The sequence below is a fragment of the Streptomyces sp. NPDC030143 genome, from assembly GCF_055573695.1.
On record NZ_JBVIAY010000019.1, the window covers coordinates 115344 to 159324 of the forward strand.

The following is a 43981-nucleotide window of genomic DNA, read 5'->3' on the forward strand; positions in this document are numbered from 1 at the left end:
GAGGCTTCGACGCCCCCTGCTCGCCTCCGCGGCCCTCACCGCGGCCCCGGCACCCCGGTGACGACCCCGTCGGACAGTCCGTGAACGCGCTGTCCGCCTCCTCCGCCGCCCCCTTCGTGATCGCCGCCGGCAACGAGGGTCCCGCCGCCGGCACCGTCGGATCGCCGGGCAGTACCGCCGCCTCGCTCACCATGGGCGCGGTGGTCCGCATCGACGCGATGGCCGACCTCAGGGCCTGTTCGCCCAGCCGCAGCCGTGACCGCCCGGCGACATCGCGGCCAGTCCGCACCCTTCCGAGAGTGCGAGACAGACTTCACCTCACGTACCGCCCTCTCGGACATGGTCCGGCAGTCCTATGGCCCGGAATCATCCATGTTCGCCCGACGCCTTCACCGACCGACTCTGCCGCCCACCTCGACGGCAGCTCGTTCTGCCCGGTTCTGGCCGGCGTGCGCCGGGGGCTACGCAGATGCGTCCGACCCCGTTGGGCGAGACGGCGTCCCGGACCTTGATGTGCGGCAGTCCGTCCCAGCACTTTCCGTTGAACATGAAGCAGCGCTTGTCCTTTCCTTTGCTGAGCTTTTCGTCGTTGGGCGCGAATTTTCAGTCCGTGGTTGTCGTAGAACCACTGCCGCGCTGTGGCCGACCCACACGACCTGATCACCGCCGTCCGGCGAAACTTTCGTCAGCGTCAGTACCGCCACGACGTCCTCGGCGGCTACCTCACCGGAACTGGGCTGGCGCTCAGCCCACCATGCCGACATCACTCTTTCAAGCCAGTAGTTGACTTGAATAGCACAGGACTCTTCACTCCGACCGACCACTCGGTATCCAGAAGCCAGCCGAACGCGCATTGACTTTACAAGTCACCGAATTGACGATGATGTATCGCGCTCATCGATCCCTTACGGCAACAAGGAGATCAGGTGAAACGTCGTCACACCTTCATGGCAACCGGCGCCGCCGGTGCACTGATCCTGGGTGGCGTTGCCATCGCCACCCTGCCCGCATCGGCAGCCACCACCGGCTGCTCGGTCGCGTACAAGGTGCAGAGCGAATGGCCGGGAGGGTTCAACGCGAACCTGGCCATCACAAATCTCGGCTCCCCCGTACGAGGGTGGACCGTGACGTTCGACTTCCCGCACTCCGACCAGAAGGTCAGCAACGGCTGGAGTGCCACGTGGACACAGTCCGGAACCCGCGTGTCCGCTGCCAGCCTCGACTGGAACGGGGCGCTGGATACGGGCAGTTCGGCTTCCATCGGGTTCACCGGTGCGTGGAAGGGCGCCAATCCGGAACCCGCATCGGTTGCGCTCAACGGCGTGACCTGTACCGGCTCGGTGACCTCCCCGTCCCCCAGTCCCACCACCACTCCGACCAGCGGCCCCAGTGGTCCGGCCCCGGAGCTGAAGGTCTCCGGCAACAAGATCGTCACCGCTGGCGGCAAGCCGTACCGGCTGCTGGGCGTGGACCGCTCCAGCGGTGAATACGCTTGTGTGCAGGGCAAGGGGCTGTGGGACGGCGGCCCGGTCGACCAGGCTTCCGTCGACGCGATGAAGACCTGGAACATCCACGCGGTACGCCTGCCGTTGAACGAGGAATGCTGGCTCGGCATCAACGGCTCGCCCAAGGGAACCACTTACCAGCAGGGCGTCAGAGACTACGTCGACCTGCTGGTGGCCAATGGCATCACGCCGATCCTCGACCTGCACTGGACGCGGGGCGCCTATACCGATGGGCCGGACTGGCACTGCAAGGACACCACCGCGACGTGCCAGAAACCGATGCCGGACGCGCAGTACGCCCCCCAGTTCTGGACCGGTGTCGCCAACGCCTTCAAGGGCAATGACGCCGTCGTCTTCGATCTGTTCAACGAGCCCTACCCGGAGATCGCCGCCGACTGGGACAAGACCGTCGGCTGGCGGTGCTGGCGAGACGGCGGTACCTGCACGGGCCTTCCGTATGAGACGGCCGGCATGCAGGACCTGGTCGACGCGGTCCGGGCCACCGGCGCCACCAACATCCTCATGCTGGGTGGCCTGGAGTGGGCCAACGACATGCGCGAGTGGCTGACGCACATGCCGACCGACCCGCTGAACAACATCGCCGCGTCATGGCATGCGTACAGCTTCAACGCCTGTGCGACCGCCTCCTGCTGGGACAGTCAGGTCGCGCCGCTCGCACAAGAGGTGCCGGTCGTCATCGGTGAGTTCGGCCAGGACAACTGCGGCTTCGACTACATGCAGCGGTTGGTGGACTGGGCTGACGCCCACAGCATCGGTTATCTCGCGTGGACCTGGAACCCGTGGGGCTGCGGCACCGGTGGCGTGCTCATCAAGGACTGGGCAGGCACCCCGGAGCCCGGCATCGGCGAGGGTCTGAAAGCTCACCTGATCAGCCAAGACCCCTACACGACCCGGTAACCGCCACCCAACGGCTGCCCAGTGCGTACGACGCCGCCCCGGCCGGATGTCCCACGGCACAACTCGGCCCGGGCGGCTTTCGACAACCAGAAGTGTGAGTGTCACGAGGGGCTCCAACGCCTCCTGCTCGGTCCGCGGCGGCTCCGATCGCCCGTGAAATCGGACGCCGTTCGAGCGGGTGTGCTGCCCGGCCTGCGTATCGGGACCACGCGTGCACCGCTGCCGCGGCCGCTCGGGGCGGCTTTCTCCCGTGCGAGGAGATCGACCGCGGCGGCATGGACCTGGAGTCGTTCTTCCAGGTACGCCGTGGTCCCCCGGTACCCGGAGGTCACGGCCGGCCGGCGATCGACCCGCCCTGTCTGATCCGAGACGACCGCGTCACGCTCCGCCGGAATCAGCGTCGAACGGGCGTCAGGACATTTCCCGAACCCCGCCCCTGACGGAGTGGAGGCAGAGCGTTCTCGACCCGCGCTCCGCTGCGAAACCGCAGGTGAGACGTGTGGCAGGAACCTGCATCATGCTCCACGCGGTGGGCCTGCGGAAACATGTCGGCACGACCCGCCCGCAACCTGGGGAACCAGAAGAACAGCAGGTCAGACGCCTTTTGCTGCGGGCTCAAGAATCGCCACGCACTCCACATGCGAGGTCATCGGAAACAGATCGAACGCCCTCAACGTCCGCACCCGATACCCCCCGTCCCGGAAGTACCCCAGATCCCGGGCCAGCGCCGCCGGGTCGCACGCCACGTACGCGATCCTCCGCGCCCCCAGCGACACGAGGTGTTCCACCGTCCTGCGGCCCGCCCCCGCCCGCGGCGGGTCCAGGACGATCAGGTCGACCTCCGTGATCCCGGTGCGCGGGAGCACGCTCTCGACCTTGCCCTGCTCGATGCGGACCCGCTCGAAGTCGGCGAGGTTGTGGCGGGCGTCCTCGACGGCCCGCTTGCCGGACTCGATGCCGAGGACCGCGCCCTTCTCGCCGAGGCGGTCGGCGAGGGCGCCCGCGAAGAGGCCGACGCCGCAGTACAGGTCCAGGGCCGTCTCGCCCTTGCGCGGCAGGAGGCCCTGCATGACGGCGGTGACCAGGGTGTCCGCCGCCTTCGGGTGGACCTGCCAGAAGCCGCCGCTGCCGACGCGGTGGGTACGGCCGTCCGCGCGCTCGCGGACGAAGGGGCGGCCGTGGACGCGGTGGACGCCGCCGTCCTTCTCCTCGACGCGCATGACGGACACGGGCCGATCCAGTTCGACGATCGGCAGGCGGGCGCCCGGGCGCGGCGTGAGGATGACCTGCCGGTCCTGCGATCCCGTCGCGGCGATCGCCTCGACGGAGGCCATGCCGCTCCAGTCGCGCTTCTCGATACCCAGCTCGCTGACGCCCTCCGCCGCGATCATGCAGTGGTCGATCGCCTCGACCTCGTGCGAACGGTGCCTGCGCAGACCGGCGAGGCCGGTCACCGGGTCCACGGCGTACTGCACGCGCGTGCGCCACTGCGGCACCTGGCCCGCCGGGAGCTTGTCGCCCTCGGCCGGTACGACCGTGCCGTCCCAGCCGGCCTCCTCGGGGGTGAGGCCCGCGAGCCGCTGGAGCTGCTCGGCGATCACCTCGCCCTTCATCCGGCGCTGGGCGCCCGGCTTGGCGTGCTGCCAGTCGCAGCCGCCGCAGCGGCCGGGGCCGGAGAAGGGGCACGGGGGCTCGACGCGGTCCTTGGACGCGGAGAGGATCTCCACCGCGTCCGCCCGCAGGAAGCGGGCGCCTTCCTCGCCGTCGGTCACCCGGGCCACGACCCGCTCACCCGGCAGCGCGTGCCGGACGAAGAGCACCTGGCCCGAATCGGTGCGCGCGATGCAGTGGCCGCCGTGGGCGACGGGGCCGATCTCGACCTCGTACTCCGCCCCCACCAGCGTCTTGTCGGATTCTTCCTGCATGGTGGGGTGACTCCAGGTGCGAGTGGGGGATCGGCGGTGAGAAACACGGCCGGACGACAGCCCACCAGTCTACGTGGGTGCCGCCCGGCCCTCGACCACGGTGTCAGCGCTTGTCGTCCGAGGGCTCCTTCGGGCGTGCCTGCTCCGCCGGTCCGCGCCGCACCGAGCCCGGAGCGTTCCACTCCTGCCGCTTGCGGGCCCGCTTCTTCGCCACCTCGGAGGACTGGAGCTGGTAGGGGACGGACGTGACCATGATGCCCGGCGTGAACAGCAGCCGGCCCTTCAGGCGCAGCGCGCTCTGGTTGTGCAGGAAGTGCTCGTACCAGTGGCCGACGACGTACTCGGGGATGATCACCGACACGGCGTCGCGCGGCGACTCCCGTCGCAGGCTCTTGACGTACTCGATGACCGGCCGCGTGACCTCGCGGTACGGCGAGTCGAGGACCTTCAGCGGTACGTCGATGCCGCGCCGCTCCCATTCGGCGCGCAGTGCCTTCGTCTCGGCCGGGTCGACGTTGACCGTGAGCGCCTCCAGTGTGTCGGAGCGCATCAGCTTGGCGTAGGCCAGGGCGCGCAGCGTCGGACGGTGGATCTTGGAGATCAGCAGCACGGAGTGCACGCGCGAGGGGCGGACGCTGTCGTCGCTGGGGCCCTCGGGGGCGACGAGTTCCGCGGCCACGCTGTCGTAGTGGCGGCGGATCGCGGTCATCGTGCCGTAGAAGATCACCATGCCGAGCAGGGCGACCCAGGCGCCGTGGGTGAACTTGGTGATGAGGACGACGACCAGGACCAGGCCGGTGAAGAAGGCACCGAAGGTGTTGATCGCGCGGGAGCGGACCATGTGACGGCGCTTGCCGGGGTCGGTCTCGGTGGCCAGGTGGCGGTTCCAGTGCCGGACCATGCCGGTCTGGCTGAGCGTGAAGGACACGAACACGCCGACGATGTACAGCTGGATCAGGCGGGTGGAGTCGGCGCCGTAGATGACGATCAGCAGGGTCGCCGCGCCGGCCAGGAGCACGATGCCGTTGGAGAAGGCGAGCCGGTCGCCGCGGGTGTGCAGCTGGCGGGGCAGGTAGCGGTCCTGGGCGAGGATCGAGCCGAGCACCGGGAAGCCGTTGTAGGCGGTGTTGGCCGCGAGGAACAGCACCAGGGCGGTCGCCGCGGCGAGCACGATGAACAGGAAGCTGCCCTTGCCGAAGACGGCCTCGGCGACCTGGGTGATGACCGGGTTCTGGACGTAGTCGGCCCCGACCGCGGCGCCGTTCCGCACCAGGTCGACGGCCGGGTTCTCGGCCATGCGGACGTCGGTGACCAGGGCCAGGACGATGATGCCGCAGAACATGGTGACGGCCAGCAGGCCCATCATCGCGAGCGTGGTCGCCGCGTTCTTCGACTTGGGCTTGCGGAAGGCCGGCACGCCGTTGGAGATCGCCTCCACGCCGGTGAGCGCGGCACAGCCGGAGGAGAAGGCGCGCAGCATGAGGAAGAACAGGGCGAAGCCCGCGAGCCCCTGGTGTTCGGGCTTGATCGTGTAGTCGGCGGTCGGCGCCCGCATGGTGTCGCCCAGGACCAGCGTCCGGAAGGCGCCCCACGCGATCATGATGAAGACGCCCACGACGAACACGTACGTCGGGATCGCGAAGAGCTTGCCGGACTCCTTGACGCCCCGCAGGTTCATCAGCGTGAGCAGGACCACGACGGCGACCGCGCAGGCCACCTTGTGCTCGACGACGAAGGGGATGGCGGAGCCGAGGTTCTCGATGCCGGAGGAGATCGAGACGGCGACGGTCAGGACGTAGTCGACGAGCAGCGCGCTCGCGACGGTCAGGCCGGCCTTGGCGCCGAGGTTGGTCGTGGCCACCTCGTAGTCACCGCCGCCGCTGGGGTACGCGTGGACGTTCTGCCGATAGGAGGCCACCACCGTGAACATCAGCACGACGACCGCGAGGGCGATCCACGGGCTGAGGTGGTACGCCGACACGCCCGCGATGGACAGGACCAGCAACACCTCCCCGGGCGCGTAGGCCACGGAGGAGAGCGGGTCGGAGGCGAAGACGGGGAGGGCGATGCGCTTCGGCAGGAGCGTTTCTCCGAGCCGATCACTGCGCAGTGCGCGCCCGATCAGAATCCGTTTGGGCACGTCGGTCAGTTTGGACACAACAGTGCATCGTAGGCCTTCGAACTGAAGATCGCCCACCTCCCCCCGGGCTCGGTCGAGCCGGATGTCGGAACACCTCTGCCTCACGGGTGAATTCGGCGGGGCGCCCGCTGCGGATTCCGTGGCCGCGCCGATCGTCATGCCTATATGACAATCCCCCGCCCGCTGCCGCCCTTCGGAGGTTCCATGCACGCGACCGCTGAGCTCATCGGCGCCGTCGGCAGCCTCGTCGGCCTCGGAATCCTCACCCTCCTCAGTCTGTGCAGCATCCGCCGTCGCTGATCCGTGTCCCGTGCACGGGGGTGCCCCGCGCGCACCGCGCCTGTGTAGCTTGGTCGACGGTCTGAGACCCTGTTCAGGCAACGTCAGCAACTCCTGACCTCGGAAGGACGGTCGTGCACATCGTCATCATGGGCTGCGGCAGAGTGGGTTCCGCCCTCGCGCAGACCCTGGAGCAGCAGGGGCACACGGTCGCCGTGATCGACCAGGACCCCACCGCCTTCCGCCGTCTCGGCTCCTCGTTCGGTGGCCGCCGGGTCACCGGAGTCGGCTTCGACCAGGACACCCTGCGCGAGGCGGGCATCGAGGAGGCGGGCGCCTTCGCCGCCGTCTCCAGCGGCGACAACTCCAACATCATCGCGGCCCGGGTGGCCCGTGAGATGTTCGGCATCGAGAACGTGGCCGCCCGCATCTACGACCCCCGCCGCGCCGAGGTCTACCAGCGCCTGGGCATCCCGACGGTGGCCACGGTCCGCTGGACGGCCGACCAGATGCTGCGCCGGCTGCTGCCCTCGGGCGCCGAGCCGCTGTGGCGTGACCCCACCGGCGGTGTCCAGCTCGCCGAGGTGCACGCCTCCTCCGCCTGGGTGGGCCACAAGATCAGCAAGCTGCAGGAGGAGACGGGCGTCCGGGTGGCGTTCCTGACCCGCCTCGGCGAGGCCATCCTGCCCACCTCGCAGACGGTGCTGCAGGAGGGTGATCTGGTGCACGTGATGATGCGTACGGACGACGTCGAGAAGGTCGAGGCGTCCTTCGCCGAAGGCCCCGCCGAGGAGGGCGGTCACTGATGAGGGTCGCCATTGCCGGAGCCGGAGCGGTCGGCCGCTCGATCGCGGGCGAGCTGCTGGAGAACGGCCACGAGGTGCTCCTCGTCGACAAGGCGCCGACCGCCATCTCGGTCGAGCGCGTCCCGCAGGCGGAGTGGCTCCTCGCCGACGCCTGCGAGATCACGTCCCTGGACGAGGCGGCCCTCCAGCGCTGCAACGTCGTGATCGCCGCGACCGGCGACGACAAGGTCAACCTGGTCGTGTCGCTGCTCGCGAAGACGGAGTACGGGGTCCCGCGCGTCGTCGCCCGCGTCAACAACCCCAAGAACGAGTGGCTCTTCAACGAGTCCTGGGGCGTGGACGTGGCCGTCTCCACCCCGCGCCTGATGTCGGCCCTGGTCGAGGAGGCGGTGAGCGTCGGCGACCTGGTCCGCCTGCTCCGCTTCAGCCACGGCGACGCCAACCTCGTCGAACTGACCCTCCCCGAGGAATCGGCGCTGGCCGGCACGCAGGTCGGCGACGTGGAGTGGCCCGAGGACACCTCCCTGGTCACCATCATCCGCGGCACGCGTGTCCTCACTCCGTCCCGCGAGGACTCCCTGGAGCCCGGCGACGAGCTCCTCTTCGTGGCCGCCCAGGCCCGCGAGGAACAGTTGGAGGACCTGCTGTCGGTGCGCCGCGAGGACACCACCGGCTGAGCCGAGGCCCCCGCGACTCGCGGGGGCCGACGGTGAAGGGCGCCCCTGATCCCAGGGGCGCCCTTCGTCGTACGGGGTCTGCTACGGGGTTGCAGCGCGGCCCGCGCGGTACCGCGGCAGTGAACGGTGGCTTCCTGGACCGTCCAGCCCAGGAGGGCCTTGTGCGGCGTACGCAGCTCGGCGTACGCAGCTCGGCTCCTACGGCGCGGCCCGCGGGGTACCGCGGCAGTGAACGGTGGCTTCCTGGACCGTCCAGCCCAGGAGGGCCTTGTGCGGCGTACGCAGCTCGGCGTACGCAGCTCGGCGTACGCAGCTCGGCTCCTACGGCGCGGCCCGCGGGGCGTGGCTCGCCGGCCTGCGCCGTGCGGCGACCCGCGCGGCGGGGGCCGATCCCGTGCGTCACGGCAACGCGGCGCGGCCGACCCGGTGCCGCCTACACGTCCCGGCGGTGTCGGCCGCCGCTCACCTCGTCCCGCTCCGCGGCCGCCGCCTTCCGCTCCGCCTCGGCCTTCTCCTCGGCCTCCATCTCGGCGAAGACGTCGATCGGCGCGGGCGCCTTGGCCAGGAACACCCAGGTCAGCCAGACGGCCAGCAGGAACGGCGGGATCTTCAGGGCGACCAGGACCCAGCCCAGCTGCGTCGTGTCGGCCCACCAGTACAGCGGGAACAGGATCGCGCACTTGGCGAGCAGGATCAGACCCCATGCGTAACTGGCCTTGGCGTACGCCTTCTTGCGGCCGGGGTTGCGGGTCCGCCAGGAGAGGTTCTCCTTGAAGACCGGCCCGAGGATCAGCCCGAGCAACGGCACCCCGCACAGCGTCGTGATGATGTACGCCAGTGCCAGACCCAGCGTGTAGAGCATGCCGGGCAGGTAGAAGTCCTTGGCGTTGCCGGTCATCATCGCGAACACGACACCGAAGGCGACGCCGAAGACACCGCTGAAGGCGTGCTTCACGGTGTCCCTCATCGCCAGACGGACCACGACCAGGACCAGCGACACCGCCAGGGCGGCGATCGCCGACATGTGCAGGTCTTTGTTGATCGTGTAGATCGTGACGAAGAGGAGGCCGGGCAGAACCGTCTCGACCATGCCCCGCACTCCGCCGAACGCCTCGAACAGCGCGGCTTCCGTCACCGCCCGCGCGTCGTCCTGCTGAGTGTCTTCGGTCGGCTTGTCGAGTGACGTCACCGGCTACTCCCTACCGAGGGGTCTCAGTTCGTACTTGGGATTGAACAGCACCCGGCGACCCCGGCTCATCGAGATCCGGCCCGATGCGATGAGGCGGCGCCCCGGCTCTATGCCGACGATGGAACGCCGGCCCAGCCACACCACGTCCAGCGCGGCGGAGCCGTCGAACAGCTCGGCCTCCAGGGCCGGGACTCCGGCGCGCGGCCGCAGGGTGACCGTGCGCAAGGTACCAGTAACCGTCACGATCTGGCGGTCCTGGCAGTCCCCGATCTTGATGCAGCCCGCGGTCTCGGCGTCCTCCCGCAGCTCCTCGGACTCCAGGTCCTCCTGCGACGAGGAGAGCCGGTCGAGCATGCGCCGGAACCGGCCCACCGGCTTTTCGGAACGAGGAACAGCACTCATGTCTGAAGCCTACCGGGGCACATCGACCGGGCCGTAGCCGCGGTGGTGAGGCCCCCGAGAGCCTCACTTCTCGAACCGGTAGCCCATGCCCGGCTCGGTGATGAAGTGCTTGGGGTGTGACGGATCCGCCTCGAGCTTTCTCCGCAACTGCGCCATGTACACGCGCAGATAGTTGGTCTCCGTCCCGTACGACGGCCCCCACACCTCCTGCAGGAGCCGTCTCTGGCCGACCAGACGGCCGGTGTTGCGCACCAGCACCTCCAGCAGATGCCATTCGGTGGGTGTCAGCCGCACGTCCCTGCCGTCCCGGTTCACCTTCTTCGCAGCCAGGTCGACGGTGAACGCGTCGGTCTCCACCAGGACGTCGTCCCCCTCACCCCCGGCGGGTTCGGCCCGGCGTACGGCGGCCCGCAGCCGGGCCAGCAGCTCGTCCATGCCGAAGGGCTTGGTGACGTAGTCGTCGGCGCCCGCGTCGAGCGCCTCGACCTTCTCGTCGGAGGAGTGCCGGGCGGACAGCACCAGGATCGGCACCCGGGTCCAGCCGCGCAGCCCCTTGATCACCTCCACGCCGTCCATGTCGGGCAGCCCCAGGTCGAGGACCACGACGTCCGGGTGGCGGGCGGCGGCGAGCCGGAGCGCGGTGGCCCCGTCGTGGGCCGCGTCCACGTCGTACTTGCGCGCCCTGAGGTTGATCACGAGGGCGCGCACGATCTGCGGCTCGTCGTCGATCACGAGCACCCGGGTCATGAGGACTGCCTTTCGGACGGAGGTGCGGGGCGCTCCGCGGGCGCGCCGTCGAGGGCGGGGGGCCGGGTGGGCGCGGCGGGGCCTTGTCCCTCACCGGCCGACGCGGCACGGGCCGCACCCAGTGGTGCCCGCCCCGCGGGCGTCTCGTGGCCGGGGTCCGGCGGACGGCCCGGCCCGGCCGTCCCGCGGTCCTGAGCCGCCCGCACGGTGAGCACCATGGTGAGGCCGCCGCCGGGCGTGTCCTCGGCGGTGAGCGTGCCTCCCATCGCCTCGGCGAACCCGCGGGCGACCGCGAGCCCCAGTCCCACTCCCGCGCCCCGCGGAGCGTCCCCGTACCGCTGGAAGGGCGCGAAGATCCGCTCCTTCGCCTCGTCCGGCACTCCTGGCCCGCGGTCCACCACTCGCACCTCGACCCGGTCGGCGAGGGCACTCGCCGAGACGAGGACCTGGGCACCGGCGGGACTGTACTTCACCGCGTTCTCCACGAGGTTGGCCACCGCCCGCTCCAGCAGCCCGGCGTCCACGGCGACCATGGGCAGGGTCTCGGGCACGTCCAGCTCCGCGCTGCCCTCGGGGACCCCGCCGAGCGCCATCGGCACCACCTCGTCGAGGTCGGTCTCCCGGATGATCGGCGTGACCGTGCCGGTCTGGAGGCGGGACATGTCGAGCAGGTTGCCGACGAGGTGGTCGAGCCGGTCGGCGCCCTCCTCGATGCCTTGGAGCAGCTCCGCCCGGTCCTCCTCGGACCAGTCCACGTCGTCGGAGCGGAGGCTGGAGACCGCCGCCTTGATCCCGGCCAGCGGCGTGCGCAGGTCGTGGCTGACGGCGGCCAGCAGTGCCGTACGGATGCGGTTGCCCTCGGCGAGCGCCCGCGCCCGGTCGGCCTCCTCCCGGAGGCGCCGTCGGTCCAGGACGACGACGGCCTGCGCGGCGAAGGCGGCGAGCACCCGTCGGTCCTCGGCGGGCAGCACGCGCCCGGTGAGCGCCAGCGCCAGACGGTCGCCGACCGGCACGTCCACGTCGGCGTCCTCCGGGCGCCGCACCGGCCGGTCGAGGCCGGCGTGGCCGACGCAGGTCCACGGTTCCCTGTCGTTGGCCCGCTCCAGCAGCGCTGCCGACTCCATGCCGAAGGTCTCCCGCACCCGCTCCAGCAGCGCCTCCAGGCTGGTCTCACCCCGCAGGACGTTGCCCGCGAGGTAGGAGAGGATCTCCGACTCGGCGCGCAGCCGGGCCGCCTGGTGCGTGCGCCGGGCCGCGAGGTCGACCACCGACGCCACGGACACCCCGACGCCGACGAAGATCACGATGGCGACGACGTTCCTGGGGTCGGCGATCCTCCAGTGGTGCAGCGGCGGTGTGTAGAAGTAGTTCAGCAGCAGCGAGCCGGCGGCCGCCGAGGCCAGCGCCGGCAGCAGTCCGCCGAGCAGCGCCGCCGCGACGGTGACGGTCAGGAACAGCAGCATGTCGTTGGCGAGGCCGAGGTGCACGGTGTTCAGCAGCAGCGCCATCAGCGCGGGCCCCGCCAGGCCGACCAGCCAGCCCCAGGCGATCCGGGCCCGCCCGAGCCGGGCTCCGCGGGCCACCGGCAGTCCACGCCCCCTGGCGGCCTCCTCGTGGGTGACGATGTGCACGTCGAGGTCGGACCCCGACTCGCGGGCGACCGTCGCGCCGACCCCCGGACCGAGGACGTACTGCCAGGCCTTGCGGCGGGAGGAGCCGAGGACGATCTGGGTGGCGTTGGCCCCGCGCGCGAACGCGAGCAGCGCGGCCGGGATGTCGTCGCCCACGACGTGGTGGAAGGTGCCGCCCAGGTCCTCGACCAGGGTGCGCTGGACGGCGAGTTCCTTCGGTGAGGCGGAGGTCGGTCCGTCGCTGCGCGCGATGTACACGGCGAGCACCTCGCCCCCGGCGCCCTTCTCCGCCAGCCGCGCCGCCCGCCGGATCAGCGTCCGCCCCTCCGGGCCGCCCGTCAGCCCCACCACGATCCGCTCGCGCGAGCCCCATATCGCCGAGACCCGGTGCTCGCTGCGGTACTGCTGGAGGTACTCGTCGACCCGGTCGGCCACCCACAGCAGTGCCAGCTCCCGCAGGGCGGTGAGGTTGCCGGGGCGGAAGTAGTGGGACAGGGCGGCATCGACCTTGTCCGACCGGTGGACGTTGCCGTGCGCCACTCGTCGGCGCAGGGCCTGCGGTGACATGTCGACGAGCTCGATCTGGTCGGCCCGCCGCACGAACTCGTCGGGGACGGTCTCCTGCTGGCGCACCCCGGTGATCGACTCCACGACGTCGCCCAGGGACTCCAGGTGCTGGATGTTCACGGTCGAGATCACGTCGACGCCCGCCGCGAGCAGTGCTTCCACGTCCTGCCAGCGCTTGGCGTGGCGCGAGCCGGGGACGTTGGTGTGGGCCAGCTCGTCCACCAGGGCGATCCGGGGGCGGCGGGCGAGGACGGCGTCCACGTCCATCTCCGTGAAGCTCCCGCCCCGGTGTTCCAGCTCCTGGCGGGGAACCTTCTCCAGGCCGTGGAGCATCCGCTCGGTGCGGGGCCGGTCGTGGTGCTCCACCACGGCCACCACGCAGTCCGTACCGCGCTCGACGCGTCGGTGGGCCTCGGACAGCATCGCGTAGGTCTTGCCCACGCCCGGTGCCGCACCGAGGTAGATCCGAAGCTTGCCGCGTGCCATGGCCTCATCGTCTTCCTGGGTCTGCTGCCTGCGCAGCGTCGACCTTACGGCCGGAGGAGACGGCGCAACGGGTGTGGAGGAGGGCAGCGGACACCTTTGACGCAACCCTGACGCGGTGGGCACCCCACAGGTCGACCCGGTCATGAGCGCTCCCCCTCGCCTGTCTCGCTTCCCTTCACTCGTTCATCGGACGAGACCCCCGGATCGGTTCACGCGGTGCCGTACCCGTGCGTCAGCCCCCCGGGCGACGGAGAGGTTGTTGCTGCCGGCCGGGCGGTTCCGCGGGGCCGGGTCCGCGGGGCCGGGGTCCGCGTGTGCCGCACAACCGTCTCGGCCTCGAGATGACGAGCCGACCTCGGTGACCGGACCGAGCCCCGGTTTCGGCGCACCCCGGCAGAGCCGGCTCGGGGCGCGGCGCCGAGCCGGTGGCGGGCGTGGAAGCCGCGGGCGGGGCATAGTCGCTCGCCGACGCCCGTGCCGTACCGGTCCTGTCCTTGGATGCGGCTGGTCTCGGCGACGTGGCCGATCGCCGCGACCCCGTGATCGGTGTGCGTGCTCCGTCACCGTCAAGGGAGCGCGCACGACGAAGGGCCGCACCCCCGTCGGGGGTGCGGCCCTTACTGCGTCGGGTCAGCGGACCTCGGTGATCTCCGGTCCGCGCTGCAACTGTCCCATGCCGCCGGAGAACCGGGATCCGGCCTCCTCCTGCTGGACGCCCTCGGGGACCATCTGGGCGTCGTTCGGCAGCTTGAGGACGATGGGGTCGCGGGGGGCCATCGGGCCGTCGCCGCGGACCACGACGGTGTCCCGGAAGATCTGCTCCAGCAGGCCGGCGGCCTGCGGCTGCACCGCGCCCTGGCCGGAGATCACTCCGCGCAGGAACCAGCGCGGGCCGTCGACGCCGACGAACCGCACGACGTGGAACCCGCCCGTGCCGTCCGGCAGCTGCACCGGCACCTGAGCCCGCAGCTCCCAGCCCAGCGGGCCTTCGACCTCGTCGACGATGCCGCCCTGTTGGGTGATGCCGGAGCCGATCTCCTCGCGGACCTCGCCCCAGATGCCCTCGCGCTTGGGTGCGGCGAAGGCCTGCAGCTGGATGGCGCTGTCGCGCAGCACGACGGTGGCCGCGACGATCGCGTCGCCCGCGACCTCGACCCGCAGCTCCATGCCGTCGACGCCGGGCACGAAGAGCCCGCCCAGGTCCACGCGGCCCTCGCCGGGCTCGCGCACCTCCGAGCTGTCCCAGGGCCCGTCGGGCCGCGGCTCGGGCTCGAGCCTCACGCGCTCACGCACGCCGTCTTCCTCGTCCGCCTCAGTGTCGACACTGTCGACGACCTGCTCGGCCTCGCCGGCCGCGTCGTCGGCGGCACCCTTCTTCTTGCGACGTCCGAACACGTCACTGTCCTTCCCGGTCGGATACGACCGAAGCGTATCGATTCCCACCCGTCGCGCCGCCCACGGCGGCCTGACCGATTGTGCCGCCCCCGTCGTCCACGGCGGCGTGGCCACCGGTGGACCCGAAGCCCCCCTCGGCCCGCGCCGAGCCGGGAAGCTCCGCCACCTCATGGAAGCGGACCTTCTCGACCTGCTGGACGACCAGTTGGGCAATCCGGTCGAAGCGCTCGAACCGCACGGACTCGCGCGGGTCGAGATTCACCACGATCACCTTGATCTCCCCACGGTACCCGGCATCAACCGTCCCCGGGGCATTCACGAGGGCGACGCCGCACCGGGCGGCGAGCCCCGACCGCGGGTGCACGAAGGCCGCGTACCCCTCGGGCAGCGCGACGGACACACCCGTGGGCAGTACGGCCCGCTCCCCCGGGGCCAGTTCGCACTCCTCGGTGGTCCGCAGATCGGCCCCCGCGTCGCCGGGATGCGCGTACGTGGGAAGGGGCACGTCGGGGTCGACGCGCCGGATCAGGACGTCCACGGGATCACGGCTCACGGGTTCACCTCGAAGGCGCGGGCGCGCCGGACCTGGTCCGGGTCGCTCATGGCGGCCTGGATCTCTTCCTCACGGCCGTGCTGCACGAAGTGCTGCACCTCGACCTCGATGAACAACGCGTCCGCGCGGACCGCCACGGGCCCGTCCGGGCCGCCGATGCGTCCGGTGGCCGTCGAGTAGATCTTGCGCCCGGCCACCGCCGTGACCTCGGCCTCCAGGTACAGCGTGGTGCCGACGGGCACCGGCCGCACGAAGTCGCTCTCGAGACGGCCGGTCACGGCGATCGTCCGCAGCAGCCAGTTGAGGGAACCGAGCGTCTCGTCGAGCGCGCTCACCAGGACCCCGCCGTGCGCCAGCCCGGGCGCCCCCTGGTGGGCGGGCTGCACGGTGAACTCGGCGGTGACGCTGACGCCTTGGCCGGCCCGCGCCTCCAGGTGCAGCCCGTGCTGCTGCCCGCCCCCGCACCCGAAACACTGTTCGTAGTGGGCGCCGAGAGGCTCGCCGGGCACGGGGGCACCGGGGTGCCGAACCGGTTTCACGGCGTGGGCCGGAGGCTGAAGAGCTGCGGAAGTACCACTCACAGCCGCAGACCTTACCCGCGCGTCCTCCATATCCGGACACCATGCCAAGCTTGAGTCCATGCAGCTCTCCGCCGCCCCCTACGAAGAACGACTCACCGCCCCCCGCTCGTGGTGGCTCATCTCGTTCCTCGTCGGCGTCTCCATGGCCCTGATCCTGCTGCCGTTCGGCACCCTGCCGATGCTCGGCGGCCTCGCGGGCGGCACCGCCGTGGCGGCCGTCATGGCCAGCTCCTACGGCTCCGTGCGCATCCGCGTGGTGGGCGACTCCCTGATCGCGGGCGAGGCGAAGATCCCGCTCGCCGCACTCGGCGAGGCGGAAGTCCTCGGCCCCGAGGAGGCGCGCGCCTGGCGCACCTACAAGGCCGACACCAGGGCGTTCCTGCTGCTGCGCGCCTACATCCCCACGGCGCTGCGCGTGCAGGTCACCGACCCGGACGACCCGACGCCCTATCTGTACCTGTCGACGCGAGAGCCGGAGCGCCTGGCCGAGGCTCTGCGGGCGGCACGGGAGACGGCCGCGTAGACGCAGCACGGGGGCGGGCGGGCGATACGCGGCCTTCGCCGGTGCGCCGCAGACGCGGTGTGAGGATCCCGGCCCGACGTACGTGGCGGCACGGGAACGGGCGGCAGGACACGGCCCCGCCCGCCGGTGCGGTGGGGGCGACGCTGACGGCGTGCGCTGCTGCGTCGGCGAGGCGGCGAGGGCAAAAAATCCGCCTGCGCCGCGCAAAAAAACTCCCCAGCCCCCGAGGTTCAGTTCCCCGCGGCCCCCGGCCCCCGAGTCCTCGGCAGTCCCGCCGGCCTGTCAGCCCTCGAGCCCCTTGGGATTCTCCCCCTCGTCGAGAGGCAACGGGTGCTCCGGCTTCTCCAGCGGTGGGAGGGCGGGCAGGGCGTCCCACGGCACCTGGACCTTGCGCAGGTCGGCGCGGATCTTCGAGGCCAGCTTCTTGGTGTCGCGCCGGTTCATGACCGCGCCCACCGCCGCACCCACCAGGAACGGCATCAGGTTCGGCAGGTCGCGGATCATCCGCTTCATGATCTGCTGGCGGAGCTCCCGCTTCAGCTGGCCGCCCAGGGCCGAGTTGAGCGAGGCGGGTTTGAGCAGGTCGACGCCGCGCTCGCCCGACCACGAGCGCAGGTAGGCGGTGGAGCGCTCCATCAAGGTCCCCGGCGGTCGTACGCCGTAGACCTCGTGCAGTTCGGCGATCAGCTTCAGCTCGATCGCCGCGACGCCGGTGATCTCCGCGGCGATCTCGGTCGGCATCGCCGGCGGCACGGGGAACATGGCCGCCGCGCCGACACCGGCCCCGACGGTGGACGTGGCGTTCGCCGCGCCCGCCACGAGCTTGTCGGCGAGCTGCTCCGGCCCGAGACCGGGGAACTGCCGACGCAGCGTCTGGAGGTCCCGTACGGGGACCCGGGGGGCGAGCTCGATGATCCGGTCGGCGAGGTACGCCAGGCCCGCCCTGGCGCGGTCACCGCCCTTGCGGACGCCTTCCCTGGCCAGATCCACGGCCTTGTCCCGGATGACGGCCGCCCGTCGCCTGGCGACGGGCGCACCGCCCCGGGCCGGAGCCGGGAGGCCGCCCCCGTCCCCCGTCTGTTCGAGCGAGGCCGATCCCGCAGGGAGCATCTCCCCACCGGATGAGCCTCGCTCGTCGTCACGCACGCCGTGAGGGCCGTCGGACGGCCCCTTGTCCGCTGCCCGCAGGGGGAAGCGGCGCTTCCGAGGAGGGGTCGAGCCAGTCATGGCCGACCCGCCCTCAGTCGCAGTCGCGGCAGATCGGCTGGCCGTTCTTCTCGCGGGCCAGCTGGCTGCGGTGATGCACCAGGAAGCAGCTCATGCACGTGAACTCGTCCTGCTGCTTGGGAAGAACCCGAACCGCCAACTCCTCATTGGAGAGGTCGGCACCGGGCAGTTCCAGGCCCTCCGCGGCCTCGAACTCGTCGACGTCCACTGCGGAGGCGGACTTGTCGTTCCGCCGGGCCTTCAGCTCTTCAAGGCTGTCGGAGTCGACATCGTCATCGGTCTTGCGTGGGGTGTCGTAATCGGTTGCCATTTCGCCTCTCCCCCTCTGGGTGTCTGCGGTGTCTCCAGCGCACGTAACGCGTGAGAGGCCGGACTTGTGCCCGCCTCGAGGCGGAGATTTTGCCTCACATCAAGGTCTGTTACTCAATCGACACCCAACCGGACTCCTCACGGGTGATCGGGTTGGATGGCGATCGGGACCGTACACGGTCCGAACGTCGCACTTCAAAGGCACCTCACCGTGTACTTCCCGTGATCAGGACCCCTGAAAACCCGGAGTTTACGGGCTTTTCGAAGGGCAACATGATCACGGAGAGTAGATGGCCGGAAAATTGCCCCTGTGATCGATCACACACACGAAGGTTGCTTCCGAGGTCTGAAAATTCCGCGCAAAGCGAACACCCCCGAGTGTGTCGGCGACATGATCTCAGAGAGGCAGGGAAACCCGCATCACGAGCCCCCCTCCCTCACGCGGTTGGGCCACGATGACCCCGCCGTGCGCCCGGGCCACGGACCGCACGATGGACAGTCCGAGCCCGACCCCCTTGTCGCTTCCCGTGCGCTCCGTCCGCAGCCGTCGGAACGGCTCGAAGAGGTTGTCGATCTCGTACGCCGGCACGACCGGGCCCGTGTTCGACACCACCAGGAGCGCCTGTCCGTGCTGCACCTCGGTGGTCACCTCGACCCAGCCGTCCTCCGGCACGTTGTAGCGCACCGCGTTCTGCAGCAGGTTCAGGGCGATCCTCTCCAGCAGCACGCCGTTGCCCTGGACCACGGCCGACCCGCGCCTGCCGCGGATCTCCACGCCCTTGGCCTCGGCCTCGCCGTGCACCTGGTCGATGGCCTGCCCGGCGACCTCGGCCAGGTCGACCGGTTTGCGCTCGACGATCTGGTTGTCGCTGCGGGCGAGCAGCAGCAGGCCTTCCACGAGCTGCTCGCTGCGCTCGTTGGTGGCCAGCAGCGTCTTGCCGAGCTGTTGCAGCTCCACGGGCGCGTGGGGGTCGGAGAGGTGCACCTCGAGCAGCGTGCGGTTGATCGCGAGCGGTGTTCTCAGCTCGTGCGAGGCGTTGCCCACGAAGCGCTGCTGGGCCGTGAAGGCACGCTGCAGACGCTCCAGCATGTCGTCGAAGGTGTCGGCCAGCTCCTTCAGCTCGTCGTCCGGTCCGTCCAGCTCGATACGGCGGGACAGGTCCGAGCCCGCCACCGCGCGCGCGGTGCGGGTGATCCGGCCGAGCGGGGACAGCACCCGGCCCGCCATCGCGTAGCCGAAGGCGAAGGCGATCACGGCGAGGCCGAGGAGGGCCAGCAGGGAGCGGCTGAGCAGGTCGTCCAGCACGGCCTGGCGCTGGCGGTCGATGCAGTCGCTGATCGCCGCGTTGAACTGCGTGAGCGTCAGACCGCTGGCGTTGTTGATCGCCGGGCAGTTGTCGCTGGCGACGCTGATGTTGGTGCCGCCGACGATCTTGTACAGCGGGGCGTTGCCCGTGTTCACGGCCTGGGCCGCGAGCAGGTAGATGATCGACAGCAGCAGGATGCCGGCGATCAGGAACATCCCGCCGTAGAGCAGTGTGAGCCGTATGCGGATGGTCGGGCGCAGCCAGGGGAACGGCGGCTGCGCCCTGCGGGGATCCCAGGTGGGCTTGGGGGGCGCCTGGGGAGGCGCGGGTGTCGTGGCCACGGGGATCAGATCCGGTAACCGGAGCCGGGCACGGTGACGATCACGGGCGGTTCGCCGAGCTTGCGGCGCAGGGTCATGACGGTCACGCGCACGACGTTGGTGAACGGATCGGTGTTCTCGTCCCAGGCCTTCTCCAGGAGCTGCTCGGCGGAGACGACGGCGCCCTCGCTGCGCATCAGCACCTCCAGCACGGCGAACTCCTTGGGCGCGAGCTGCACCTCCTTGCCGTCGCGGAAGACCTCGCGGCGGTTCGGGTCGAGCTTGATGCCGGCGCGTTCCAGGACGGGCGGCAGGGGCACGCTGGTGCGCCGGCCGAGGGCGCGCACGCGGGCGATGAGCTCGCTGAAGGCGAAGGGCTTGGGGAGGTAGTCGTCGGCGCCGATCTCCAGGCCCTCGACGCGGTCGCTGACGTCGCCGGACGCCGTCAGCATCAGCACGCGCGTGGGCATACCGAGTTCGACGATCTTGCGGCAGACGTCGTCGCCGTGCACGAGCGGGAGGTCGCGGTCGAGGACGACCACGTCGTAGTCGTTGACGCCGATGCGCTCCAGGGCGGCCGCACCGTCGTACACGACGTCGACGGCCATGGCCTCCCGGCGCAGTCCGGTGGCCACCGCATCGGCGAGCAGCTGCTCGTCCTCGACGACGAGTACGCGCACGTCGCTGTCCTTCCTGTGTCCACCCGCGCAGCGCTTCGAGCACCGGCGCGAGCAGGGGTGATGGTGAGTGTGTGCCCTCCATCCTGCCCTTTTCGGTCATAAGTCGGCGGTAAGGGGTCCCAAGGCGGCTGAGGCCCGGTGAGCACCGGATGAAGGGCGGGTGTGAAGCCCGGGAAGGCGAGATTTTCTCGTGCGGTCGAGGTTTCCGCGGGAGGGAGCGGGGGGAGGACGGCTTTACACCCCGCGATCACGCTCTGCATGTGCCGCAGCACCATGTGGTACTCAGCGTTCCGCTTGCCGCAGAGTGGGCGTGGGTGTCCGGCACCGTCGCCGCCCGGCCCGGGCAGCGCTGGGCACCCACAGGAGACGTGATCGCCCCTTCCCACTGGCACACCCCCGTGCCATCGACCCACGACCCAGGACGAGGGGGCGCAGCATGGACGCATTCACCGCAGGACTTCTGCAGCGCATAAAGGCGACCGAGTCCGACCTGACGCGGGCTCGCGACGAGGGCGACGACTTCCTCGTCGAGGTGGAGCAGGGCGAGCTCGACGACCTGCGCCGCCTCGCCGCCGAGCACGGTGTGGAGGTCGGCGCGACGAGCGTCTGAGCGGTTCGCGCACGCGACGGAGGGGCCCCGGCGAATCCAGCGCCGGGGCCCCTCCGTCGTGTCCGGGGCGCGACTCAGTCGTGCCAGGCGCCGAAGTCCTCCAGCAGCCGCTGGAGGGGCTCGAAGACACCCGGGGTGCCCGCGATCGTCAGCTCGCCCGAGGGGCGCTCTCCGGGGCGTCCACCGGTCAGCGCGCCCGCCTCCCGCGCGATCAGGTCGCCCGCCGCGAGGTCCCAGGGGTGCAGACCGCGCTCGTAGTAGGCGTCCAGGCGGCCGGCGGCCACGTCGCACAGGTCGATCGCCGCCGAGCCGCCCCGCCGGATGTCCCGCACCAGGGGGAGCAGCTCCCGCACGACGTCGGCCTGGTGCGCGCGGACCGCGGTGACGTAGTTGAAGCCGGTGGAGACCAGGGCCTGCCCGAGGGGGGCCGTCGGCCGGCAGGCCAGGGCCCGCTCGCCGTCCCAGGAGCCGCTCGCCCAGGCGCCGCGACCGCGCACGGCGTGGTACGTCTCGCCGCGCATCGGGATCGCGACGACGCCGACGACGGTCTCCCCGTGCTGTTCGGCCGCGACGGAGACGGCCCAGGTGGGCAGTCCGTAGAGGTAGTTGACCGTGCCGTCGAGCGGGTCGATCACCCAGCGGACACCGCTGCTGCCCTCGCTGGCGGTGCCCTCCTCGCCGAGGAAGCCGTCGTCGGGGCGGTGCTCGGAGATCAGGCCGGTGATCAGCTTCTCGGCGGCGATGTCCATCTCGGTGACCACGTCGATCGGGCTCGACTTGGTGGCGGCGACCGCGAGGTCGGCCGGGCGGCCGTCGCGCAGCAGCTCACCGGCCCGGCGGGCGGCCTCCCGGGCGAGCTGGAGCAGGTCGCTGTGCAGGGGGTCGGTCACGGTGCTCCTCACGCGTAGGGGCTGTCGGCGCCCGCGGCGGCGGGCCTGGCGGCGCGGGCCGGGCAGCAGCCGACCGGACAGAGATCGTGGCTCGCGCGGAGCGCGCCGAGGGCGCACGGCGTGACGTCCCGGCCGCTCTCGGTCGCGGCGCGCTCCAGGACGAGGTCGCGGACGGCGGCGGCGAAGCGCGGGTCGGCTCCGACGGTGGCGGAGCGGCGCACCGGCAGGCCCAGCTCCTCGGCCTTGGCCTTCGCCTCCGTGTCGAGGTCGTAGAGGACCTCCATGTGGTCGGAGACGAAGCCGATGGGCGCCATCACGACGGCCGGGACGCCGGCCGCGTGCCGCTCCGCCAGGTGGTCGCAGATGTCGGGCTCCAGCCAGGGGATGTGCGGGGCGCCGGAGCGGGACTGGTAGACGAGCTGCCAGGGGTGGTCGACGCCGGTGCGCTCCCGGACGGCGTCGGCGACCGTCCGCGCGACGTCCAGGTGCTGCCGCACGTACGCGCCGCCGTCGCCGTGGTCCCCGACCGGGCCGGAGGTGTCGGCGGAGGCCGTCGGGATCGAGTGGGTCGTGAACGCGATGTGCGCGCCGTCGCGGACGTCCTCGGGGAGGTCGGCGAGGGACTCGGTCACCCCGTCGATCACGGGCTCCAGGAAGCCGGGGTGGTTGAAGTAGTGCCGGAGCTTGTCGATCTTCGGCAGCGGGAGGCCCTCGGACTCCAGGGCGGCGAGCGCGTCGGCGAGGTTCTCGCGGTACTGGCGGCAGCCGGAGTACGAGGCGTACGCGCTGGTGGCGAGGACGAGGACGCGGCGGCGGCCGTCGCCGACCATCTCGCGCAGGGTGTCCGTCAGGTACGGGGCCCAGTTGCGGTTGCCCCAGTAGACCGGCAGGTTCAGGCCGTGGTCGGCGAAGTCCTTGCGCAGCGCGTCCAGCAGGGCGCGGTTCTGGTCGTTGATGGGGCTGACCCCGCCGAACAGGAAGTAGTGCCGTCCGACCTCTTTGAGGCGTTCCTTCGGGATGCCGCGCCCACGCGTCACGTTCTCCAGGAACGGGACCACGTCGTCCGGGCCTTCCGGGCCGCCGAAGGAGAGCAGGAGCAGGGCGTCGTAGGGGGTGGCATCGAGCGCGTCTGGCATGTCTCGATCCTGCCACCCGGCACTGACAGCCGGAAAACCGCGGGGTGTCGCCCGCACGAGGGCGCCGGGCGGCTTCGGCGGGTCCGAAAGGGACCGCCCGATCGAACGGATGCGCGGGTTGTGCGTTAGGGTTGCCTAACTCGTAAGCTGTATGGGCGGTATTGACGCCTTACCAGTCCTGTCACGGTCCCTGCACGCCCCACCGAGCCCCCGCAGAGCCTCGTTCCCTCGCGCGTGCCCAGCCGCCCCGCACGCGTGACCGGACCCACCGGAGACCTCCGTGCCCAGCCCGTACCGCGCCCTGTTCGCCGCCCCCGGCTCCAGGGCCTTCTCCGCCGCCGGGTTCCTCGGCCGGATGCCGCTGTCGATGATGGGTATCGGCGTGGTCACGATGGTCTCCCAGCTCACCGGCCGCTACGGGCTCGCGGGCGCCCTGTCGGCGACCATCGCCCTGTCGGCCGCGGTGCTCGGGCCGCAGATCTCGCGCCTGGTGGACCGGCACGGGCAGCGCCGGGTGCTGCGGCCCGCGACGCTGTGCGCGCTGGCCGCGTCGGCCGGACTGCTGCTGACGGCCCACTTCGGCCGGCCGGACTGGCTGCTCTTCGTGTGCGCCGCCGGCATCGGGGCCGTGCCCAGTCTCGGAGCGATGATCCGGGCCCGCTGGGCGGCCCTGTACCGCGGGGCTCCGCAGCTGCACACCGCGTACTCGTTCGAGTCCGTGGTCGACGAAGTGTGTTTCATCTTCGGGCCGATCATCTCCATCGGCCTGTCCACCGCCTGGTTCCCCGAGGCCGGACCGCTGCTGGCGGCCTGCTTCCTCGCCGTCGGGGTCTTCTGGCTGACCGCGCAGCGGGCCACCGAGCCGGAGCCGCTCCCGCGCGAGAAGCAGGGCGGCGGCACGGCACTGCGCTCGCCCGGTCTGCAGGTTCTGGCGGCCACCTTCGTGGCGACCGGGACGATCTTCGGAGCCGTCGACGTGGTCACCGTCGCCTTCGCCGACGAACGGGGTCACCAGGGCGCGGCGAGCGTCGTCCTGGCGCTGTACGCGGCGGGTTCCTGCGCGGCCGGCCTGGTGTTCGGCCTGCTGCGCCCGGAGGGGGCGCCGGAACGCCGCTGGTTGTTGGGCGTGTTCATGATGGCCGTGAGTATGATCCCCCTCCTACTGGTCGGAAACTTGCCGTTTCTGGCCGTGGCGCTCTTCGTAGCGGGTCTGGCCATCGCTCCCACGATGATCACGACCATGTCCCTCATCGAAGAGCACGTACCACGTGCGCAACTGACCGAGGGCATGACCTGGGTGGGCACCGGGCTCGCGGTCGGGGTCGCGCTCGGCTCCTCACTCGCCGGCTGGGTCATCGACGCGGCCGGCGCGCGGGCCGGGTACGGGGTTCCGGCGATCTCCGGGGCCGTCGCGGTCGCGGTGGGTTTTCTGGGGTACCGCCGGCTCAGCAGGCCGGCGCCGGGTCGTGGAGGCACCGTTGAGCAGCACAGCGAGCGGGAAGAACGGCACGTGGCGTAACTGGGGCGGCAATGTGGTCGCCCGCCCCGCGCGGGAGGTCGCGCCCGCCTCCGTCGAGGAGCTCTCGGCGGCCGTGCGCCGGGCCGCCGAGGACGGTCTGAAGGTCAAGGCGGTCGGCACCGGCCACTCCTTCACGTCGATAGCCTCGACCGACGGTGTGTTGATCCGCCCTCACCTGCTGACCGGCATCCGTCACATTGATCGTGACTCCATGACCGTGACGGTCGAGGCCGGCACCCCGCTCAAGAGACTCAACATGGCCCTGGCACGCGAAGGGCTGTCGCTCACCAACATGGGCGACATCATGGAGCAGACGGTCTCCGGGGCCACCAGCACCGGCACCCACGGCACGGGCCGTGAGTCGGCCTCCATCGCGGCGCAGATCAGGGGCCTGGAACTGGTCACGGCCGACGGCTCCGTCCTCACCTGCTCCGAGAAGGAGAACCCGGAGGTCTTCGCGGCGGCCCGCATCGGCCTCGGCGCCCTCGGCGTCGTCACCGCGATCACCTTCGCCGTGGAGCCGGTCTTCCTGCTCACCGCGCGCGAGGAGCCGATGCCGTTCGACAAGGTCCTCGCCGATTTCGACGAACTGTGGGCCGAGAACGAGCACTTCGAGTTCTACTGGTTCCCGCACACCGGCAGCACCAACACCAAGCGCAACAACCGCAGCGCAGGCCCGCGCAGGCCCGTGGGGCAGGTCGCGGGCTGGTTCGAGGACGAGTTCCTCTCCAACGGCGTCTTCCAGGCGGCCCAGTGGGTCGGCCGGGCGGTGCCGGCCACGATCCCGACGATCGCCCAGGTCTCCAGCAAGGCCCTGTCCTCGCGGACCTACACGGACATCCCCTACAAGGTCTTCACCTCCCCGCGCCGGGTCCGGTTCGTGGAGATGGAGTACGCCGTCCCGCGCGAGGCCGTGACCGAGGTGCTGCGCGAGCTCAGGACGACGGTCGAGCGCTCGGGCCTGCGGATCAGCTTCCCCGTGGAGGTGCGCACCGCGCCCGCCGACGACATCACGCTGTCCACCGCCTCGGGCCGCGACAGCGCGTACGTCGCCGTCCACATGGTCAGGGGCACTCCCTACCAGAGGTACTTCACCGGCGCCGAGCGCATCTTCACCGCGCACGAGGGCCGGCCGCACTGGGGCAAGGTGCACACGCGCGACGCGGAGTACTTCGCCGGTGTCTACCCGCGCTTCGCCGAGTTCACGGCGTTGCGGGACCGTCTGGATCCGGACCGCCGGTTCCACAACGACTACCTGCGAAGGGTTTTGGGGGCGTAGCGGACCGGGTGGCGCGGGGGGCTCGGAGCTGTCGTGCTCCCGGTGGCCGCGCGGGCCGGTTCCGTCGTCGCGGCGCCCGGGTCGCCCTCGCCGCCGGCCGGCCCACCGTCGCGCCGGCACCACCGCCGAGGCCGGTGCCCGACACCGTCTCGTGGTCGGTGATCCCGCTCCTCGTGACCCCGAGGACGACAGCCGCCGCGACGACCGGCCGTGTCCGGCTCCTCTTCACGCGCGCGGTGGACGGTTCCCCGCGAGGACGGGCCGGGGACCGGCGCGGCGGTCCACCTCGGCCGGCCACCACCGCGGCCACGGCGCCGCGCATCGACCTGAGGCACCCTCAGCGCGAACCCGCCACCTCCTCCCCCGTGCTCGAGTCCTCACCGACGAGGGGCCGTTCACGCATTGAGGTGACTTTCCTGACTTTCCCGTCTCAGGCGACTTCTCCCCTTTGATCGACCAACCGCACGAGATGGGGACGCCCGACCGAAACGATGAGTTCCGTTTCCGGGGATTACGTGAAGTACGCCACGTCCAAGATCGCGGAAACCGCTTGCGGTGCGGCCAAGTACCACCTCTTGCCCGAAGTTGGGCGGCGTGCCAATCCACGCACGTGGCCCAAATGGAGTACTGTTGCGAGCCCTGGGTCCGGTCTCCCGCCTGGGCGTCCGGGGCCTTGCCGGACCGTCAGGAGGGGAGATTGTCGCTCAGGGTGACGGAGTTGGTCACTCAGCGTGGCGAAGAAGTAACCGTGCCATAACGGCGATCCAGGGCCCGCGCCCGACACGCCGGGCAACTCGGCAAGGTTGTGGCAGGCTGCACCCGGGCAGGCCACACTCGACTAGCGGAAGCAGCGACGCACGTGACGTCGGCAGGCACCACCCGGGAGGTCCCCATGCCCGAACTGCGTGTCGTGGCCGTCTCGAATGACGGCACACGGCTGGTGCTGAAGGCTGCGGACAGCACGGAGTACACGCTTCCGATCGACGAGCGTCTGCGCGCCGCCGTCCGCGGCGACCGTCCCCGCCTCGGCCAGATCGAGATCGAGGTGGAGAGCCATCTCCGCCCCCGTGACATCCAGGCGCGTATACGTGCGGGCGCCACGGCGGAGGAAGTCGCCCAGATGGCCGGCATCCCCGTCGATCGCGTACGCCGTTTCGAGGGTCCCGTGCTGGCCGAGCGTGCCTTCATGGCCGAGCGGGCCCGCAAGACCCCGGTCCGTCGGCCCGGTGAGAACACCGGACCACAGCTCGGCGAGGCCGTCCAGGAGCGGCTGTTGCTGCGCGGCGCCGAGAAGGACACCGTCCAGTGGGACTCCTGGCGCCGCGACGACGGCACCTGGGAGGTCATGCTGGTCTACCGGGTCGCGGGCGAACCGCACTCGGCGAGCTGGACCTACGACCCGCCCCGGCGGCTCGTCCAGGCCGTCGACGAGGAGGCGCGCTCGCTGATCGGCGAATCCGACGACCTCGCCGCGCCCGAGCCCAGCTTCCCCTTCGTCCCCCGGATCGCCCGGCTGCCGCGCGAGCGTTCGATGGATCGCGCCCTCGAGCGGCCGAGCCTGCCCGCACAGGCGTCCGAGCCGGCCGAGGAGAGCACCCCGGAGCGCGAACGGGACTCGCTGACCAGCCTGTTGGAAGCGGTGCCGAGCTTCCGCGGTGACCTCGTCGTCCCGGAACGCCCCGCGGAGGAGCCCGAGGAGCCCGTGGAGGAGCCGGCCGCCGAGGAACCCCCGGCACCCGCCGCGTCCGCCGGTTCCGCCTATGCCGACGTCCTCATGCCGCCGCGCTCCGTCGGCAGTCACCGCGACCGGCTCATCGGCGCCACCGACCGCCAGGCCGAGGCCGACGGCGTCCGCCCCGGCCGCCGCGCGGCCGTTCCGAGCTGGGACGAGATCGTGTTCGGGACCCGGCGCAAGAAACAGGAGTAGGCCGCCTCGGGGTAACCCGCCCGAGGCGTCCGCCGGTTGCCGACCATCGGTTCGCACACCGGATCATACGTACGGGAGGGCCGCATCCGTTCGACGCGGCCCTCCCGAACCGTGTCCGGGGCAGGGATCACTGCGGGTCGGCGCCCACCGCGACCGGCCGGGACGGGTCCGAGGACCACTCCGACCACGAACCGACGTACAGCGCCGCCGGGATGCCCGCCACGGCCAGCGCCAGCACCTCGTGGGCGCCGGAGACACCCGAACCGCAGTACACGCCCACCTCGACGCCGTCGGAGGCGCCCAGCGCCTTGAAGCGATCCCTGAGGTCGCCGGCGGGCAGGAAGCGGCCGTCCGGACCGACGTTCTCCGTCGTCGGCGCGGACACGGCGCCCGGGATGTGCCCGCCGACCCGGTCGATCGGCTCGACCTCGCCCCGGTAGCGCTCCCCCGCGCGCGCGTCGAGGAGCACCCCGGAACGGGCGAGTACCGCGGCTCCGTCCGCGTCCAGGAGACCCGTCGCCCCCGGTTGCGGCACAAAGTCGCCCTCCGCGGGTGCCGGGACATCGGTCGAGAGGTCCCCCCGCCAGGCCGACAACCCGCCGTCGAGCACCCGCACGTCCGGGTGCCCCGTCCAGCGCAGCAGCCACCACGCGCGGGCCGCCGCCCAGCCCTGCCCCCCGTCGTACACGACCACGGGCCGGCCCGCCGACACGCCCGCGCGGCGCATGGCGGCACCGAACGCCGTCACGTCCGGCAGCGGATGGCGGCCGGACGGGCCGGGCGAGCCGGCCAGTTCCTGGTCCAGGTCGATGTAGACGGCCCCGGGAACATGCCCGGAGGCGTATGCGGCACGGCCGTCGAACGGCGGCTCCCCGGCCGCCTTCGCCATGCTGAGCTGCCAGCGGACGTCGAGCACCACCGGCGGGTTCGGTCCCGTCAGGTCGCTCGCGAGTTCGGATGTGGAGATGATGGCGTCCATGGCCCCCATCCTCGCGCACGGGGTGGCCCCCTCGTCCATGTCCGGCTACTCTGCTCGGCCGGACAGGCCCGATCACAGGGCGTACGGAACCGAGCACATTCCGTACACCAGATCGACATTCGTCGCCCACCGCGTGGACGGGGACGAGGAGCCGGCCGTCGACGTCCTCCGGCTCGGGCCCCTACGGCGCGCTCGGGAGCGCGTCGTGGGGCCGGCGGTGCGAGCATCTGCTCGGGGCCGGAGAGCGGAAGCGACGCGGCCACCGCGAGGGGCCGAGGAGAGGGCGACGATGGCCGAGGAACGTGAGGCGGGCGACCCGAACGGCACAGAGCACCCGCGGTACGCACCCGGCGCACCCTGCTGGGTGAGTCTGATGGCGCACGACTTGACCACGACGCTGGACTTCTACGGCGAGCTGTTCGGTTGGACTTTCCAACCCGGCCCGCAGCAGCTCGGCCCGTACGTCCGGGCCCTGCTCGACGGTCGCGAGGTGGCCGGCCTCGGCCACCTCCCCCCGGACCGCCACCTCCCCGCCGCCTGGACGCCCTATCTCGCGTCCGACGACGTCGACTCCACCGCGGAGACGGTGCGCCTGTGCGGGGGCACGATCGGGGTCGGCCCCCTGGACGCCGCCGACGCCGGGCGTCTGGCGATCGGTTCGGACCCCTCCGGCGCCGTCTTCGGCATCTGGCAGGCGGCCGCCCGCCTCGGCACGTACCTGACCGGTGTGCCCGGCACCCCCGTCTGGCACGAGCTGCTGACGTTCGAGTCGGTGAGCGTCGCCAAGTTCTACGAGACGGTCTTCGGCCACGAGCGGGAGGCCGAGGTCTCCGCCGACTTCGACCGTGTGACGCTGCACGTCGCGGGCCGTCCCGTCGCCACCGTCCGCGGCCTGGGAACCGCGCTGCCCCGGGATCGCGGACCGCACTGGGTGACGTACTTCCAGGTGGCCGACGTGGACGCGGCGCTGGCCCGTGTCGTCGACCTCGGCGGGCAGGTGCTCACACCGGCCGGGGACGGCGAGCACGGGCGCGTGGCCGGCGTGGCCGATCCCGAAGGGGCCCGCTTCTCGCTGCTGACGGCCGACCGCTGACCGGGCCCGGCCGCCGTCTCAGCCCTGCTGGACCGGCAGCACGTCCGGGGACAGGGCCGCCGCCCGGGCCGACGCCGCCGTCATACGGCGGCGGTGGTGCCGACGGCACAGGACCTCGTAGCCGACGGTGTCCGCCTGGTTGACGTCGCCGACGACGACCTGCGCCCCCTCGACGACCATGAAGCCGCCGACCGTGCGGGCATTGTGCGTGGCGCGGGCGCCGCACCAGCACAGCGCCTCCACCTGGAGCACCTCGACGCGGTCGGCGAGTTCGACGAGCCGCTGGGAGCCCGGGAACAGCTTGGAGCGGAAGTCGGTCGTGATGCCGAAGGCGTAGACGTCGATGTCGAGGTCGTCGACCACGCGCGCGAGCTGGTCGATCTGCTCCTCGGCCAGGAACTGCGCCTCGTCGGCGATCACGTAGTCCGCGCGGCCGCCGCGGGAGAGGTGGTCGACGAGGTAGGCGTACAGGTCCTGCCCGTCCTTGACCTCGACGGCGTCGGTGACCAGGCCGAGACGCGAGGACAGCTTGCCCTCGCCGGCGCGGTCGTCGCGGGTGAAGATCATGCCCACGAGGCCGCGCGCCGAGCGGTTGTGCTCGATCTGGAGCGCCAGCGTCGACTTCCCGCAGTCCATGGTTCCGGAGAAGAACACCAGCTCGGGCATGGGAAGGTGAGCACCTTTCGGTGGAGTGCGGGGGGCTTCGGGCTCGAGGGCCACGGCCTTCAGGAGCGTACTTCGAGCAGGGGGACGAACTGCTCGGCAGGGGTCATGGAACCGTGGTTGCCGACCATCGTCGACTCGTTCGGCTCCCGCTCGGAGGCGATGATCAGGACGTCGTCCCGGGCGGCCGCGATCACGTCTCCGAGACGGTCGTACACACGTTCGTCGAGCGTGCCGGGCGGGCCGAACCAGCCGGCGGCGATCGCCTCGTCCCGGGAGGCCACCCAGAACTGCTCGCCGAGCACCTCGCGCCAGCAGGTCAGGACGTCGTTCTCGGCGCCCGGTACGGCGTAGACGTGGCGGGCGCGGCCCTCACCGCCGAGCAGGGCGACCCCGGCACGCAGTTCCCAGTCCTCGTCGAAGTCGATGCGGTGCTGCTCGTCGAAGGGCACGTCGACCATGCCGTGGTCGGCGGTGACGTACAGCGCGCTGCGCGGCGGGAGTTGCTCGGCCAGGCGCTGGACGAGCCGGTCGACGCACATGAGCTGGCCGCGCCAGGTGTCCGAGGCGATGCCGTACCGGTGTCCGGCGCCGTCGAGTTCGGCGTAGTACGTGTAGACGAGGGAGCGGTCACCGGCGGCGAGCTGCTCGGCCGCGAGGTCCATGCGCTCCTCACCGGTGAGACGCCCGTGGAACGTTCCTCCGCTGAGCGCCACCTTGGTGAGCGGGGTGGTCTCGAAGGTGGGCGAGGACACTTGCGCCGCGTGCACACCGGCGGCGTCGGCCAGTTCGAAGACGGTGGGATACGGCTGCCAGGCGCGCGGCGGGGTCCAGGGCTGCCAGCGGAGCTGGTTCATCAGCTCGCCGGTCTCGGGGTTGCGCACGGTGTAGCCGGGCAGGCCGTGGGCGCCCGGCGGGAGACCGGTGCCGACGGACGCGAGAGAGGTCGCGGTGGTGGCCGGGTAGCCGGCGGTGAGCGGGCGGCCGGTGCCGCCGCGCGAGGTGCCGAGGAGGGCGTGCAGGTAGGGCGCCTCGTCGGGGTGGGCCTTGAGCTGCTCCCAGCCGAGGCCGTCGATCAGGAAGACACAGTTGCGGTCGGCCGGGGTCAGTTCCCCGATCCCGGCGGTCATGCCGGGGACGCCCATGCCCGCGGCCAGCGTGGGCAGCAGGTCGGCGAGGGACCCGGAGCCGTACTCGGGGACGGGCGCGGAGGAGACGGCGAGGGGCTCGGGGTGCTCCCAGGCGGCGGGCTGAGCCATTATCGGGTGAGGTCCGCGGTCGCCTCGGACAGAGCCTGCGCGAAGGCGAGCGCCTGGCGGACCGTCTCCGGCCCGTCGCCGGCCTCGCTGACGCGCAGGCTGAGGTCGTCCGCCGTGGAGCTGCCCGTGTAGCCGTGGTCGGCGTCGCAGTTGGGGTCGCCGCAGGCGGCCGGCTCCAGGTCGATGCGGGAGACGGCGCCCCAGCCGATGGTCAGCACGACCTCGCGCGGCAGGGTGCCCGGTGCGTAGGACTCCGGGTTGGCCACCACCCGGCTGACCACGACCGACGAGATACGGCCGATCTTCACGGACTCGGTGGACGTCGTCGCGTACGGTGTCGGGGAGGTGGTGTCGGCGGCCTGCTCGTCGGTGTGGCTGACGATGAAGCGGTTACCGGTCAGGACCAGTACGGTCACGTGCCGGCGCACCTCGTTCTGATCGAAGGTGGTCTCCTGGTGGACCAGGTACGACCGGATGGGCTCGCCGCCCACGGCGGCCTCCACCGCCTCGGCCACGAGGGCCGGGTAGTAGCCGCTGCGCTCGATCGCCGCACGCAGCCCCTGGGTCGTCGTACTGGTCTTGGCCATGACGCCCATCCTACGGGGACCCACTGACTGCGAGGGACCCGTCGCGGTGGCTTCAGTACGCCGGGAGCGTGCGCGGACCGAGGTCGTCGCGGACCGGCGGGGGCGCGAGCCGGACGGAGGCGCCGAGGACGCTCAGGCCGTGCGGGGCGACGACGACGGGTTCCAGGGTGACCGCGACGACCTCGGGGTGGTCGTCGACGAGCCGGGACACCCGCAGCAGCAGTTCCTCCAGGGCGGGGGTGTCGACGGGCGTGGAGCCGCGCCAGCCGAACAGCAGGGGCGCGGTCCGGATCGAGCGGACCAGGGAGGTCGCGTCGCGGTCGGTGACCGGGACCAGGCGGTGCGCCATGTCGCCGAGCAGCTGGGAGGCGGCCCCGGCGAGTCCGAAGGACAGCACGGCTCCGGCCGCCGGATCGATCACCGCGCGGACGACGGTGTCGACCCCGCGCGGGGCCATCGCCTGGACGACCGGGCGCACCTCCTGCGGAGTACCGAAGAGCTCGGTCAGCTCGGCGTAGGCCCGACGCAGCTGGTCCTCGTCCGCGAGGTCGAGGCGGACGCCGCCCAGGTCGGCTCGGTGCCGCAGGTGGGGGGCGGTGGCCTTGAGGGCGACGGGATAGCCGAGGTCGTGTGCGGCCCTGGCGGCGTCGTCGGGGCCGGCGGCGGGGATCGCACGGCGCACCCGGACGCCGTAGCGACCGAGCAGCTCGCAGGTCTCCTCGGTGCCGAGGGTGAGGCCCTGGCCGCGCGCGAGGAGACCGCCGATCAGGCGGGCGGCGCCCTTCTCGTCGATGTCGTCGTACTCGGGCACCTTGCCGGGGTCGGCGGCCTCGCGGCGCCACTGCGCGTACTTCACGGCCTCGGCGAGGGCACGGACCGCGCGTTCGGCGGCCGGGTAGGCGGGGATGAGGTGGGCGCCCTCCGCGGGGGTCCCGGGGGCGGGGACCGGGGGCGTGCCGGGCTCCTGCGGGATGTTCCGCGCGCGGGGCGCGGTGCTCGTCGCCGCCGACAGGGCCTCGGCGAGACCACCGAGTTCGACGTGGACCACGAGCACCGGCTTGGCGGGGCCGGCCGCCGCGGCCGAGCGCAGCGCCTCCGCCAGTTCCAGGTCGCCTGGGGACGTCTCCCCGATGGCCGGGATCGCCGTGACCACCACCGCGTCGCATGACTCGTCGGACAGGGCGCGCACCAGCGCCGCGTGGAAGTCGTCCGCCGACGCCTCGGTGGTCAGGTCCAGCGGCGGCAGCGGGCGCAGCCCCTCCGACAGACACGCGTCGTAGGTCAGCAGTCCCAGCGACTCGGAGTTGCCGAGGATCGCCACGCGCGCGCCGTGCGGCAGCGGCTGACGGGCGAGCAGCAGGCCCGCGTCCACCAGCTCGGTGATGGTGTCCACGCGGATCACCCCGGCCTGGCGCAGCAGGGCGGAGACCGTCGCGTGCGGCAGCCGGGTCGCGCGGACGGCGTGGCCCTGGGGGGCCGAACCGGCGCCCTGCACCACCACGAGCGGCTTCGCCGCGGCCGTGCGCCGCGCGAGGCGGGTGAACTTGCGCGGGTTGCCGATGGACTCCAGGTACATGAGGGCGACGTCGGTGTCGGGGTCGTCGTACCAGTACTGCAGGACGTCGTTTCCGGAGACGTCGGCGCGGTTGCCGGAGGAGACGAACGTCGACACGCCGGTGACGCCCGTGACGCCTCCGCCGCGGCGGTGCAGCCGGGACAGCAGGGCGACGCCGATGGCGCCGGACTGGGCGAACAGGCCGATCCGGCCGGGCCGCGGCATCTGCGGGGCGAGCGACGCGTTGAGCCGTACCTCGGGGGAGGTGTTGATGATCCCGAAGGCGTTGGGGCCGATGATCCGCATCCCGTACGCGCGTGCCTGCCGCACGAGTTCGCGTTGGCGCTCGCGGCCGTCGGGGCCGCTCTCGGCGTAGCCGGCGGCGAGGACGACGAGCCCCTGGACGCCGTGTTCGCCGCACTCGGTGACGACCTCGGGCACGCGCTCGGCCGGGACGGCGACGACGGCGACGTCGACCGGGCCGGCGATGTCGCGCACCGAACGGTGGGCGGGCACGCCGTCGAGTTCCTCGAAGCCGTCGGGGAACGCCTTGTTCACGGCGTACAGCCGTCCGGTGAAGCCGGCCCCGCGCAGGTTGCCGAGGACGCTGCGGCCGACGCCGCCCGGGGTGCGGCCTGCGCCGACGACGGCGACCGAGCCGGGCACCAGCAGGCGTCGTACCGAGTGGGCCTCGGCGCGTTGTTCCCGCGCGCGCTGCACGGCGAGGGAGCGCTCGGTGGGTTCCAGGTCGAACTCCAGGCGGACGACGCCGTCCTCGAAGCTGCGCTTCTGTGTGTAGCCGGCGTCCGTGAACACCTTGATCATCTTGTTGTTGGCGGGAAGCACCTCGGCGGCGAACCGGCGGATGGCGCGCTCGCGCGCGACGGCGGCGATGTGTTCCAGGAGCGCGGAGGCCACGCCCCGTCCCTGGTGGGCGTCCTGCACGAGGAAGGCGACCTCGGCCTCGTCGGCGGGCGCGGAGGCGGGCAGACCGTCGGCGCCGATGCGGTCATAGCGTACGGTGGCGATGAACTCGCCGCCGACCGTGGCCGCGAGTCCCACCCGGTCCACAAAGTCGTGGTGCGTGAAGCGGTGGACGTCCTTGGCGGACAGGCGCGGGTAGGGCGCGAAGAAGCGGTAGTACTTCGACTCGTCCGAGACCTGCTCGTAGAAGCTGACCAGGCGCTCGGCGTCATCAACGGTGATGGGGCGGATGCGCGCGGTGCCGCCGTCGCGCAGCACCACGTCGGCTTCCCAGTGGGCGGGGTACTCCTGCCGGTCCGGCGCGCTCTGCATGGGCCCCAGAGTACGGCTCGCGTACGACAACGGCGCGAGGCACTCTGTGGAGGACGGAACGCCGGATCGAGGCCGCGATCCGGAAGACCACGGCGGAACGGGACTCAGGTCCGTTCCGGCCGTGCTTCACGTGTGGAACACTGGTCTAGACAACCCTGAACACCGAAGGGCAGCATCACATGGCTGAGCGCCGCGTCAACGTCGGCTGGGCCGAGGGCCTTCACGCCCGCCCCGCTTCCATCTTCGTCCGAGCCGCCACGGCCGCAGGCGTCCCGGTGACGATCGCCAAGGCCGACGGCAATCCCGTCAACGCGGCCTCCATGCTGGCGGTCCTCGGCCTGGGCGCCCAGGGCGGCGAGGAGATCGTCCTCGCCTCCGACGCCGAGGGTGCCGACGCCGCCCTCGACCGTCTGGCGAAGCTGGTCTCCGAGGGCCTCGAGGAGCTTCCCGAGACCGTCTGAGCCGCGCTCGCAGCACGCACGGAGCCGCGTCGCCCTTCCGGGCGGCGCGGCTCCGCCGTCTTCGGGGACGTTCTGCAACGACCGGGCCACTGCTGTCTTCGGGGACCTCGTGGGGGCACTGCCGCCCTCGGGCAATGGTCGCGGCGATGGCGCCTCGGGACTTCGGGGCGACACGGCCGCCTCGGGAAAATCGGTGCGACACGGCCGCCGCCCTGGGGTAAGCGTCGCGGCACTGCTGCCCTCGCGGGATTCTCCGACGCCCGCCGGAAATGCCGTCGACAGGCGGCGGACGCACCGCCGGAGAATTCCGGGGCGCGGAAAAAAGGGCAGCGGAAACGCGCCTCCGTCGAATATCCCTTCTTTGTATACGGCCCTCGTGTTAAAGCCGCGGGCCCGACATGTTGACGACGTGTTGCGAAGTCCTCACACGTTCCGCGCGGTCCGCTCCGGAGAACCGCAGCCGGTGCGCGGAGGTCGCGCGCTCGGTGTGCTGCGCCGTGACCGCCCGCGCGCGCTCGCCGTCGCCGCGCGCCACCGCGTCGACGATCGCGCCGTGCTCCGCCCAGGACTCCACGGGGTCGGCCGGCGCCTGCACCGCGTACATCCAGGCGATCTTGTGGCGCAGTTGGGTGAGGGTCGAGGTCAGGGCGGGACTGCCGGAGGCCTGGGCGAGCGTCTCGTGGAACCAGCCGCCCAGGGAGCGCAGGTCGTCACTGTTGCCCCGCCTGGCACGCTCCTGGCCGAGCCGGACGAGACCCCGCAGGACCTTCAGATGCGCCTCGGTGCGCCGCTGGGCTGCCCGGGCGGCGCCGAGCGGCTCCAGGAGCATGCGCATCTCCAGCAGGTCGGCGGCCTCCAGTTCGGTCGGTTCGGCCACGCACGCGCCCGCGTGCCGCCGCGTCACGACGAAACCCTCCGCCTCCAGCGTGCGCAGGGCCTCGCGGACGGGGACGCGCGAGACGCCGTAGCGGCGGGCGAGGAGTTCCTCGGTGAGGCGGCTGCCGCGCTCGTAGACACCCGCGACGATGTCGTCCCGGATGGCCGTGCACACCGAGTGCGCCGGAATTCGCATGACCGACCTCCGCCTTAATCCCCGTGAAACGTCGACGAATGACGTGTGGTCAGTGATGCTATTGCAATGGGCCGGAATTTCCGATGGCGGGCCGGAATCCATGGATATTTTTTGGACAGGGCCGGGCGTGAAACGGCGAAAGCCCCGGCCGTGCGGGCCGGGGCTGGACGATCTGTCGCCGTGCGTCGTCAGTCGTTCACGATCAGACGTTCACGCCGTGCTTGCGGAGGTAGGCGACGGGGTCGATGTCCGAGCCGTACTCCGCGCTCGTGCGGGCCTCGAAGTGCAGGTGCGGGCCCGTGACGTTGCCGGTGGCGCCCGACAGGCCGATGCGCAGGCCCGGGGTGACCTGCTGGCCCACCGAGACCTCGATGGTCGACAGGTGGCCGTACTGGGTGAAGGTGCCGTCGTTCATCCGGATCACGACCTGGTTGCCGTACGCGCCGCCCCAGCCCGCCTCGACGACGGTGCCGAGCCCGACCGCGCGCACGGTGGTGCCGCTCGCGGCGTGGAAGTCGATGCCGGTGTGGCTGCCGGAGGACCACAGCGAACCGCCGGCGCTGTAGCCGGTGGAGACGTAGGAACCGGTGATCGGCGCCACGAAGGTGTTCAGGCGCTTGCGCTCGGCCTCGCGGGCGGCGCGGGCCCTGGCCTCCCGCTCCTCCTTGACCCTGGCGGCGGCCCGGGCGGCTGCCTCCTTGCGCGCGGCCTCCTCCTGGGCGGCCTGCTTCTGGGCGGCGGCCTGGTCGTCGATCTCGCCGGCGACGGAGTGGCCGATGGTGACGACGGGGGTCAGGCCGGTCTGTTCGGCCGGGGTCTCGGCGGCGAGAGCCGGGGAGGAGGCGACGGTGCCGATGACGCCGGTGGTGGTGAGCGCCGCGATGCCCGCGGCGCGGGCGGTGGTGCGCTTCATCCGGCTGGGACGGCGGTGCTTCCCGGTGGCGCAGGTGAACGCCATGAAGTTGAGTGGTCCTTTCCTTCCCTCTCGCCTACCGGGTTAGCTGACGGGTTCGGAGCAGGAAGGTCTCCTACGGCCACCCTCGCGACACGCGCGGGCGTCCGATTCACCCCAGGGACTGCACAGTTGGGTCCCCGGCTCCCCTGGCTCGCGCCGTACGGGGACTCGGCGATGACTGTCCGGTGCCGCGGGTGCGGCGCAGTGCCCGACGAACAGCCCGGACGACGCTAGACGCGCCCGCTGTCAATCCCCAAACGGAACGCGGGTTTTGTAGCGCATGCCACAGGGCAGACAGGCAGCCTCTCCCCCAATTCGGACATCAGGGGGCCCTGGTGACCGTCTCGTCACCAGGGCCCCTCACGCGTGCGTGCCGCAGCCGGTCCCGGGGCGTGTTCCGAAAGGAGCGCCGCCCGCCCGGAGGGCGGGGCCCGCGGCGTCCGGTGCGGTGCATCGCGAGGCGGAGGGCCGTCCGCGCACCGGGTGTGCGCGGACGATCCCGACCACGCGGCGAGGCGCCGTGCCGGGCGTCGCGGACCGGGCGGGATGTTCGGAACACGCCCTGGAAGGCTCCTGAAGATCTCGCTCGGGCCGCCCGGCCGGCCCCGGATCGCCCGTACCCATCAATCAGGTTGAACCGGGCGAACCGGGCGTGATTCCAAGATTTTCAGCGGACTCCTAGTCGGCCCGGACGACCGTCACCTCGCCGATGCCGAGCGCCTCGACGGGCTCCTTGATCTGTGCGGCGTCACCGACGAGGACGGTGACCAGACGGTCCACCGGGAAGGCGCTCACGGCGGCCGCGGTGGCCTCCACCGTCCCGGTCGCCGCGAGCTGCTGGTACAGCGTCGCCTGGTAGTCGTCGGGCAGGTGCTGCTCGACCTGGTCGGCCAGTGTGGAGGCGACGGCCGCGGCCGTCTCGTACTTCAGCGGCGCCACACCGACGAGGTTCTGCACGGCGACGTCGCGTTCGGCGTCGGTGAGCCCCTCCGCGGCGAGGGTCCGCAGCACCTTCCACAGGTCGTCCAGGGCGGGACCGGTGTTCGGGGTGTCCACGGAACCGCTGATGGCGAGCATCGCGGCACCCGAGCCGTCCGGGGCCGACCGCAGGACCTGCCCGAACGCGCGGACACCGTAGGTGTAGCCCTTCTCCTCGCGCAGGACACGGTCCAGGCGGGAGGTGAGGGTGCCGCCGAGGCAGTAGGTGCCGAGGATCTGCGCGGGCCACACGCGCGCGTGCCGGTCGGGGCCGATACGGCCGATCAGCAGCTGCGTCTGGACGGCGCCGGGACGGTCCACGATGACGACCCGGCCGGTGTCGTCGGCGGTCACCGGCGGGACGGGCCGCGGCCGGGCCGAGGAGCCCGTCCAGGCGCCCAGGGTGTCGCCGAGCAGCGCGCCCAGGTCGACGCCGGTGAGGTCGCCGACGACCACGGCGGTGGCCGTGGCCGGGCGGACGTGCTTCTCGTAGAAGGCCCGTACGGCCGCGGCGTCGATGTTCTCGACGGTCTCCGCGGTGCCCTGGCGCGCACGCGACATGCGCGCGGTGGCCGGGAACAGCTCCTTGTAGAGCTCCTTGGCGGCGCGCCGCGAAGGGTTGGCCAGCTCGTGCGGGATCTCGTCCAGGCGGTTGCGGACGAGGCGCTCGACCTCGCTGTCGGCGAACGCGGGCGCCCTGAGGGCGTCGGCGACCAGGCCGAGGGCCTTGGCGAGGCGGGAGGCGGGGACCTCCAGGCTGATGCGGACGCCGGGGTGGTCGGCGTGTGCGTCGAGAGTGGCGCCGCAGCGCTCCAGCTCGGCGGCGAACTCCTCGGCGGAGTGCTTGTCGGTGCCCTCGGAGAAGGCCCTCGCCATGATCGTGGCCACACCGTCGAGGCCGGCCGGTTCGGCGTCCAGGGGCGCGTCGAGCAGGATCTCTACGGCGACGACCTGCTGGCCGGGGCGGTGGCAGTGCAACACGGTCAGGCCGTTGTCCAGGGTGCCGCGCTCGGGCGCCGGGAACGCCCACGGCCTGGCCTCGCCCGCGTGGGGCTGGGGGTGGAACTCCATCGCGGCGAGCTCGGTCACTGGGCCGCCTCCTCGTTCTCGTCCTGGTCGGCGCCGGCTTCGGGGGCGGTCGGCTCGTAGACGAGGACCGCGCGGTTGTCGGGGCGCAGGCGGGCCTTGGCGACCTCCCGCACCTCCTCGGGGGTGATCTCCAGCACGCGCTGGACGGCGGTGAGGGCGAGCTGCGGGTCGCCGAAGAGCACGGCGTACCGGCACAGTTCGTCGGCGCGGCCGGCGACCGTGCCGAGGCGGTCGAGCCACTCGCGCTCCAGCTGGGCCTGGGCCCGCTCCATCTCCTCGGCGGTGGGGCCCTCCTCGGCGAACCGGGCGAGCTCCTCGTCGATGGCGGTCTCGATGACGGGGACCTCGACATCGCCGGAGGTCTTCACGTCCAGCCAGCCCAGGGAGGGCGCGCCGGCCAGGCGCAGCAGACCGAAACCCGCCGCGACGGCCGTGCGGTCACGGCGGACGAGGCGGTTGTAGAGGCGGGAGGACTCGCCGCCGCCGAGGACGGTGAGCGCCAGGTCGACGGCGTCGCACGCGCGCGTGCCGTCCTCCGGCAGACGGTAGGCGGCCATCAGGGCGCGGGCCGGGACCTCCTCCTCGACGACCTCGCGCAACTGCTCGCCGATGATCTCCGGCAGGGAGCCGTCACGCGGCTCGGGCTTGCCGTCGTGGGAGGGGATGGAGCCGAAGTACTTCTCGATCCAGGCGAGCGTCTGCTCCGGGTCGATGTCGCCGACGACCGACAGGACGGCGTTGTTGGGCGCGTAGTAGGTGCGGAAGAAGGCGCGCGCGTCCTCCAGGGTCGCCGCGTCCAGGTCGGCCATCGAGCCGATCGGCGTGTGGTGGTACGGGTGGCCGTCCGGGTAGGCGAGCGCCGTCAGCTTCTCGAAGGCGGTGCCGTAGGGGACGTTGTCGTAGCGCTGCCGGCGCTCGTTCTTCACGACGTCGCGCTGGTTCTCCATGGACTCGTCGTCCAGGGCGGTCAGCAGCGAGCCCATGCGGTCGGCCTCCAGCCAGAGGGCGAGCTCCAGCTGGTGGGCGGGCATGGTCTCGAAGTAGTTGGTGCGCTCGAAGCTGGTGGTGCCGTTGAGCGAGCCGCCCGCGCCCTGGACCAGCTCGAAGTGGCCGTTGCCCTTGACCTGCGCGGAGCCCTGGAACATCAGGTGCTCGAAAAGGTGAGCCAGGCCGGTACGCCCCTTGACTTCGTGGCGCGAGCCGACGTCGTACCAGAGGCACACCGCCGCGACGGGGGTCAGGTGGTCCTCGGAGAGCACCACGCGCAGGCCGTTGGCCAGGCGGTGCTCGGTCGCTGTCAGGCCCCCGGAGCCTGCCTGGGCTGTGGCCGTGTGACCCATGGGCATGTACGTCCCTTCCGATCGCGGACGCGGTCGTCGAAACCGCGCTTTTCCTGCCGGTCCTGCCACTGTATGCAAGCGTGCGGAGCGGCGGCGAAGTTCCCGGACGACGTACGCCGAGAGCGAGATCGCGTAGCCTGCGGGCAGCCGTGGAGGTGGCGCCCCGGCCCGCGGGCCGTCGGTCGAGGCCGGGTCCCGGCCAGCGCTGTCAGTGCCACGGTCCACAATGGTCCGCGTCAGATCCCGTCACACGCTTCAGCACGAGTGAGCCGAAGGGTCGCGTCGACACCGACATGAGCGCCCCGTAGGCGAGTGACCAGAAAACAGGAGGAGCCGGCAGCGATGGCCCGCCGCAGCACGAAGACCCCGCCGCCCGACGACTCGTACGAGGAGAAGATCCTCGACATCGACGTCGTCGACGAGATGCAGGGCTCCTTCCTCGAGTACGCGTACTCGGTCATCTACTCCCGCGCCCTGCCGGACGCCCGCGACGGCCTGAAGCCCGTCCACCGCCGCATCGTCTACCAGATGAACGAGATGGGCCTGCGACCCGACCGCGGCTACGTGAAGTGCGCGCGCGTCGTCGGCGAGGTCATGGGCAAGCTGCACCCCCACGGCGACGCGTCGATCTACGACGCCCTGGTGCGCATGGCCCAGCCGTTCTCCATGCGGGTGCCGCTGGTCGACGGCCACGGCAACTTCGGCTCCCTGGGCAACGACGACCCGCCGGCCGCCATGCGGTACACCGAGTGCCGGCAGGCCGCGGCGACGAGCCTGATGACGGAGTCGATCGACGAGGACACGGTCGACTTCACGCCCAACTACGACGGCCAGGAGCAGGAGCCGGTGGCGCTGCCCGCCGCCTTCCCGAACCTCCTGGTCAACGGCTCCTCCGGCATCGCGGTCGGCATGGCCACCAACATGCCGCCGCACAACCTGGGCGAGGTCATCGCGGCCGCGCGCCACCTGATCCGCTACCCGAACGCGGACCTGGACGCCCTGATGCGGCACGTTCCCGGCCCCGACCTGCCCACGGGCGGCCGGATCGTCGGTCTCTCCGGGATCCGGGACGCGTACGAGACGGGCCGCGGCACCTTCAAGATCCGCGCCACGGTGTCGGTGGAGACGGTGACGGCCCGCCGCAAGGGCCTGGTCGTCACCGAACTGCCCTTCGCGGTGGGCCCCGAGAAGGTCATCGCCAAGATCAAGGACCTGGTCGGCTCGAAGAAGATCCAGGGGATCGCCGACGTCAAGGATCTCACCGACCGTGAGCACGGCCTGCGCCTGGTCATCGAGATCAAGAACGGCTTCGTGCCGGAGGCCGTTCTGGAGCAGCTGTACAAGCTGACGCCGATGGAGGAGTCCTTCGGCATCAACAACGTGGCGCTGGTGGACGGCCAGCCGCTCACGCTGGGCCTGAAGGAACTGCTCGAGGTCTACCTCGACCACCGCTTCGAGGTGGTGCGCCGGCGCAGCGAGTTCCGCCGCACCAAGCGCCGCGACCGCCTTCACCTGGTGGAGGGCCTGCTCACGGCCCTGGTGGACATCGACGAGGTCATCCGGCTGATCCGCTCCAGCGACAACAGCGCGCAGGCCAAGGAGCGCCTCATCGAGCGCTTCGGGCTGTCGGAGATCCAGACGCAGTACATCCTCGACACCCCGCTGCGCCGCCTCACCAAGTACGACCGCATCGAGCTGGAGGCGGAGAAGGAGAAGCTCAACGAGGAGATCGCCGAGCTGACCCGGATCCTGGAGTCGGACGCGGAGCTGCGCAAGCTGGTCTCCGGCGAACTGGCCGCAGTGGCGAAGAAGTTCGGCACCGAGCGCCGTACGGTCCTGCTGGAGTCGTCGGGCACCCAGACCGCCGTCGTACCGCTCCAGGTCGCCGACGACCCCTGCCGGGTGCTGCTGTCCTCGACGGGTCTGCTGGCCCGCACGGCCAACGGCGAGCCGTTCGCGCAGGACACAGACGCCAGGCGCACCAAGCACGACGTGATCGTCTCCTCGGCCCCCGCCACCGCGCGCGGGGAGATCGGCGCCGTCACCTCGGCGGGCCGGCTGCTGCGGATCAACGTCGTCGACCTGCCGCAGCTCCCGGACACGGCGTCCGCGCCGAACCTGTCGGGCGGCGCCCCGCTGGCGGAGTTCGTCTCCCTGGAGGGCGACGAGACGGTGGTGTGCCTGACCACGCTCGACGAGTCCGGCCCGGGCCTGGCGCTCGGCACGGAACAGGGGATCGTCAAGCGTGTGGTGCCCGACTATCCGTCCAACAAGGGCGAGCTGGAGGTCATCACCCTCAAGGAGGGCGACCGGATCGTCGGCGCGGTGGAGCTGCGCACCGGCGAGGAAGATCTGGTCTTCATCACAGACGACGCCCAACTGTTGCGCTACCAGGCCTCCCAGGTCCGCCCGCAGGGCCGGCCGGCGGGCGGCATGGCGGGCATCAAACTCACCGAGGGCGCGAAGGTGATCTCCTTCACGGCGGTGGACCCGGCGGCGGACGCCGTGGTCTTCACGGTCGCGGGCTCGCGCGGCACGCTCGACGACTCGGTGCAGACGACCGGGAAACTGACGCCGTTCGACCAGTACCCCCGCAAGGGCCGCGCCACGGGTGGTGTGCGCTGCCAGCGCTTCCTCAAGGGTGAGGACTGCCTCTCGCTGGCCTGGGCGGGCCCCGCACCGGCTCGGGCCGCGCAGAAGAACGGCACCCCGGCCGAGCTGCCGGACATCGATCCGCGCCGCGACGGATCGGGCGTGTCGCTCGCGAAGACGGTGTCGGTGGTGGCCGGACCGGTCTGAGGGGGCCTTGCACCATGAGCGCCTGATCAGGCCGCGTGGTCCGGTGCCGTGCATCGCAAGGCGCCGGAGAGCCCTGATGGCTCCGGTACGAGGAACCCCCGGCGCCAGGCGATCGCACGCACCGGACGGCGCGAGCCGATCGGCCTCCCCTCGTGTTCGGAGCTCTCCGGCCTGTCGTCTGGGTCATGCCGCCGCGGACGCGGGTCCGGCACGCGTTGTCGTCGGTCGCCGGCCTAGTAGTGCTTCGTTACGTCGGGTGATCTTGCCTGGTGGTGGGCATCTTCTTGGCATGAGGCTGGGGGAGGTGGAACGACTCCGGGGTGAGTT

35 protein-coding genes and 1 riboswitch are annotated in these 43981 nt (G+C 71.6%); of the genes, 11 read left to right on the plus strand and 24 right to left on the minus strand.

Going from position 1 to position 43981, the window contains the following annotated elements; genetic code table 11:
* The first annotated feature begins 947 nt into the window (after window positions 1-947).
* Entirely contained in the window at window positions 948-2423 is a 1476-nt protein-coding gene (locus ACZ4YY_RS28170) for a cellulase family glycosylhydrolase (protein WP_468296256.1), read from the plus strand.
* 593 nt (window positions 2424-3016) lie between these two features.
* Here the strand turns inward: ACZ4YY_RS28170 and ACZ4YY_RS28175 are convergent.
* Both ACZ4YY_RS28175 and ACZ4YY_RS28180 read right to left on the minus strand, forming a co-directional pair.
* On the minus strand, window positions 3017-4348 hold the full coding sequence (locus ACZ4YY_RS28175; protein ID WP_468296143.1) for a class I SAM-dependent RNA methyltransferase: 1332 nt from the start codon (window positions 4346-4348) through the stop codon (window positions 3017-3019).
* A 103-nt stretch (window positions 4349-4451) separates the two neighbouring features.
* Window positions 4452-6506 (minus strand): APC family permease, encoded by a 2055-nt coding sequence (locus tag ACZ4YY_RS28180; RefSeq protein ID WP_468296146.1) that lies wholly within the window; start codon window positions 6504-6506, stop codon window positions 4452-4454.
* 395 nt (window positions 6507-6901) lie between these two features.
* On the opposite strand from ACZ4YY_RS28180, the gene ACZ4YY_RS28185 reads away from it, so the two are divergent.
* Together ACZ4YY_RS28185 and ACZ4YY_RS28190 are read left to right on the plus strand one after the other, a co-directional pair.
* Window positions 6902-7573 (plus strand): potassium channel family protein, encoded by a 672-nt coding sequence (locus ACZ4YY_RS28185; protein WP_468296149.1) that lies wholly within the window; start codon window positions 6902-6904, stop codon window positions 7571-7573.
* On the plus strand, window positions 7573-8250 hold the full coding sequence (locus ACZ4YY_RS28190) for a potassium channel family protein (RefSeq protein WP_468296154.1): 678 nt from the start codon (window positions 7573-7575) through the stop codon (window positions 8248-8250). Before ACZ4YY_RS28185 ends, ACZ4YY_RS28190 begins: the two co-directional genes overlap by 1 nt.
* A 433-nt stretch (window positions 8251-8683) precedes the next feature.
* Here ACZ4YY_RS28190 and ACZ4YY_RS28195 read toward each other — a convergent pair whose 3' ends face one another.
* The 7 genes from ACZ4YY_RS28195 to ACZ4YY_RS28225 form a co-directional block, all read right to left on the minus strand.
* A complete protein-coding gene (locus ACZ4YY_RS28195) occupies window positions 8684-9439 on the minus strand; it encodes a DUF3159 domain-containing protein (RefSeq protein ID WP_468296156.1) in 756 nt (251 codons plus the stop codon).
* A 3-nt stretch (window positions 9440-9442) separates the two neighbouring features.
* Window positions 9443-9841 (minus strand): OB-fold nucleic acid binding domain-containing protein, encoded by a 399-nt coding sequence (locus ACZ4YY_RS28200; protein ID WP_468296159.1) that lies wholly within the window; start codon window positions 9839-9841, stop codon window positions 9443-9445.
* Between the two features lie 63 nt (window positions 9842-9904).
* Window positions 9905-10588, minus strand: coding sequence for a response regulator (locus ACZ4YY_RS28205; protein WP_468296162.1), 684 nt, complete (start codon window positions 10586-10588; stop codon window positions 9905-9907).
* Complete coding sequence (locus tag ACZ4YY_RS28210) at window positions 10585-13272, minus strand: ATP-binding protein (RefSeq protein WP_468296165.1); 2688 nt, start codon at window positions 13270-13272, stop codon at window positions 10585-10587. Before ACZ4YY_RS28210 ends, ACZ4YY_RS28205 begins: the two co-directional genes overlap by 4 nt.
* Before the next feature lie 630 nt (window positions 13273-13902).
* On the minus strand, window positions 13903-14667 hold the full coding sequence (locus ACZ4YY_RS28215) for a DUF3710 domain-containing protein (RefSeq protein WP_468296171.1): 765 nt from the start codon (window positions 14665-14667) through the stop codon (window positions 13903-13905).
* 1 nt (window position 14668) lies between these two features.
* Window positions 14669-15220 (minus strand): dUTP diphosphatase, encoded by a 552-nt coding sequence (dut, locus tag ACZ4YY_RS28220; protein ID WP_468296175.1) that lies wholly within the window; start codon window positions 15218-15220, stop codon window positions 14669-14671.
* Window positions 15217-15801: a PaaI family thioesterase gene (locus ACZ4YY_RS28225; protein ID WP_468296178.1), complete on the minus strand. Its 585-nt coding sequence runs from the start codon at window positions 15799-15801 to the stop codon at window positions 15217-15219. Before ACZ4YY_RS28225 ends, dut begins: the two co-directional genes overlap by 4 nt.
* 58 nt (window positions 15802-15859) lie before the next feature.
* Here ACZ4YY_RS28225 and ACZ4YY_RS28230 point away from each other — a divergent pair, with 58 nt between their 5' ends.
* Window positions 15860-16324 (plus strand): DUF3093 domain-containing protein, encoded by a 465-nt coding sequence (locus ACZ4YY_RS28230; RefSeq protein WP_468296183.1) that lies wholly within the window; start codon window positions 15860-15862, stop codon window positions 16322-16324.
* Window positions 16325-16606: 282 nt separating this feature from the next.
* On the opposite strand, the gene ACZ4YY_RS28235 is transcribed toward ACZ4YY_RS28230, so the two are convergent.
* The 4 genes from ACZ4YY_RS28235 to ACZ4YY_RS28250 form a co-directional block, all read right to left on the minus strand.
* Window positions 16607-17551 carry a hypothetical protein gene (locus ACZ4YY_RS28235; RefSeq protein WP_468296187.1) on the minus strand — a complete coding sequence of 315 codons (945 nt, stop codon included), beginning with the start codon at window positions 17549-17551 and terminating at the stop codon, window positions 16607-16609.
* Between the two features lie 13 nt (window positions 17552-17564).
* A complete protein-coding gene (locus ACZ4YY_RS28240; protein ID WP_003993510.1) occupies window positions 17565-17861 on the minus strand; it encodes a DUF4193 domain-containing protein in 297 nt (98 codons plus the stop codon).
* A 396-nt stretch (window positions 17862-18257) separates the two neighbouring features.
* Window positions 18258-19508 (minus strand): sensor histidine kinase, encoded by a 1251-nt coding sequence (locus ACZ4YY_RS28245; protein WP_468296190.1) that lies wholly within the window; start codon window positions 19506-19508, stop codon window positions 18258-18260.
* A gap of 5 nt (window positions 19509-19513) precedes the next feature.
* A complete protein-coding gene (locus ACZ4YY_RS28250; RefSeq protein WP_003993508.1) occupies window positions 19514-20167 on the minus strand; it encodes a response regulator transcription factor in 654 nt (217 codons plus the stop codon).
* Window positions 20168-20603: 436 nt separating this feature from the next.
* On the opposite strand from ACZ4YY_RS28250, the gene ACZ4YY_RS28255 reads away from it, so the two are divergent.
* A complete protein-coding gene (locus tag ACZ4YY_RS28255; RefSeq protein ID WP_194039889.1) occupies window positions 20604-20777 on the plus strand; it encodes a hypothetical protein in 174 nt (57 codons plus the stop codon).
* A 74-nt stretch (window positions 20778-20851) separates the two neighbouring features.
* On the opposite strand, the gene ACZ4YY_RS28260 is transcribed toward ACZ4YY_RS28255, so the two are convergent.
* Window positions 20852-21667: an inositol monophosphatase family protein gene (locus ACZ4YY_RS28260; RefSeq protein WP_468296197.1), complete on the minus strand. Its 816-nt coding sequence runs from the start codon at window positions 21665-21667 to the stop codon at window positions 20852-20854.
* Between the two features lie 8 nt (window positions 21668-21675).
* Window positions 21676-22803 carry a ferrochelatase gene (locus tag ACZ4YY_RS28265; RefSeq protein WP_468296202.1) on the minus strand — a complete coding sequence of 376 codons (1128 nt, stop codon included), beginning with the start codon at window positions 22801-22803 and terminating at the stop codon, window positions 21676-21678.
* A 280-nt stretch (window positions 22804-23083) separates the two neighbouring features.
* On the opposite strand from ACZ4YY_RS28265, the gene ACZ4YY_RS28270 reads away from it, so the two are divergent.
* The 3 genes from ACZ4YY_RS28270 (at window position 23084) to sepH (ending at window position 27528) form a co-directional block, all read left to right on the plus strand.
* Window positions 23084-24322: an MFS transporter gene (locus ACZ4YY_RS28270; protein ID WP_468296205.1), complete on the plus strand. Its 1239-nt coding sequence runs from the start codon at window positions 23084-23086 to the stop codon at window positions 24320-24322.
* A complete protein-coding gene (locus ACZ4YY_RS28275) occupies window positions 24282-25601 on the plus strand; it encodes a D-arabinono-1,4-lactone oxidase (protein WP_468296208.1) in 1320 nt (439 codons plus the stop codon). The genes ACZ4YY_RS28270 and ACZ4YY_RS28275 overlap by 41 nt, the downstream gene beginning before the upstream one ends.
* Window positions 25602-26493: 892 nt before the next feature.
* Window positions 26494-27528, plus strand: coding sequence for a septation protein SepH (sepH, locus tag ACZ4YY_RS28280; RefSeq protein WP_468296210.1), 1035 nt, complete (start codon window positions 26494-26496; stop codon window positions 27526-27528).
* Window positions 27529-27655: 127 nt separating this feature from the next.
* On the opposite strand, the gene ACZ4YY_RS28285 is transcribed toward sepH, so the two are convergent.
* On the minus strand, window positions 27656-28507 hold the full coding sequence (locus ACZ4YY_RS28285; RefSeq protein ID WP_468296213.1) for a sulfurtransferase: 852 nt from the start codon (window positions 28505-28507) through the stop codon (window positions 27656-27658).
* A gap of 289 nt (window positions 28508-28796) precedes the next feature.
* Between ACZ4YY_RS28285 and ACZ4YY_RS28290 the strand changes: the two genes are divergently transcribed.
* Window positions 28797-29600 (plus strand): VOC family protein, encoded by an 804-nt coding sequence (locus ACZ4YY_RS28290; protein WP_468296216.1) that lies wholly within the window; start codon window positions 28797-28799, stop codon window positions 29598-29600.
* Between the two features lie 18 nt (window positions 29601-29618).
* Here ACZ4YY_RS28290 and ACZ4YY_RS28295 read toward each other — a convergent pair whose 3' ends face one another.
* The 4 genes from ACZ4YY_RS28295 to ACZ4YY_RS28310 are packed head-to-tail and all read right to left on the minus strand — an operon-like array spanning window position 29619 to window position 34960.
* The gene (locus ACZ4YY_RS28295; protein WP_468296219.1) at window positions 29619-30266 is read right to left on the minus strand and encodes a thymidine kinase; all 648 of its coding nucleotides are present in this window, start codon (window positions 30264-30266) and stop codon (window positions 29619-29621) included.
* 59 nt (window positions 30267-30325) lie between these two features.
* Window positions 30326-31522, minus strand: a complete 1197-nt coding sequence (locus tag ACZ4YY_RS28300; protein ID WP_468296221.1) for an alkaline phosphatase family protein — start codon at window positions 31520-31522, stop codon at window positions 30326-30328.
* Window positions 31522-32109 carry a DUF5998 family protein gene (locus ACZ4YY_RS28305; protein ID WP_468296225.1) on the minus strand — a complete coding sequence of 196 codons (588 nt, stop codon included), beginning with the start codon at window positions 32107-32109 and terminating at the stop codon, window positions 31522-31524. The genes ACZ4YY_RS28300 and ACZ4YY_RS28305 overlap by 1 nt, the downstream gene beginning before the upstream one ends.
* A gap of 52 nt (window positions 32110-32161) precedes the next feature.
* Window positions 32162-34960: a bifunctional acetate--CoA ligase family protein/GNAT family N-acetyltransferase gene (locus ACZ4YY_RS28310; RefSeq protein ID WP_468296228.1), complete on the minus strand. Its 2799-nt coding sequence runs from the start codon at window positions 34958-34960 to the stop codon at window positions 32162-32164.
* A gap of 179 nt (window positions 34961-35139) precedes the next feature.
* Between ACZ4YY_RS28310 and ACZ4YY_RS28315 the strand changes: the two genes are divergently transcribed.
* On the plus strand, window positions 35140-35421 hold the full coding sequence (locus ACZ4YY_RS28315) for an HPr family phosphocarrier protein (protein WP_003993478.1): 282 nt from the start codon (window positions 35140-35142) through the stop codon (window positions 35419-35421).
* Window positions 35422-35800: 379 nt separating this feature from the next.
* Here ACZ4YY_RS28315 and ACZ4YY_RS28320 read toward each other — a convergent pair whose 3' ends face one another.
* The 4 genes from ACZ4YY_RS28320 to ACZ4YY_RS28335 form a co-directional block, all read right to left on the minus strand.
* The gene (locus ACZ4YY_RS28320; protein ID WP_468296231.1) at window positions 35801-36493 is read right to left on the minus strand and encodes a GntR family transcriptional regulator; all 693 of its coding nucleotides are present in this window, start codon (window positions 36491-36493) and stop codon (window positions 35801-35803) included.
* Between the two features lie 202 nt (window positions 36494-36695).
* Window positions 36696-37451, minus strand: coding sequence for a M23 family metallopeptidase (locus ACZ4YY_RS28325; protein ID WP_468296233.1), 756 nt, complete (start codon window positions 37449-37451; stop codon window positions 36696-36698).
* Window positions 37452-37464: 13 nt separating this feature from the next.
* A riboswitch (cyclic di-AMP (ydaO/yuaA leader) is annotated at window positions 37465-37632 on the minus strand.
* A 494-nt stretch (window positions 37633-38126) separates the two neighbouring features.
* The gene (locus ACZ4YY_RS28330; RefSeq protein WP_468296236.1) at window positions 38127-39515 is read right to left on the minus strand and encodes a M16 family metallopeptidase; all 1389 of its coding nucleotides are present in this window, start codon (window positions 39513-39515) and stop codon (window positions 38127-38129) included.
* Window positions 39512-40861 carry a M16 family metallopeptidase gene (locus ACZ4YY_RS28335; RefSeq protein WP_468296238.1) on the minus strand — a complete coding sequence of 450 codons (1350 nt, stop codon included), beginning with the start codon at window positions 40859-40861 and terminating at the stop codon, window positions 39512-39514. Before ACZ4YY_RS28335 ends, ACZ4YY_RS28330 begins: the two co-directional genes overlap by 4 nt.
* A gap of 336 nt (window positions 40862-41197) precedes the next feature.
* Here ACZ4YY_RS28335 and ACZ4YY_RS28340 point away from each other — a divergent pair, with 336 nt between their 5' ends.
* Window positions 41198-43654 carry a DNA gyrase/topoisomerase IV subunit A gene (locus tag ACZ4YY_RS28340; RefSeq protein ID WP_468296241.1) on the plus strand — a complete coding sequence of 819 codons (2457 nt, stop codon included), beginning with the start codon at window positions 41198-41200 and terminating at the stop codon, window positions 43652-43654.
* The last annotated feature ends 327 nt before the right edge of the window (window positions 43655-43981 follow it).

What these genes read in the sequence shown, in the direction of transcription:
- ACZ4YY_RS28170 (WP_468296256.1), top strand. Translation starts at nt 948, where the DNA reads ATGGCAACCGGCGCCGCCGGTGCACTGATCCTGGGTGGCGTTGCCATC.
- ACZ4YY_RS28175 (WP_468296143.1), bottom strand. Translation starts at nt 4,348, where the DNA reads ATGCAGGAAGAATCCGACAAGACGCTGGTGGGGGCGGAGTACGAGGTC.
- ACZ4YY_RS28190 (WP_468296154.1), top strand. Translation starts at nt 7,573, where the DNA reads ATGAGGGTCGCCATTGCCGGAGCCGGAGCGGTCGGCCGCTCGATCGCG.
- ACZ4YY_RS28200 (WP_468296159.1), bottom strand. Translation starts at nt 9,841, where the DNA reads ATGAGTGCTGTTCCTCGTTCCGAAAAGCCGGTGGGCCGGTTCCGGCGC.
- ACZ4YY_RS28205 (WP_468296162.1), bottom strand. Translation starts at nt 10,588, where the DNA reads ATGACCCGGGTGCTCGTGATCGACGACGAGCCGCAGATCGTGCGCGCC.
- ACZ4YY_RS28210 (WP_468296165.1), bottom strand. Translation starts at nt 13,272, where the DNA reads ATGGCACGCGGCAAGCTTCGGATCTACCTCGGTGCGGCACCGGGCGTG.
- ACZ4YY_RS28230 (WP_468296183.1), top strand. Translation starts at nt 15,860, where the DNA reads ATGCAGCTCTCCGCCGCCCCCTACGAAGAACGACTCACCGCCCCCCGC.
- ACZ4YY_RS28235 (WP_468296187.1), bottom strand. Translation starts at nt 17,551, where the DNA reads ATGACTGGCTCGACCCCTCCTCGGAAGCGCCGCTTCCCCCTGCGGGCA.
- ACZ4YY_RS28240 (WP_003993510.1), bottom strand. Translation starts at nt 17,861, where the DNA reads ATGGCAACCGATTACGACACCCCACGCAAGACCGATGACGATGTCGAC.
- ACZ4YY_RS28255 (WP_194039889.1), top strand. Translation starts at nt 20,604, where the DNA reads ATGGACGCATTCACCGCAGGACTTCTGCAGCGCATAAAGGCGACCGAG.
- ACZ4YY_RS28265 (WP_468296202.1), bottom strand. Translation starts at nt 22,803, where the DNA reads ATGCCAGACGCGCTCGATGCCACCCCCTACGACGCCCTGCTCCTGCTC.
- sepH (WP_468296210.1), top strand. Translation starts at nt 26,494, where the DNA reads ATGCCCGAACTGCGTGTCGTGGCCGTCTCGAATGACGGCACACGGCTG.
- ACZ4YY_RS28285 (WP_468296213.1), bottom strand. Translation starts at nt 28,507, where the DNA reads ATGGACGCCATCATCTCCACATCCGAACTCGCGAGCGACCTGACGGGA.
- ACZ4YY_RS28290 (WP_468296216.1), top strand. Translation starts at nt 28,797, where the DNA reads ATGGCCGAGGAACGTGAGGCGGGCGACCCGAACGGCACAGAGCACCCG.
- ACZ4YY_RS28295 (WP_468296219.1), bottom strand. Translation starts at nt 30,266, where the DNA reads ATGCCCGAGCTGGTGTTCTTCTCCGGAACCATGGACTGCGGGAAGTCG.
- ACZ4YY_RS28300 (WP_468296221.1), bottom strand. Translation starts at nt 31,522, where the DNA reads ATGGCTCAGCCCGCCGCCTGGGAGCACCCCGAGCCCCTCGCCGTCTCC.
- ACZ4YY_RS28305 (WP_468296225.1), bottom strand. Translation starts at nt 32,109, where the DNA reads ATGGCCAAGACCAGTACGACGACCCAGGGGCTGCGTGCGGCGATCGAG.
- ACZ4YY_RS28310 (WP_468296228.1), bottom strand. Translation starts at nt 34,960, where the DNA reads ATGCAGAGCGCGCCGGACCGGCAGGAGTACCCCGCCCACTGGGAAGCC.
- ACZ4YY_RS28315 (WP_003993478.1), top strand. Translation starts at nt 35,140, where the DNA reads ATGGCTGAGCGCCGCGTCAACGTCGGCTGGGCCGAGGGCCTTCACGCC.
- ACZ4YY_RS28320 (WP_468296231.1), bottom strand. Translation starts at nt 36,493, where the DNA reads ATGCGAATTCCGGCGCACTCGGTGTGCACGGCCATCCGGGACGACATC.
- ACZ4YY_RS28325 (WP_468296233.1), bottom strand. Translation starts at nt 37,451, where the DNA reads ATGGCGTTCACCTGCGCCACCGGGAAGCACCGCCGTCCCAGCCGGATG.
- ACZ4YY_RS28335 (WP_468296238.1), bottom strand. Translation starts at nt 40,861, where the DNA reads ATGCCCATGGGTCACACGGCCACAGCCCAGGCAGGCTCCGGGGGCCTG.
- ACZ4YY_RS28340 (WP_468296241.1), top strand. Translation starts at nt 41,198, where the DNA reads ATGGCCCGCCGCAGCACGAAGACCCCGCCGCCCGACGACTCGTACGAG.